We start from the raw sequence: 41,847 nt of genomic DNA, 5'->3' as shown, positions 1-41,847 counted from the left end.
GTCCGGTTGATGTCAACATGTGCGGGTTGGAAGAGGTTCGGGAGTGGCGTTTCGGGTTAGAACCCGAAACGCCACTCACGACCACCCCGCGCCGACCACGCCACGTTTGCCTTACCCCTTATAACTCCACGCCGCCACCCGTGACCAGGGGCCACTGGGATGGCCTCTTTTTCGATTCTGCGGCGAACAGCAGACTGTGACGGCCCGAAGCCACGGTCTGTGCTCTACGGCACCCGAACCGGGCGCGAAACACCACGCAATGATGGAAAGGTCTCCTGTTGAGCGACGGACTCGATTTTGTCACTTTGTTCCGCAACCGGGTTGCCGAAAACGCCGACAAGCGTGCGCTCGTCTTTCTCCGGGAGTCAGGGACCGGCATGACCGAAGAGAGCGTGACATATCGCGATCTCGATTCGAGGGCCAGGCGTGTCGCGATCTGGCTGCGGGAGAACACCGAACCGGGTGAGCGAGCGATCCTGCTGTTCCCGCCTGGACCAGAGTTCGTTATCGGCTTTCTGGGATGCCTCTACGCCGGCGTCATCGCGGTACCCGCGCCGCTTACCGCATCAGGCGGGAATGGCGCTGCTCGTTCCCGGGCCCTCGCGCACGATGCTCAAGCGAGCGTGATTCTCACCGAAAGCAGCTACGCGGCGACCATTCGCGACTGGCTTGATCACCACGTCCTGCCCCGCCGGATGCGTCACGCCGCGACGGACATGCTTCCCGCGGCCTCGCCGCGTGCGTGGTTCCCCGTCAAACTGACCTGGCAGACGACCGCGTTCCTCCAGTACACGTCGGGCTCGACCGATCGGCCCAAGGGAGTCGTGGTCACTCAGGGGAACCTGATGAGCAACCAGCACCTCATCCAGCAGTCACTGGGCACGGGCCGGGATGACTCGCTGGTGGGCTGGCTTCCGCACTTCCACGACATGGGTTTGATCGGGCAGCTGCTGCATCCGCTCTACTTGGGTGGAACTACGCAGTTCATGTCCCCGATGACGTTCCTGATGCGTCCACACCGGTGGTTGTGGGCGGTCAGCCGCTACCGCGGCACCGTGAGTGTCGCACCGGACTTCGCCTTCAGGTTGGCTACGGACAGGGTCACCGACGATCAACTCGCCGAACTGGATCTGTCTTCACTGCGTGTGCTCTGCAACGGATCCGAGCCCGTGCGGCACGACTCACTGAAGGCCTTCATCGAGCGGTTCCGGCCCGCCGGACTGGATGAACGCGCGATCCTTCCGTGCTACGGGCTCGCCGAGTCGACTCTCTTCGTCACAGGTACCAAGGGCCGGGGAATGGTGACCCGCGCGGTGGACGCCCAAGCGCTGGAACGAAACGAACTGAAGGACGCGGATTCGTCGGCGAACAGCAGTGTTCTGGTGAGCTGTGGAACGCCATCGGGGGTCACGGTCCGAATCGTCGACCCGCTGACCCGGAGGCCCTTGCCGGACGGTCAAGTGGGTGAGGTCTGGGTACGCGGCGGCAGTGTGGCGGCGGGATACTGGAACCAGCCGATGGAGAGTGTGCAGACGTTCCGTGCGACGGCCGCCGACGGTGACTACCCCTTCCTCCGTACCGGAGACCTCGGCGTGCTGGACGGCGGCGAACTCTATGTGACCGGCAGGCTCAAGGAGCTGCTGATCGTCAACGGCCGCAACCTCTACCCGTGGGACATCGAGCGAACAGCCCACCTGGCCCATCCCGCGCTGGGCAAGGGAAGGGCCGCCGCCTTCGCCATCGGCGAGCGCTGGGATCAAGTGGTTCTCGTACACGAAGTGAGCGCGGCGCGGTTGCGGGAGGCCAGTGCCGACGAACTCGCCGCGCTGGTGCGGCGCAAAGTGCGAGCCGACCTGGACGTCCAGTTGGCCCACGTGGTCATAGTGCGCTCCGGCGCGATCGCGAAGACGACCAGTGGCAAGGTGCAACGACGGCTGATGCGGGAGAAGTTCCTCTCCGGGCAGCTGAAGTCCCATCCGGCGTCCTCGACCACCGTGACCTTCGCCGACTCGAAGGTGGGTCGATGAAGTACCGGCCTTGGGAGCCCATACAGCGTTTGGAGCCGGTCCTCGGAAACCCCGAGGACCAGGGTCAGGAATTCGGCTATGCCCAGCTTGCCGCGCTAGACCACTCCGGCGAATTCCCGCATGGTGTCTGCCGGTACTTGGACGAACTCGGTCTGGGCCGGTACTACGTTCCCGCGCACCACGGCGGCCTGCTCACCAGCTATGAAACCACCGCGCATTTGGTGCGGATGCTGGCGAGGCGGGACATGGGAGTCGCCGTCGCGCACGCCAAGACCTACCTCGGTGCCGTTTGCGTCTGGATTGCCGGGAACCGATCCCAATCGACTTCCCTCGGCCGCATGATCACCGCCGGCGTCCCGGTGTCCTGGGGCCTCACCGAGCGGGATCACGGGAGCGACCTGGCCGGCGGCGAACTGGTCGCGGAGAAGTCGGGTTCCTCATACCGGTTGCGGGGTGAGAAGTGGCCGATCAACAACGCGACCAGGTGTGGCGTGATGTGCGTACTGGCGCGGACCGATTCTCTGGGTGGGCCGCGGGGTTTCAGTCTCTTCCTCGTCGACAAATCCACGCTGCCCGGCAGCTACCGATATCTGCCGAAAGTTCGCACGCTGGGCAATCGGTGCGCTGATGTCAGTGGAATCGTGTTCTGTGACGCCGAAGTTCCGGCGGATGCGCTGATCGGCACCGAGGGCTCCGGGCTGGAGAACGTCCTCAAGGGGCTACAGGTCACCCGGACGTTGTGTTCCGCACTGTCCCTCGGCAGCAGCGATCACGCGCTCCGGATCGCCATCGACTTCTTGGAGAACAGTAGCCGGGATGGCCGCACCGTCATCGATCTCCGGCGAGCGAGGAGGACCATAGCACTCGCGTACGCGGATCATCTGCTGGCGGAAGCGCTTTCCGTCGTGGCCGTTCGCTCCGTCCACACGCTCACCTCCGAACTCGCTGTGATCGCCGCCGTCACGAAGTACCTCGTCCCCACCCGCACGGAGGCGGCGATCGCGCGCCTGCGGCACTTCATGGGACCGGCCGCGCTTCACCAGGACGACCAGCGCCGGGGCAGCCTCGGCAAGGTCGAACGCGACCATCGCGTCGTCTCACTGTTCGACGGCAACACCGTGGTCAACCTGCATTCGCTGATCAGCATGTTCCCACTCCTTTCCCGGGCGCGCGACAAGCGGCTCGCTCCGGACCACGAAGGGCTCGCGGCATGCTGCGAGCTGTCCCGGCCGACACCACCGGCCAAACTCGACAGGCTGGCTCTGATACCGCGAAACGGAGCGAGCTTTCTGCTCGCGGCGGAATCGTCGATTTCGAAGATCGCCGCGCTCGCGAACGACAACCCATTGCTCATACCACTCGCCGCAACGGCAAAACGGCTGGGCGAGGCATTGGACGAACTGTGGATGGACATCGCCGAGGAACCTTTGTCCGGAACGGACATCTCGAACCGCCTCTTCGCTGTCGCCAAGCGTTCCGCCCTCTATTTCGCCGGCGCGGTAGCGATCGAACTGTGGTTGCGAAACCATCGAGAAGTACCGGTACGGCGTCCCACGGGACGTCCGAGGCAGGCCGAAGATCTGCTGTGGCGTAACGGTGTCTGGCTTCATGCAGCGCTATACCGGATCCTGGCCGCGACCGGCGACCGGCACGGCGCCGTCGCCACCCCGCCGTTCGACGTGCTCTTCGACGTCTTGGCCGACCAGGTGAAGGACGAGCGACTTCCGTCGCTCTTCGGTTTTCAGCTCGCCGAGGCGACGACCGCGGGGACCCCGAGCAGTTACGGCAAGCTGTCATGACAGTGGATCTCGAGACCGAGTTCGGAGATCCGTATCTGCCCGGAAACCCGCTCGGACACAATGCCATCATCGAAGCGGACGAACGAGGCGAGGTCTTCGAAGCCGGCGAGGAACTCCTCGATTGCTTGTCCCTCAATGCCGAGTTCGTGCCACCGCGGCTGGGTGGCAGGCTGGGCACCGCGGACGAATTCATCAGACGTTTGCGACCGGTGTTCCGGCGTGACGCCGCCCTGGGCATCGGCTACGGGGTGCCGACACTGCTGGCGTCTCTCAACGTGTGGCTCGCGACGGACAACGCCCAGCAGCAGAATGCCCTTGCCGAGAGGATCTTGGGCGGGAGCAAGGTCTGCCTGGCCCATGGGTCACCGGGAATGTACCCGGACCCGGCCGCACTCGAGCTCACGGCTCGTGAGCGAGGCGACCGGTACGTCCTCGACGGACACGCCGGTCTCGTCTTCAATTCCGACCGTGCCGACAGCGCTGTCGTCATCGCGCGAACGGCCTACACCCAGAATCAGCGCTCGAGGTCGCTCCTGCTCGTCGACTTGACGGCGCTGCCCGACGAGAGCCGACGGAGATCACCCAGGGTCCGCACCCTCGGGCTGCGAGATTGTCATCTCGGTGGACTGGAGTTCAGCATGTGCCCCGTCCCGCGGGACAGCCTCATCGGCTGGTCGGGCATCGGCGCCAGTCTCTCGCGTCGCTCTTCCGAGATCGGCGGCTGTCTGACCACGGGACTGTCTCTCGGCATGCTCGACGCCAGTCTTTTCACCGTGTTGCGTTTCGCGCTTCACCGCCGGCTCTACGGCCGGGCCGTCAGCGACATGCCCCATGCCAAAGCGACCATCGCCGGCGCGTTCGCCGATTTGCTGGTCGCCGATTGCCTCGTCACTACGGCGGCCCGGGCCCTGCATCTACTACCGGGCCATTCCCGGGCCTACGCGGCGGCTACTCGGTATCTGGTCCCGCTGTTGATCGAAAACGCGATGAACGAGTTGTCAGTGGTCCTCGGCGCGAGGTATTACCTTCGCGAGGGGGAACATGCGATCTTCGGCAAACATTTCCGTGATCTTCCATCCCTGAGCTTGGTCTACCCGGACCACACGCCCGATGAGATCACCATCGCGGCGCACCTGCCCGCCTTTGCCCACGCGCAGCGCCATCCCTCGAGTTCGGCCGAATCGATGTCCATCTTCACCCCGGACACGACGCTGCCCCCGCTCGAGCACAACCCGCATCCGACGCGCGCGCAGGGCGATCCCCTGCTCGCCTGCCTTGAGCCCTGGCTGGGCGAGTTGCGTGGTGAGACGAGGACGACCACGGACCTCTCGACCATCGCCACCCTCCTGCTCACCGAGTTGGACCACCTCGCGACCCACGTCAGCCGAGCCCACGTTTGGCAGCTGGACCCGGCGAACAATACGGACGGCGGAACGCTGTCGGAACGCTATGCGATCTTGCTGGCAGCGACCGCATGCCTGGGCATCTGGCGGCACAACAGAGATCGGCGTGTACTGGCCGGCTCGGCTTGGATCCGGGTCGCTCTGCGACGGCTGCTCGGCCGGCTCATGCCCGGAACCCCGCCCGGCGCGAGTGAACTGGACGACGAGCTGTTCACCGAGCTGCTCACCCGCGCGGCCGAAGAGACCAGCTTCTGCCTCGACGAAGACCCCGTCCGCCGAACGCTGCCTCGTTGAGTGGCGAACCGCCCTCCCCCACGACAAGGACAAGATCATGCCCGCAAACGAAATAGCCAGGTGGCTCATCCAGAAGGTCGCGAGCTATCTCGCGATGGAGCCGGACCGTATCGACATAGCCCGTCCGCTCGCCGAGTACGGACTCACTTCGGTGTACGCGCTCACCTTGTGCGGAGAAATCGAAGACCACTTCGGCGTACCGGTCGAACCGACGCTGGCGTGGGACTACCCGACCGTGACCGCGATGTCCGAGTACCTGCGCACCCAGTTGGCGGCGCCGCGATGACATGGGGAGCAGGACCGATCAGTCCCGTGGCCGTGGTCGGCATCGATTGCCGATTCCCTGGAGCGCCTGACAAGAACGCATTCTGGGATATGCTGCTCAAAGGTGATCATGGAATCACCAGGATTCCCTCCGACCGATGGGACGCTGAGGCGTTCTATTCAGCCGAAGGTAAACCGGGAACCATGAACACCACGATGGCAGGCTTTCTCAGCGACCCGGCGTCCTTCGATCACGAGTTCTTCGGTATCTCACCGCATGACGCGCGCGAAATGGACCCTCAGCAGCGCCTCCTGCTCCAGACGAGCTGGCGTGCGATCGAGGACGCCGCCATCGACCCGGCGTCGTTGGCAGGCAGCCGGACGAGTGTCCACGTCGGAATCATGTCCAGTGAATGGGCCATGCTGCACATGGCGGACTACGCGGAGATAACCCCGCAACGGGGCACGGGCAACGGCTACCACATGGCGGCGAACCGTATTTCCTACCACCTCGATCTCAAGGGGCCGAGCGTGGCGGTGGACACGGCCTGCTCGTCGTCCCTCGTGGCCGTACACCTCGCTATCGCCGCGTTGTCCGCCGGCGACTGCGACCTCGCGATCGCGGCCGGCGTCAACATCATCCTGACTCCCGCGCTTTCGATCTTCTACACGCAGGCGGGTCTGTCCGCGGCGGACGGGGAGTGCAAGCCGTTCAGCGCTCACGCCGATGGGATCGGCCGGGGCGAGGGGGTAGGCGTGGTCGTGCTGCGTCGGCTGAGTGACGCGATCGCCCACAAGCAGCCCATCTACGCGGTCATCGAAGGGTCCGCGGTCAGTCACGACGGCCGAAGCAATGGCGTGACGGCACCGAACCGATGGTCACAGCAACAGGTCATCGGTAACGCGTACGCCCGCGCCGGAGTAAGGCCCGGCGAAGTCAGTTTCGTCGAGGCACACGGAACAGGCACCACGCTCGGCGACATGATCGAAGTCCAGGCTCTCGGCGCTGTGCACGCGGGTGAACGGGAACAACCTTGCGCGCTCGGTTCCGTGAAGGGGAACATAGGCCATACGGAAGGAGCGGCCGGCGTCGCGGGGTTGATCAAGACTTGCCTCGCCTTGGATCGTCGAATACTGCCGCCAAGCAGGCACAGCGACGACGAGAACGCCGATCTGCGCTTGGACCAGCACGGCCTGTGGCTGGCCCGGCTGCCGATGCGGTTGCCCGCCGAGGGCACGGTTCGCGGCGCGGTGAGCAGTTTCGGCTTGGGCGGTACCAATTCTCATCTGGTATTGGCGACTCCCCCGGTCGCGGACCGCCGGCCGGAACGAGGTGGTGCGGGTGTGCTGACCGTCTCGGCCGGCACTCTCAAGGCGCTGCGGCGCAACATCGCCGCCCTCGCCGAGGTGATCGATCGCGAGCCGTCGGAACGTCTGCCTCAGATCTGCCACAGCACCAACCTCGTGAAGACCTCCCTCAAGCACAGGTGGGCCTTGCCCGCCTGGAATCGTGAGAAACTCAAAGCCGACCTGCGCTCGCAGATCGGCGATCCTCGAATGCCGGTCGGCAGCGGGTATGCCACTCCGAAGGTGATCTTCCTGTTCACCGGCCCCGGCGCCCAATACCCCCGGATGACCCGCGCACTGTACGACAACCTTCCCGCTTACCGCGATCGGTTCGATGAGGTCGACTCGGCCATGCGTCCGTATTTCGGCCGGTCGATAGCCTCCGTGGTCATTGACGACATGTGCCCCGACGGCGCCTCCATTCACAACCCCGGGCTGGCCCAGCCCGCATTGTTCGCGGTCGGGTATGCGCTGGGCGCCACCCTCCGGGACCTCGGCGTGTGGCCGGAGGCGATGCTCGGGTATGGCATCGGCGAGTACGCCGCCGCAAGCCTCGCGGGGGTGCTGTCGCTATCCGCCGCCTGCAAGATCGTCGTGGCGCTCGCCGCATCGGTCCAGAAATTGACCGACTACGGCGCCATGGTCGCCATCGAGGCGACGGCCGCTCAAGTGCAACCGCACGTCGATGCCGAGCCGCATGTCGCGATCGCCGCGTTCAACGGCCCTCGCGACTTGATCATCGGAGGTGACGCCGACGCCATCACCCGGCTCAGCGGCACGCTCAGTGAAGCCGGCATCGTCACGAAGCCGGTGCTCGGCGCGCCTGCCTTGCATTCGCCACTGATGGGGCCGATGGTGACCGAGTTCAGCAGGACCGCCGACGGTATCACCGCTCATCGTCCGGCCGTCCCGATCGCGTCGACCGTGCACGGCCGTCTCGTCACAGACGATGAGCTGGGCTCCGCCTACTGGGTCGAGCAGGTCACCGCCCCGGTCCGGTTCGATGCCGCACTCGGCGCGGTACGTGCACTTACGCCGACCCACCTGATCGAGATCGGTCCCACGTCGGTCGCCTCCGACCTCATCCGGCGCGCCGATCCCGGCCATGAGATGGCCATCCTCACGCCGTGCCCCGGCGAGGCGGCCACCGGCCACGAGGTCGCCCAGGTACTGGCCTCGTTGTATCGCGATGGGCACACCCCGCGCTGGCAGCGGCTGTACACCAAACAACAGCAGGTGCCTTGGCGGCTGCCGCCATACCTTTTCGACGATCAATCCCTTCCTTTACCCGTCACGACCACCCGGCGCGCGAACATCGAAGGTGGCGCGACGGCCCCTGCCCCTGCCCCCGCCCCTGCCTCCGAATCGATCGTCGAGCGAACGCTCGCGGCGCTGGCGGAGGTCGGTGGGTACGCGACGGCCGACCTGGCGATGGACGCCCGGCTGCTCGACGACCTCGGGTATGACTCGCTCACCCTGATCCGGTTGAGCGACCGGCTCACGACGATCCTTCCCCTCGACGGGTCGATGGATCTTTCCGAACTCCCCCAGCTCGAAACCGTGAGGGACGTTGTCTCGTACATCTCCTCGCGGCACAACGCTTCCTAGAGAGGAACGACCATTGCCCGCGGCACACATCGTGTCCACCGGAACGGCCTTGCCCGGCGACGCGATCGACAACGAGGTCATGGCCAAGAAACTCGGCATCAGCGCCGAGTGGATCGAAATGTTCATCGGAACCAGGAAGCGGCACTTCGCGATCGACCTGGAAACCGGCAAGCCTACGCACACGCTGGCGGATCTCGGTGCGCAAGCCGGTGCTCAGGCGCTCGCCAGAGCGGGTCTTGAACCCGAAGAACTGGACTTCGTCATTCTGGCCACGGCCACTCCCGACACACTGATGCCCGCGACCGTGAACCTGATCGCCAGCCGGCTCTGCGTCAATCACGTCTCCACGTACCAGCTCCAGTCCGGCTGTGCCGGTGCCGTGCAAGCGTTGGACCTCGCTCGACGACTACTCGATGACCAGCACCGTCTCGGACTGGTCATCGGTGGCGACGTCAGCGTGAAACACTTCGTCGCCGACCGGGAAATGCAGGGCCTGCCCACCGCCGAACTCGTCAACTACCTCCTGTTCGGCGATGGTGCGGGCGCCGTCGTGGTCACGGCGGATGCCGTGCCGGGGGCGATCGTGCTGCGCCAGGTGCTCAACCGGTTCACCGGGCTCGGCCGCGCACCCGGGCAAGTCGTGCGCTGGTTCGGTGCGGGAGATCTGGCCCGTTCGCAGTCCGAGCCAGACCCGCCGTTCGAAGAGGACTACAAGGCGATCGAGGAGCAAGTACCACTGCTGGCCAAGGAAGCTCTCGACGAGATCCTGTCCTCGACGGACTGGGATCGGGAGTCGATGTCTTATCTGCTGCCTCCGCAATTGTCAGGACGCATGACCAGCAGGATCACCTCCGATCTCGCCCTTGGTCACGCGACGGAGATCAGTTGCGTCGCGGAAACCGGCAACACCGGTAACGCCACACCGTTCTTCCAGCTCGATCTGCTCTACGACCGAATCCGGCCTGGCGAACGTGCGGTCGCGATCGCGATCGAGTCCAGCAAATGGATCAAAGGCGCATTCACCGTGGAGGGAAAGTGACGACGGCCACCACGACCCAGTTGCTCGGCAGGTGCCCGGCACCCGGCGACGTCCGCCTCAGCCACCTGCACGCCACCGGAGAACTCATCGACAGCTACACCGCGGTGCCCGGGCTGCTGGCGGGTTTGGACGAAGCCGCCCTCCTTCGCGCCGGAACCGTGCTGTCCCAAGTGCACCCCGATGCCCTGATCCGACGTCATCCCGACCTTCCCGAGGCGACCGTGGCGATCACCGGAAGCTCCACCATCCGGCCGCTGGTGTCGCCGTTGAGCGCACAGCTGGCCCGGCATGGTTTCATTCCGCGCATACAGGTCGGCGGTTACGGCCAGTACGCGATCGAACTCCGGGAAACGCACAACGAGCTGTTCGCGACCGAACCCGATGTCACGGTGTGTCTGCTGGACGCCGACGCGGTGTTCCGGCGGATCCGGACTCCCTGGACACCGACGGATGTCCGGTACGCGCTGCGGCAGCTGAGCACGTCGCTCGAGGAGATCACCGACGCGTATCAAACCAGGCACACCGGCACGTTGGTCTTCAACACGGTTCCGCTGCCTTGGTACTGGGCCGCTCAGCTCATCGACCACCGTTCGCGTGCGCTGCTCGGTGCCGCGTGGCGGGAATTCAACGCGCATCTGCTCAGGTTCTCCACGAACCGGCCGGGGGTGCTGGTCGTGGACACCGAACCGCTGCTCGGCGAGTCCGGTGTCCTCGCCGACCCCCGGGCGAGCAGCTACGCCAACGTCCACTTCTCGGACGAGTTCTTTTCCGCCTATGCCAAGGAAATCGGCCATGTGGTGCGATCGCTCACCGGGCGCACCGGAAAGTGCCTCGTGGTGGATCTCGATGGCACGTTGTGGGGTGGAAGCCTCGCCGACGACGGCCCGAACGGTATCGAAGTCAGCGAGGGTTTCCGGGGTGAAGCCTTCCGCTCCTTCCAAGCGGCCGTGAAACAGCTCAGCTCCCAGGGTGTGCTGGTCGCCGTGTGCAGCAAGAACGACGAGGAAAAGGTCCTCGAGGTGTTCAAGCAGAACCCAGACCTGGTGCTACGTGCGGACGACATCGTGGCGATGGCCATCAACTGGGGTTCCAAACCCGGCAACCTGACCGAGATCGCCGACAAGCTGGGCATTGACGTGAGCAGCCTCGTCTTCGTCGACGATTCGGCGGCCGAACGTGGCATGGTTCGCGGTGCCTTGCCCGGTGTCCCGGTGATCGAGGTCGACGCCGACGAGCCCGCGCTGCATGTTCGCCGCCTTCTCGCCGACCGCTGGTTCGTCACCGACGAGATCACCCAGGCCGACCGAACCCGCGTTCAGCGCTATCTGACCGAGCGGAAACGCGTGCAACTCCGCGAACAGGTCGAATCGAAAGCCGAGTACCTGGCCGGCCTTGGGACCACGGTAGAACTGTTTCATGCCGGCCACGGCAACGCCGGGCGGGTCGCACAGCTGACCCAGCGCACCAACAGGTTCAATCTCACGGCGGACCGCCTGGACACCGCGGCCGTGCTCGACCTGATCGCGGGCCAGGACACCGAGGTGATCGCGGTCCGCTGCACCGACAGCTTCGGCGAATACGGGACGGTCGGCGCGGTCTTCACGCGCCGACGAGGTCCGGAGCTTCGAATCGACAACTTTGTCCTGTCCTGCCGCGTCCTGGCCCGGGACGTCGAGACCGCCTGCCTGCGGGCGATCCTCCGCCAAGCGGCACAGGCAGGGGTCACAAAGGTCACCGCCGCGTTCCGTCTGACCGGGATGAACGACGCGGTCAAGGACTTCTATCCGTTGAACGGGTTCATCGCCGATCCCGACTGCGAAGACGCCGATACCGGGTTCGTGCACGACCTGAGCACGGTGCCGCCGAACCCATCTCACATCGAGCTCATCGTGCGGCTGAACGAACTTCTCGGCGATCGGGCGGCCAAATGAGTATCGACGAATTCCTGGAGATCGTGGGCAGGGAATGCGGTCTGTACCTCACCAAGGACGATCTGCGGACCGATTTCGACCAGTTGCCGCGGTGGGATTCGTTCCACTTGCTGAAACTGCTGTCCGCGTTCGAAGCCGCGACCGGCCGGCTCCTGTCCGCCACCAGCTTTCTCGAAGCACGCAGCCTGGCCGACCTCCACGCACAGGTGGGAGCGACCAAATGACGACGATCCGGTGCCTGCCCGCCGCGCGACGGCATACCTGGCACTTCCTCCGATTCGTCCGGGCGGCCAGCCCCGTATACCTCGACACCGAAGTGGACGCCACGAAGCTGCTGGCGCACAAACATGCGGCGAACCGCAAGTACTCCGTGGTGAGCTACGTGATGCACGGCGTCAGCCGCGCAGTGGCCGAGTACCCCGCGGCGAACGCCGCCTGCGCGGGCGGTCTCCGTCCTCGCATCGTGTACCGCGGCTCCGTCGATGTGAAGCTGGCCCTCGACAAGGGAATCGGCAACCAGCGAGCGGCGCTTTCGGTTGTGATTCCCGACAGCAACCTCATGAGCATCGACGCGATCCAGGACACTGTGGACCGCCTGCGGGACACGCCCAGCGACGAGATCCCCGAACTTCGCGGCGCTCGTGCCTTGCAGCGGCTTCCGTTGCCCGTGGGACGGGTCGCCTTCGGCTGGGCCAATCGGCCGCGAAGCCGCCATCGGCGAATGGGGACCGTCGCGGTCACGTCCTTGGGCCACCGGCCGGTGGCCCGGTTCTTCTCCTCGGGTGGTACCACACTGACCTTCGGACTGGGCAAGATCACAGACCGCCCGGCGGTGCGTGATGGAGGAATGTGCGTCATGCCGATCCTCCCGGTCTCGCTCACCTTCGACCACCGCATCATCGACGGTGCCACGGCGGCCGACGTCCTCGGCAGTCTCAAGAACCGGCTCGAAACACTCACGAGCCGGAACGCCGGCGGGCCGATTCCCTGATGCCGTATCTCGCCGAACTGAGCGATCTCGTCCGGTTGCACGCACGAGTGCAAGGGCTTCCCGGCGCAGTGTGCAGGGAAATACTCGAACGCATCGACCACACCGACGGTGACGGGCCGGGATCCTGGTGCTGGGAATGGGCGCTCGCCGCCGACCGGATGGCCGAAACAGGACGTCACCTCGAGTCCTGCAAGCTGAACAACCTGGCGCGTTTTCCCTATCCGTCGAACCCGGCGCAGGAGCGCGCCGCACACCGGTGCGTGGCCGAGTTCGATCAATGGCGGTCGAGCCGGGGAGGGATCGATCGGCTCGAACTGGAACTGTCCGGGCACCGCGTGCCGGTGTGGGCCACCGGCCTCGACCCCGATGCGCCCCGCCCGCTGCTGCTGCTCATCGGCGGGATCGTGAGTGTCAAGGAGCAATGGGCTCCCTCACTTCCGACGGCGAGGAAGCTCGGCATGGCCGCCGTCGCCGCGGAAATGCCCGGCGTGGGGGAAAACCCGTTGACCTACGATCATGACAGCTGGCAGATGCTTTCCGGCCTGCTCAACAGGATCAACGAGATCGCCCCGGTGCGCGAGGTATACGCGGTCGCCATGAGCTTCAGCGGGCACCTCGCGTTGCGCTGCGCCGCACACGATCCGCGGCTGAGCGGTCTGGTGACCGTCGGCCCGCCGGTGTCGGCCTTCTTCCAGGACCGCACCTGGTGGGCAGGGGTGCCCGAAACCACGAAGCGAACGCTTGCCCATCTCCTCGGGGTCCCGGAAGGCGACGTCCCGGAACGTCTCGGCACCTTTGCCCTGCGGCCCGACGAGCTCACCCGGGTAACGGCTCCGGTCCATTCCGTCGTGAGCCTCCGCGACGAAATCATCCCCTCCGCGGACACTCGCTTCCTCGAGCGGCACCTCGCGAAGTTCAAGTCGATTCGGTTCGACGACGTCCATGGCTCACCCGGTCACGTGCTGCGGACCAGGCTGTGGATCGCCCACTCCCTCCTTCGCTTTCGTACGGCCCGTCATACGGCCTCGTTATTCAAGGGGTTCAATGGATAAGTTGTCCGTGGATGTCTGTGTGGTCGGCGGCGGACCGGCAGGGATGGCCCTCGGCCTGGAGCTTGCTCGCCGCGGGTGCGACGTCGCCGTCGTGGAGCAGACCAGTCATTTCAACCGATCGTTCCGAGGCGAAACGGTATCCCCCGACGCCGTATCATTGCTGGCCCGACTCGGGATCCTGGAGAACATCACGGCCGCCGGCGCGTTGGTGAATCGGAAGATGAAGCTCGCCGAACACGGGCGAACGCTTCTGGAAGTCGATTTCGACGACTTTCCGCATCACCATCGACACCCGCTGGATGTACCGCAGCCGACCTTGCTGGCCATCATGGAGCATGAGGCCCGCCTCCACGCCAGCTTCACCTTGCTGCGGAATACCTCGGCCATCGGCCTCGTGGAATCCGATGGAGCCGTCGTGGGTATCCGCAGCCGAGGTCCGGCCGGCGAGCAAGAGATCCACGCACGAATGACTGTCGGCGCCGACGGTCGATACAGCAACATACTCGAAATGTCAGGCCTCACGTACCGCCGGGAGCCGCTCGAGCGCGATGTCGTGTGGCTGAAGCTTCCCGCCCCGGCGGACTGGACGAGGGACACCTACCACATCCGGATCGCCGGTGGTCGGCACGGCTTGTTCATCCCGACCTATCCAGACCTCATGCGAGTCGGCTTCAACATCCCCAAGGGCGGACTCCGGAACCTTCGACGAGCCGGTCTGACGAGTTTGCACACCCGCTTGGACGAGCTCGCACCCGAACTCGCCGACTTGGTCCGAGACAACATCCGGAACTGGTCGGATACCTCGGTTCTGGACATCTTCACGAGCGTCGTGCCCCGGTGGTCCCGACCGGGGCTGCTGCTCATCGGTGACGCCGCGCATACCCTCTCGCCGATCTTGGGCCAAGGGGTCAGCCATGCCTTGTTCGATGCCATGACACTCGCACCGCTCCTGTCCGAAGCACTGCCCAAGGGCCGGGACGAACTCACGCTGGCGGCCAGGGAGTTCCAGCGGATCCGAGAACCGAGTCTACGGCGATCCCGTTCGCTGCAGCTTCGCCAGGAAAAACTGTTCACCTTTTCCGACCCGGTAAGGGTACTTCTGCGGTCCACGTTCTACCGGTCATTGAATCGGACCCCTTGGCTGAAGAAGAGGCTGTTGAACAACGTCTTCTTCCAACTACAGAAGCAGTGATCGAGGAGACAACAAAGCATCAGCCCAATGATCGCGCCAGTCACTTTCAATACGCATGTCTCGCCAAAGCGGCTTTCGCGACATTATCCCGACACCTTTCCTTGCCCGTCAAGAGAGGCTCTGCCGAACTTCCTGGATTCACCCATTCGGCCTCGCGCCATCCGCCAGGAGGGAGCCAGTCACCTGGCATCTTCCGGCCTACCACAAACCCTGGAAAGAATCGCTGCGTCCTGAACGAAAAAGAAAGGTAGGCACCAGCGTGCGTCGAATCTTCTCGGTTCTGCTCATCACCGCGGCCGCGATCGCCATCCCCTTCGTGGCTCCTGCGACCGTCGCCGCGGCACCGCGGCCGGATTCCGTTACCGCGAGCGGCGTGGACCTTGGGGTACGGCTGGGCGGGCTGGTCGGGACGGTCCACCTCGACCGCGGATGCGTCTCCGAAGAGCTGACCGGGGAGCTCTTGCGCCTCGATCAGTATCTGACCCTCGGTTGCTGATCCGCGACAGGCGTTGACCCCATGGTGCCGCCCGGTTGCCGGTTCGGGCGCCGGGCGGCACCTTCTTCGAAAGGCTCTCATGAACGGCAGCACTACCGGTTTTGTGGAACGGCCCGACGGAAGGCTCGCCTGCACGGTTACCGGGGAAGGGCCACTCGTGGTGTGCTCCCCCAGCCTCGGCGATCTCAGGAGTACCTTCACCTATCTCGCCGACGACCTGGCGTCCGCCGGATTCAAGGTGATCTCGGTCGACTTGCGTGGGCACGGTGATTCGAGCGTCGGCTGGCAGTCCTACTCGGCCGATGACGTCGCCGATGACCTGCTCGCCGTCGCCCGCGCGCATGATGCGGATACCGTGACACTACTCGGAAACGGCTTCAGCGGGGGCGCCGCCGTCATCGCCGCCGGCAAGGCGCCCGAGCTGGTCGCCGGGGTGATTCTCAGCGGCGCCGTCGTCCGTGACGTGCAGCTCGGCGCGGCCGAGAGGGCGATGATGCGGCTGGCGAACTTGCCCCGGCTGGGACAGACCTTGTGGATGTCCTACTGGCCCAAACTTTTCGGCTTCGAGAAACCGGCCAACTTCGAGCAGCGCCGGCAGGAGCTGGCGGAGAACATGGCCGAGCCTGGCCGGTTCGCGGCAGCCAGGGAAATGCTCAGGAGCAGCCGGGCTTCTGCGGAGCAGGCACTCAGCCAGGTCAGCTGCCCCACGCTCGTTCTGATGGGTGACCATGATCCGGACTTCCGGGATCCCGCCGCCGAGGCGCAGAACACCGCGACCCGCCTCGGCGGTCCGGCGACCGTCGTGATGGTCCAGGGGGCCGGGCACTATCCACACACCGAAGACATGGAAACCGTCGCTCCGGTGGTGATCGACTTTCTCCGCACTGTGGCGCCGGCCAGGTCCTGAACCTCACCACGGAGGGGTTCAGCGATCCGTTGGCGCTTGAGATGTGGATCGCTGGGTGCCGTCGTCCGCAACCGGGTTGGGAACCAGACCACGGAAGGCAACCTGAAGGCCGGCCTGAAATCGGGTGCGGGCACCCAGTGATTCGATCAAGGAGACCAGTCTGCGCTGGAACGTGCGGTAGGACAACCCGAGTTGCCGCGCGATGGCCTGGTCGGGAAGGCCGGCCGTCAGCAAACCGATGAGACGGAGATCTTCGGCGCTGATCGAGTCCGCGGAGATGTCCCCCCGCTCCGCTGCCGACAGCGGAGCCGCCGATCGCCATAGCACCTCGAATAACGCACCGAGTGCGTCCAGCAGAGCCGAGGGATGAACGATGACGACACTCTCGACCATTGTCGGATCCGACTGAAGTGGCAGCATGGCACGGCGGTTATCCGACAAGATCAGTTTGACCGGCGCCTCGGGAAGCACCCTCGCCTGCTCTCCTCGCGCGATCGCAGGTTCGACCTCGGTCTGCAAACTACGTGTCGCCAGTCCGGCCGTGTCATAGAGCGCACGGAACACGACGCCCCGTTCCAGCATCTGTGCCTCGACCGGAGCGAGAACCTTGGGCGCCACCACGTATGGATGCTTGTCGATAAAGCGAATCTCATTGCTGGTACCGCGGAGAAACTGTTCGACCCGCTGAGCGACCGCGTCCGCACCGGTGACGACCTCGACCAGTTCGGAGGGCTCCCAGCCGGCAGCGGTGCGGAGATTGCGAGCCGAGAGTTGCTCGGCATAGATCCGCGCACGCTTGATCCGCTCCTGTTGCTCGAGGAGCAGCACTTCAAGCGTGGCATCGGGAGCCGGTGTCATGAACGCCGGCGGTCTGTTCTCCGTGCGGGCGACAAGACCGAGGGCTTCCAGCCTGTCCAACAGCCGCCGAAGCTGCTCCCCGCCGAGCCCGGTCTGATCACGGATATCCTCGAAAGTGACCGGCGGGCTGTCGACGAGGAACTCATATACGGTCTGTGCGGCAGCGTCCAAGCCTACGATCTCAAGCATGAGTCGATCCTCTCGCTTACCCCAGCTCGATCCGACGACAAAACTGGCGGGAAGTCGAAACTGGCCAGAATACGCCACCGGTCGAGATTGACGGTTCGCGTGTTCATCCAGAATCATAGGACCTACGGCAACGCAGGGAGTGGTGACGGAATCGCCACTTGGGAGTGTGGAATAGTCGCTGGCGTACAGCGACTGAGGAGGGATGCCGGGTGGAACATGTGGAGCAGCACTGTTCCACTCGGCACTTCCTCAGAGAAACACTGGTTTCGTCAGTAGCAGGCCGAAGAGCACCCCTGAGTTGTTTCCCCCCAGGGAAGCCGCCTGCCGAGTGCATCCTCGGTCATCTCTTCGAGCGCCCGCTGAACGGGAGCACGCAGGATTTCGGGTTCCGGCTGCACGATCTCCTTTCCCTCCAAATAGAACTCGTGTGGCATCGTCCGCATCGTGGCGGCGTACAGCACGTTGTCGGCCGCTTCCGAAACCACGCCTCCCGGAAGCACCACCAACTTTCGCCGCAACTTGGTCTCGGTGACGCCAGGGTCAAGGCAAACTGCCGTGCATCGACTTCCCGCGAAGGCCGACGCCAGCGATGCGGTGTGCACCGCCAAGGCGAACTTCGACTGCGCATAGGCGAGCAAGGGATGATAGCGCCGGCCGTCTACGCATCCCAGGCCTATCGTCCTCGCCTGCCGATGTATGTCACAGACTACGTTGACAACACGGCAACAACGGGCCGCCCGCAGCAGATCGTAGAGTTCGGCCACCAAGAGCACAGGAGAAAGATAGTTCACCTGGAAGATCGACTCGTTACCATCCTCGGTCAGCGCACGTGGGTGCTGACCCGCGGTCGCGGCGTTGTTGACGAGAATGTCGATGTGGTCGAATGTGGACCGGATCGAGGCGGCCATACGCCGTACGTCAGCGAAGGAGCGCAGGTCAGCCAAGACCGGGACGATACTCGTGCCGGGATGCGCCGGAGCCAGCTCCGCGGCGAGTGCGCTCAGCAGAGAAGCCGACTTACCGTGTACCAGCAGTGTGTCGACGATCCCGGCGAGGCGATGCGACACCGCTTCCCCGATACCGTCCGTCGCCCCGGTGACAAGAGCCAATAGCCGTTGCCCGGTCGATGTGATGTCTCTCCGCTCCGACCGGCCACGAGTAGCTGAATTGTTTTCCGCTGATCCCATGTATCACAACCTTTTGTCCACCGGCGCGACCCTCGCCATCGTGCGCGGAACCGGCATTCTCCAGCCGATCGATCTCACTCGCCAGGTAGCTATCAAGGCACACCGCGCCCCCGGCCGGCCAAAGCCCGGAATAGCCGGACCGCCCGCAATGGGGACAAACCGCAAGAAGGTGTTGCATCACAGAGTGACGAGCCCAAGCTTCGATCATCCCCCAATCTCGCCCAACTGGCCGTCAGCGCGTGACCGACGCTTAACGTGATGCAATACTGGCGCGACCCCAAATTTCACACAACACCCGATCGTGTGGTTCGATTACATCCTCTGAGTAGGATGTGAATTGCCAACGTCTCAGTGACCACTACCTGGGCGCGTCGCACCGTCACTCGAATGGCACAACAGGATGTTTCGTCCCACGCCGGCTTGAACTACGTTCAAGAAGATTCACAGCCGAAGCGCTCGCGAATACGATCCAGGTTCTAGCACTCGTAGCAGTTGTTGATACGACGGCGAATTCGATAGAGCGCCGAGTACGTTCCCTGTGGGGTGGTACGCAGCACTTTCGCGATCTCCGCAGGGGGCAAGCCATCCGTGACCATCGACACCAACTTCCGGTCGCGCGGCGAAAAGTTGTCAAGTCGGCGCCTGAGCCAGTGCGCCTCAGCCCTGTCGCATACGGACTCGGAAGGATCCTGTGAACTCGCTGGGAACAACCGTCGGTCCCTGGCCATTCGCACAGCGACCGCGGTGCGGCGATTTTCGTCGATGCACAATCTGATCACGACGGTGACGAGAAACTGCTGCAGGCGCTCCATATCGAGGCTGGAATAGCAGGCTCCGCGAACGAGCGCCTCATGCACGATGTCTTCCGGATCGCCGGACGGGGAACATCTGCTCGCCGCTACCCGTATCAAAAACCCGCGCAATTTGGCGGACTCCCGCCAGTAGGTACTGGGCGAGGCGGTCATGACGTCCCCCCAACCGCCGCAACACTCCTCAGGTCAAGGTGATCCCAGACCTGCATCAACGATCGCTCCCGTACAGAGAATTTCAGCCAACGTATTTGTTCCACGAGCGTCCGCATACAAGACAGGAACGCTTCATGAAGGAACGCTAACGTTACCTGAACGAAAAGGCCAGGGCCTTAGGACCCTCGTTCCACGCGCCCGTTCGACTGTACGGTGCAAGCGGCGGAGGACATCCGAGTTAATCGCGTGAGATCCGCCGACGCACCGCGAAACATAGTGGAGGCGAGGCACTGGAGACAGCATGCCCTTGCGCGAGTGTCATCCGATCGTCAAGCGTGAACACGTGGACGGGAAGAAGGCGAAGATTCGAAGTGATCTACAAACACGCTCTTTGGCCTTTGCTGGCCATGATCCTTATCGCACACACCGGGACCGCCGGTGCCACGACCGTGGCCGAACCACCGCCTCAACGGTCGAAGCATTTCATACAAATGGAACTGAAGGTATCCGACGAGCCGACCGGGTCGGTCGCGCGCACTCGTTACCTGTACTGCGACCCGACCGGCGGCAACCATCCCTACGGAACCGGCGCCTGCCATGATATCGATGTCGCCCGTGGTGAGCTTGACAAGCTACCCGGTAAGCCCGGCAAGCCCTGTAGCGGACTTTACGCTCCGATAAAGGTCACCGCGATGGGCGAGTGGCGAGGTACGCCGGTGTATTTCAGCCACACCTACCGGAACCAGTGCGTTCTCCGCATCAGCACTGGGCCGGTGTTCCAGTTCTAGATGTTCGCCGGGTCTCAGCACACCGGTCACCGCGCGAGGAGGATCACGTCTCCATCGCGCGGCGACCGGATACAGTGGTGCTATGGAGCGGGGTGTTCCGTAAGCGCGTACGCCCGTTCGAGAGTTTGACTCATCCGATTCCCGGCTGTGTCCCAAGCTTCAGCACGAAGCGAGACGAACCCCGATGTCTCACCGAGCCTCGGATGCGTGATCCGTACCGAATAGCGGCCGTCAGCAGAACGAACCACCTCCGCTCGGTCCCATTTGGCGCCGTCATTCGTCGAGTACCAGAGCCGAAACTCGCTGATGCGGCCCGCTCCCTCTGCACCGTGATGGTGTCCAGCCGTGACGTCGAAGACATGGAGCTTGCCGGCCGGCGCCTGGTTGAGCAGATCAAGCCCGAGCTGGTAACCAATGGTGATGAGCGGTTGGTAGCTACATTTCCGCCAGTCGTCGAGGCAGCCATACCCGGGCGGGATTGCCTCCGGGGGAGCCGACCTGAACGTCGATGCCGTACTGATCCGCGGTGTCAGGCGGTGCACCGCCTTGTTCGGCCAGCCGAACACCGGACGGTCCGGCACGGTTTCCTCCGAATCGAGCCGGAAGATCCCCGTTCGTCTGTCGAGCGGGAAGAGGGGGATGGGCAGATCCGGGCGCCGCATGGCAGGAATTTCTTCACCACCCTGACGCAAGGTGACCTTACTGATGTACTCCCCGGACTGCCAGGGCTCGCTATAGTGCCCCGGCGTGGAATCCATCCACTGGGCGGCAGGCAAGAACTCTCCGTTATCGCCGCGGCACAGCGAGCACAGTACGGGGAAGGCGCCTGGGTTGTGGTCTGCCGCGCCACCACGAATCGGTGACTGGAACCATCTTTCCTCTGGGGCGTGTCCGGCATTCGCGAAGATGTTTTCCGCGATCATGGTGAAGGTTGTCGAAAAGTCCGGCACGCCGTCCTTACCCGGTGCCATCTGAGTGACGTACCGCTTCCAGAACACCGTGTCGTCGGCGGGCCCGACGTACTCCGTCCATTTGCCCTGACCCTGGAACTGGGTCCCGCTGAGCGCGATGCTGGACGGGCCGTCCGTGGGCAAGGCGAACCACCTCTTCCGGTACACCAGATCGGCGCGGTCGCCGTGATAGCGGGTGTCGATGGCCAACATCCGCCGACGATCGACCTTGTTGACATGCTGCGCGGGCACGCCGTTCCGATCACGGAAGTAGACGTTGTACATGTATTCCGGCTGGTTCCGGCTGCTCAGCAGAAGGACGGCATCACCGCCGCGGATCAACTGCTCAAGCCGGTCGCTTTCCGGCCGGTCCAGTGACAGCAGAACCTTGCCACCGGTCAGCATGCCCAGGACCTTGGTGGGTTCGAAGCCGGACGTTGCCATCGAAGCCGGCACCGCCACCTGCCGCTCGCCGACGAACTCGCCGGCGACCGCGGCGGGATCGTACTCGGGACGCAGGATCTGCTCGCCGGCCCGCGTTCGGACTCGCAGGCTGACCAGTGCCTGGCCTAGCGTCAGATAGTCCTGTGACCCCACTGTTCCATGCCCGGCCGGGGTGGCCGGTGTGACGAACATCTTCCATCCGGTTCCGGACGTGAGAACACCACTCGCGAAAGCGACCGGCGCGCCGGGGATGGTGCGATGTACCGAGGTGAACCGCTCTCGAGTGTCGGTGAGTTCCTGGGTCTGGATCTGCATCGGCACTGTGGCGCGCGCGTCCAGGGCGACGGTGCTGGGCTTGTGAACAGGGACGCCGGCCGCGACAAGCAGGCTGGCACGCCGCGTCTGACCCCTTCGCTCGGCGATCGTGGCCGTCACCGAATAGTGCCCATGCGGCACTGAGATGGTGCCGGTGCCTCCCTTCACCGTCACCGAGTAGACCGGCGGAAGGAACGGATCGTTGTTCTTCCAATTGCTCCAGTCGTAGTCGTCACGAACGACGGTCAGTGATTGCGCCCCAGGCGCTTTGCCCTGGGAGTCGATCATCTTCACGGTCAAGGGGACCTTTTCGGGCTCCTTGTAGAAGCTGATCGGTGTCCTGACGTCAGCCTTGCCATCAGCGGCCTTCGCCCTGACCACACCGCCATACGCACCTGATCCCCCGCCGACGGTGGGATCGATCGTCACCGTGGCCGTGGCCTTGCCGCCGCTGGGCACGACGAGGGTGTCGGAATCGAGCGTGGCCATGCCGGCAGGCACCGGCTCGCCTTTCCACGTCGTTACGGAAGCTTCGAGCGAAACCGTGACGGCGCGGTCGGAGAGGTTGGTGTAGGTCACCGGACGCTTCGCTTTCGCGCTACCCGCCGAACCGGGCAGGCGTCCGAAGGAGATCGCCGACGGTGCGAGCACCGTGCTCGCCAGTGTCTTGGGAATGTCGGCTCGGCCTGCGCCTTGCTCATACCAGGGGACACCGACGTCCTTACCCGTCGAGGTGAGCATCGCCTTCAGCTCGCTCGACCGCCATTGCGGGTGCTTCTGGGCGAGAATGGCCGCCGCTCCGGCGACATGCGGTGTGGCCATGGACGTACCGGAGAGCCGCGTGTAACGCTCACCCACCGGTTCCCCGATGTCGGTTCCGCCGGCGCGGGCAGCCGCGATGTCCACGCCCGGCGCGACGATTTCGGGTTTCACCATCGCGTCGGTCAGCCGCGGCCCCTTGCTGGAGAATTGGGCCGGCCTGTCCGCCTTGTCCACAGCGCCCACCGCGAGCGCCGTACTCGCCGCCGCCGGAGTCTCCACCATGGCGATCCCGCCCGAGTTGCCCGCGGCGGCCACGAAGAGCGCACCGGTCGCCGCGGTCAGCTTGTCAGCCATCTCGCTGAGCGGGTCACCGCCGGCCGAAGGGCCCGCGCCGAGACTCAGATTGATCACTCGTGCTCCGGAGTGAGCCGCCCACTCCATACCGGCCATGAGCTGTGATTCCTCGCCATAGCCCGCGCTGTCGAGAACCTTGGCGTTGAGCAGCTTCACCCCCGAGGCCACGCCGCGATACTTGCCCGCCGACGCCGCGCCCGATCCGGCGATGATCGAGGCTACATGCGTGCCGTGGCCGTACCCGTCATTCGTGTCCGGGTCCGTGGTGAAGTTCCGCGAACCCGCGATCCTGCCCGCCAGATCAGGGTGCGCGGCGTCGATACCGGTGTCCAGCACCGCAACGGTGACGCCGCTGCCGTCGAGTCCTGCCCGCCAAGCCTGGGGAGCACCGATCTGCGCCGCGCTCTCGTCCAAGTTCACCCTGACCCTGCGGTCGAGGCGAATCTTCACGTCACCACTGAACGCCTCTGGGTTACCACCTTGGCCGACCAACGCCCGCCAGAACGCTCCCGCCTCGGCGCGGCGGACCTTCACGGCCGCCGCGTTGATGGTGGGCAGGGTCAGCGTCCGGTCGCTCGCGGGAAAGGCATCCGCCTGGTGGGCGACGACCTCAGCAGGTGTGTCATTCCCGTAGCTCACTATCACCGGCAGCTTCCCGGTCTTGGCATCGGTCAAACCCTGACGGACGAGTTCCTTGACGTCGAACAGCTCCGGGTCGATCGCACCGGATACCAGGTAAGGCTCCACATCCGAGGGGATCACAGAGAAGCCGTCCGAATCGGTCCTGGTCTGAAAGATGGGTGGCTCCCCGGGCCGAGGAGCCGGCTCGATCGACACTCCTGCTTGGCCACCTGCACGTTCGAAGTAGGTGACGACGTCACCGGTCAGCAAGGTCACGCGATGCGACTGCTCGCCGCCACTCGCGAGCCTGTCCGCACGAGTGGCGGCGGACTGCTCTGCCGACGCTCCACCTACGACGATCATGGTGAGGAGGAGGCTGAGCACTATCAGAAACAGACACGAGCGGCTGCGTAGAACACCACCAGCCAGCGGATTCAAATGGGCCTGCATAACACCCTCGTTTCCAAGAAAACACAGAGAACATGGATCGGGCGTCGACTGCAGGCTGCATCGCCTTCATCCGCCCGGCACGTCCGCCCTCCTTTGTCATCCGTCGGTCGACTGCGTCAACGCATGATGACCTGGTTCTCTGGCCCCTGGTTACAGGAATCGTCGGCGGAATCTCGACAATGACCACTACTCGCCGTCACACACCGAGGTGGTACGGGTGCACTCAGCGAGGCCACGGGCCTGCTTCCGTGGCCCGTCGACGACGTCAGCCGCCCTCACTCCGCCAGTTGGGGCACGCGGGTGTCCTCCTGGGGCAGGGGGTGTCCGTCGTTCAGTACCTCGCAGTACGTGCGGCGACAAGGGCGCTTACAACGGCCTCCCTGCCGCGTTCGTCGGCGCGAATTGTGCTATTCACCTCGATATGCACGAAAGCCGTGCGTTTGGCAGCCGCCATCTTTCCCTGCACATTGGTGTCACCCTCGAGGCCGCGACACGATTCAGTCCAGGCATGACACAGCGCGAATCCGGCCGCCGTCAGCCGATCGGCCACGCCCAACGCCATGTCATCGACCTCGGCCGCCCCGGTGGAGAGCACGATATCCTTGCCGGGTTGGCTCGAGTCGTGAAATCCGTGGAGCTGAATTTGACCGTACCCGCGTTCGGCCAATTCCGTGGCGATGGCGTGAAACATGGAATTCTCCCGATGCGCGACATCTGCTTGTGTACCGGCGCGCCGGTGAGCTCCCGCCATCAGCAGCACCGCACCGGGGACCATTCTGAAGTAGGACAATCCCATCTGTTCGGTGCGCAGGTCCGAGTTGGGATGCGGTACCTCGACAACGATCGACGGAGGTGCTGAACGATCGATCAGGTAGACGCCCCAGGCACGCTCGGATTCAGGTTCGTTCATCACGAGCGTGTAACCTCGGCCGGTCGCCGAGTCGACACCGTCATGAACGGAAAATCCCAGCTCGTCAAGCCGGGATCCGGTCGCCTCCCCGCGGTCGAGGAGCGCGGTGAACCCATCGGCCCCAGCACGGCGTTCAGCCACATTCGGTGACCGATACGGCCGTTCTGCATCAAGTCCGGCGACGAAGGACGAGATATGCGGGGCCAGATCGAGGCCCCTGGACGATTCCTGAGGCCCGCGTCCGAGCTTGAAGATCACCACCAGGACAATCGCCAGTGTGACAGCTACGCTGACCACGGCGACGGTTCGAGATCTGCTGCGCATTCGAGAAGTGTATTACCGGCGGTCGTTCAACAGAAGGTCCAGTGCTTCCCATCAAGAATAATGCATACCTGGTTGGATGCAGGAAACGGTGATACTGCCTGGAGCTGCGATTCCAATGGCCAGGCACCAAGACGGATCCGGCCAGCGCATTCAGATTCTTGATCATTTTCCCCTACGAGGCCCCGCCGGCTGATGGCACCGACGAGGAACCGGTCACCCCGGAGAGGCTGAAACCCTTGCAGACACGTGGTCACGGCCACCTGATCACGGCGAGGACTCGTCCATCGACGTCGAAGCGGCCAGCAGACATCTTTGACCTCCGGCTCTCGCGCGCGGATCCACTCCGGTCCCGCGGCGGACGTCCCAGGTTCGGAGTGGACCCGATGGTAATTCCCCCGCCTTCGACCCCGCGGGGACCAGCCTTGGCACCGCGGTCCATCGACCATGTGATGCCGCGAGTCCCCACCGGCGGGAACTCGCGGACCGCGGCTAATCCTTCCGGCAGTGGTCGACGAAGGTGACCGTGGTGACCCTGTCCTTCACAACCTTGACCACGGCGGTAGCTCTCTTCACATTGATGCGCTCGAAAGGTCCCTGCACCCTGATGTTGACGACCTCGCAGTTCTTGGGCATGTCCCGTTCCCTCACCTGATAACTGCCAACAGCAAGCTTTGACTCCGAGCGGCACTCCCAGCCGCGCAACAGCCACTCCGCGATCTTTCCTTCGCCAGGTTGACGGATGATGAATCTGAACTTCCCCTTCACGTCTTCGAAACCGCGAACCTGTTTGCACACCCTGATTTCCCCCAGGTCCTTGCGATCAGCCGCCGCCTCTGGCGCCACCAGCGCCGACCCGCCCGACATGAGCGCGAAACCAGCCGCGAGCGCGACGGTCGAACGGCCGCGAACTTGCCATTTCATCAGCATTACTCCTCCCGTATCGGCCAATTTTTAATATGACCTCAGTAGCATTGCAGAATTCCATGAACAGCTAAAGATATCCGCATGGCGAATAGTCGTCACTGACCGATGTGAAATATTCCGCAAGAAGGAACACTGTTCGCGATTAACCCGTGCGCCCATGACGACAGGCGAACCCGCCGACGGCGAACTCTACCCGGTCACCTCGTTTGGCCGAGCGACTGCGCCAAACTGCGCAAGGGAGAGGTCCGTGTGCGAGGTGTCGAGGTGACGCGGTCCGTGCGAACGCCTGTCGAACCAGACGCCCTGTCCCTTGTGTCCCCTGGTCGAAGACGCCGTCGGCGACTTCCCCCCGGTGACCGCCGCGCGCACGGTCACGTTCCTGCTGCGCACCGGTGCGATCGTCACCGGAGTCATGATCGTGGTGGTCGCTCGCCCGCGGCGCCGGGGTCGCCCCAATGTCACGTAGCTTAAGTTGATCTTGGACGATGTTGACGGGTGAGGTGAAGGCTCCCTTCGCTGCGCCTGATGCGACGAAGGGCGCCTTCGGCCCTGGTCGCGGGTCGGGTTGGTCGTGAGTGGCGTTTCGGGTTCTAACCCGAAACGCCACTCACGACCCCCTCGTGAACGCAGTCGGCTCCTGTCGGCCAGGGCAACCGAGCGCGTGACCTGCGGCAATCCTCACCGCTTACGATCAAGACCCCCATCCAAGATCAACTTAAGCTACATGGCATTGGGATCGCCCCGTCCTTGATGAACCGGGCGGGGCATTCGGTGCTCGGCCTGGCGGCACCGCCGGCGCTCCTGGTCGCGACCGCGTGCTCGGTGTCCTGGCGTGCTCGGCCCGGCACGGACGTTGCGAGCGCCGACTGCCGTCATCACGATCACCGGGCCGACCGGCGCCGTGCCGCCGGGGCCCGCGATGTACCTGCCTGTCGCAGGTCTTCGCTCGAGTCCCGGCTCCTGGACGGCCGCGGGCGAAGCTGGACCTGTTCTCACGGTCCTGCTCATCACCTCCCGGCTCAGGGTGGCGACCTGGTGGCGACATGGCCGACCGCGCCACCGCCGAGGCGGTGATCCGGAACCGGCCCCCCGCAGGGCACGATCGGCCCCGCCGATCAACTCAAGGCTGTTCTCGCAGGTCAGAAAGCTTGCCCTTGGTGACTCCGCTTTCCGCGGAAAGCCGTCTACCCGAGAGCAGCACGCTGGGCACCGCCACAGCCACGATCTTCAGCACGCCGCACCTGGACCCCAAACACGAAGAAGCCCAGGCCGCGTGGCCTGGGCTCTCCTGATGGAACTCTGTGCTCCCCCGCTTGGACTCGAACCAAGAACCCTCCGGTTAACAGCCGAATGCTCTGCCAGTTGAGCTACAGGGGATTGTGCTCCGTACCGGCCGGATCGCTCCGACCGATGAGAGAACTTTAGCCCATGCCCCCGGCGGCCGCGCACCCACCCCCCACTTCGGGGATCACCTCGTCAAGCCCGCGTTTTGAGGGACAATGACGGCTGGAGCAAGATTGAACGGAGGCGTGGACTCGGATGAAGATGTTCCTGCTGGGCGCGGCCGCGGGCTACGTGCTGGGCGCGAAGGCCGGCCGGGGGCGGTACGAGCAGATCGTGCGGACCTACCGCAAGATCGCTGACCACCCCATGGTGCAGGGCGCCGCCGGGGTCGCTCGCGCCAAGGTCGGTGAGCGGTTCGGGCGGCCTCAGCGCTGACCGTGCCCGAGACGAACCGAAGGGGCCCTTCGCCATTGGCGGAGGGCCCCTTTCACGGCACGACGGCGACCACGAAGACGCGCCGGAACTCGAACCAGGTGGTCCCGTCGGGACGCGGCGGGTAGGCCTCGTCCAGCTTCCGGGCGATCTGAGCCCGGAAGTGGTCCCAGTCCTCCCCCGGCAGGGCCTCCTTGACCGGCCGAAGCGAGGTGCCGCTGATCCATTCGAGTACGGCGTTCTCCCCGGTCAGCCGCTGCAGATACGTCGTCTCCCAGGCGTCGACCGCGCATCCCTCGTCGGCCAGCAGGTTCCCGTAGCCGAGCGGGCTGTCGACGGCCTCGTTCTCCCGCAGGACGACGTCGGCGAGGCGCGGAGCCCACTCCTCGGTGCGTGCGAGGGCGCGGACCAGGGCATGCGACGGGGCATCGAAGTTGCCGGGGACCTGGAACGCGAGCGTCGCCCCGGACGGCAGGAGGCTCACCCAGCGGCGGAGCAGGTCGCGGTGCTCCGGGACCCACTGGAGCACGGCGTTCGAGATGACCACGTCGGTGTCCGGTCCGGGCACCCAGTCGTTGACGTCGAGCACTCGCGCGTCGACGCCGCGTGAACGGGCGGCTTCGACCATTTCCGGTGAGCTGTCGCTCGCCTCGATGATCGCGCCGGGCCAGCGTTCCGCCAGGCCGGCGGTCAGGTTGCCGGGTCCGCAGCCGAGGTCGGCGACCCGGCGGGGCTGGTCGGCGGGTATCCGCCCGACGAGGTCGTGGAACGGCCTGGCCCGCAGGTCGGCGTAGTCGAGGTACTTGACCGGATCCCACATGGCGCCTCCCAGCGATACAGTACGAGCGTACTGCTAGCCGCCGGGCTTCGCCAGCTTCCTGGCCGCTTCCTCGGCGATCGCCTTGACGACGTCGACGTCGGTGCCCGGATCGGGGCGTACCTGAAGCACCGTGCCGTCCTGACCGGGGACCTTGCGCTCGACGAACCACGCTCCCCCGGTTCCGAGGTCCTTGCGGTGCCGTCCCCGGACCGAGCCGTCGACCCGCTGCCGCACCAGGATCGGGACCTTGCCGGGCTTGGGCAGCCGGAACCGGACCGGGGCCTTGTCGGCCAGCAGCACGGCGTTCCCCGCGGTCCCGGTCTCCTCGGACTCGGTCAGGGTCAGCACGCCGTCGGACCACGCGGCCTTGCCGACCAGATGCCAGCCGACCCGGCGCGGCCCCGGTATCCACAGGCCCAGCGCCGTGACCAGCAGGTATCCGCCGCCCTCGACCGCCGCGCCGCCGACGACGTGCTCGCCGTCGTCGAGCGAGCCGTCGAAATCCGCCGGGACACGGTCACCCAGCAGGTGACGCAGCCAGCCCATGCTCAGTCCAATCCGCCGATGGCCTGTTCCTTCAACGCCTTCCGGTACTGCTCGAGCGCGACGAGGTCGCCGAACAGGGCGCGGTAGTCGTCCGGCGCCTCGACCGGGGAAAGCCGCTGGAGCTTCGACTTGATCTCGTTGATCTGGCGGCCGACGAGGCTCTCCTGTACCGCCGCGAGTTGCGCGGAGATATAGCGCGAATCGACCTCGCCCTTGGCGCGCAACGGTTCCACCGAAAGCTCGCTGAGCACTCGCCGCACCGTCCCCTGCGGGCAGTGCGGGGCGGCGGCGTCGAGCAGGGCGGGTCCGGTCAGCCCGGAGCCCGCTCCCCCGGCGGCCAGCAACGCCTTGTGGATGGTGACGTAAACCGGATGGGTGAAAGCGTCCTCGGGGAGCGAGTCGTACTCGGCCCCGGCGAGCATCGGTTGCTGCAGCGCCGCCTTGAGCGCCTCACGCTGCGCGATGAACCGCGGGTCGCCGGGCGCGGGCCTGGGCAGGTCCTCCTCGGCCGCGGCCGCCGCCGAGGAGGGAGCGGGCCGCCGGACCTCGACGGTGGCGGAGCGTTTCGCCGTGGCCCCCGCGCTGCCGCGCACCCGGTTCACCACCTGCGCCGCGTCCTGCCAGCCGACCCACCACGCGAGCTTCGACGCGTAACCGTCGCGGCTGGCGCGGTCCTTGATCCCCGCGACCATCGGGACGGTCTTCTGCAGCGCCGCCACCTGACCGTCGACGGAGTCGAGGTCGAACGCCTTGAGCATGCTCTTGATCGCGAACTCGAACAGCGGGATCCGCCGCGCGACCAGGTCGCGCACCGCGGCGTCGCCCTTGGCGAGCCGCAGCTCGCAGGGGTCCATGCCGTCGGGGGCGACCGCGATGTAGGTCTGCCCCGCGAAGGTCTGGTCGCCCTCGAACGCCTTCAGCGCCGCCTTCTGGCCCGCCTCGTCACCGTCGAAGGTGAAGATCACTTCGCCGCGGAAGGCGTCGTCGTCCATCATCAGCCGCCGGAGGACCTTCATGTGGTCCTCGCCGAACGCCGTCCCCGACGACGCGACGGCCGTCGGGACACCGGCGGCGTGCATCGCCATCACGTCGGTGTAGCCCTCGACGACGACGACCTGGTGCCGCTTCGCGATCTCGCGTTTGGCCAGGTCGAGGCCGAACATCACCTGCGACTTCTTGTAGATCGGCGATTCCGCCGTGTTCAGGTACTTCGCCGAGACGCGGTCGTCGTCGTACAGGCGCCGCGCGCCGAACCCGACCACCTCGTTGCCGACGTCGCGGATGGGCCAGAGCAGCCGCCGGTTGAACCGGTCCATCGGCCCGCGCTGCCCCTCCTTGGCCAGCCCGGCCGTGAGCAGTTCCTTGACCTCGAACCCGCGATTGAGCAGATGTTTCGTGAGCTTGTCCCAGCCCGCGGGCGCGTACCCGCAGCCGAACGTCTGCGCGGCGGCCGCGTCGAAACCCCGTTCGGACAGGAAGTCCCGCGCCGCCCGCGCGTCCGGGGTGAGCAACTGCTCGGCGTAGAACTCCTGCGCGGCGCGGTGCGCCTCGATCAGCCGGGAGCGGGTGCCGCGATCACGCTGGACGCTTCCGCCGCCGCCTTCGTAGGTCAGCCGGAACCCCACGCGATCCGCGAGGCGCTCGACGGCTTCCACGAACGAGATCAGGTCCATCTTCTGGATGAACTTGATCACGTCACCGCCTTCGCCACAGCCGAAGCAGTGGAAGGTGCCGTGGGTGGGGCGCACATTGAACGACGGGGTCTTCTCATTGTGGAACGGGCAAAGCCCTTTCAGGCTGCCGCCGCCGGCGTTGCGGAGGGCCACGTAGTCACCGATGACCTCGTCGATCCGGTTGCGCTCGCGCACCTCCGCGATGTCGCTCTCCCGAATCCGTCCTGCCACGCTCATCACTCTAGGCCGTGTCCGGTCAGTCGCTTCGATGGGCTTCGTGATCCAGGTCAGTGGCCGCCCGGGCGCGAAGACCGCGAAGTGACTGACCGGACACGGCCTGACCTCCCGCTCCCCGAGCGCTGTACGGCACACTCGGGGAATGAGCACCGCCCTGGACGAACTCGCCGGGAATTTCGCCGCGCTGCGCCCCCATCTGGTGTCGGTCGCCTACCGGCTGACCGGCACGCTGTCCGACGCCGAGGACGCGGTCCAAGAGTCGTGGCTGCGCCTGAGCGGCCTGGACGAACGACGCCGCTCGGCCATCGAAGACCACAAGGGCTGGCTGACCACCGTCGTCAGCCGTATCTGCCTCGACCGGCTGCGGTCCGCGGTGGTGCGCCGCGAGCGGTACGTCGGCGAATGGCTGCCCGAACCCGTCCTCGGCCCGCTGGGCACGCCGTCGTCGGAGGATCCGCTGACCGTCGCCGTCCGCGACGACGGGATGCGCATGGCGGCGATGGTGGTCCTCGACCGGCTGACGCCGGAACAACGCGTCGCGTTCGTTCTGCACGACGCGTTTTCGGTGCCGTTCGGCGAGATCGCCGAGATCCTGGGCTGCACACCGGAAACCGCGCGCCAGCACGGTTCCCGCGGCCGCCGCGCGGTCGCCGACGCCGATCCGCCGCCCCGGACGGCGCTCGTCGAACAGCAGCAGATCATCGAGAAGTTCATGACCGCGATGCTCACCGGCGACATCCAGGCGGTGGCCGAGGTGCTGCATCCCGACGTCGTCCTCGTCGGCGACGGCGGCGGCAAGGCCCGCACGGCGATCCACACGGTCGCCGGGTTCGACAAGGTCACCCGGCTGTTCCAGGGCCTCATGCGAATGTACGACCCGGCGGGGATGGAGCAGGCGAGGTTCGCGCTGGTCAACGGCGACCTCGGGGTCTACCTCCCGCCTCAGCCCGGTTCGGACCGGTACCGGGCGCTCGACGAGCACGTCGACGCGTTCGTCATCCGCGACGGGAAGATCGTCGCGATCTACGACATGGCGAACCCGGACAAGCTCACCACCGCGCGGACCCGCGTCGGCCCCTGACCGCGTTTAGTCCTCTGAATGCGCCCTGGGCGCATTCAGAGGACTAAACGCGGGAGTCTCAGGGAAGCGGGATCTTGCAGGCGTCGCCCGAGGTGAAGCCCTGCGCGGTGATGTCGAGCGCGCTGTTCATCCGGGCACGCATGTTCTCGAGGCCGATCTGGTAGGTCAGCTCGATGACGCCTTTGCGGCCGAACTCCCGTTCCAGCTCGGCGACCTGCTCGTCGGTGACGGTCACCGGGCTCGCGGTCATCGCGTCGGCGTACGCGAGCGCGAGCCGTTCCTGGTCGGTGAACGCGGGCGACTTCGCGTAGTCGTCGATGTTCTTCAGCCGTTCGATGTCGAGGCCCTCGTGCAGCTGCAGCATGGTCCCGAAGTCGACGCACCACGAGCAGCCGAGCTGGGTCGCGACGCGGTACACGGCCAGCTCGCGCACGTTCGACGGCAGCGTCTTGCTGGCCTTCTCCGCCATCATTTCGTGCATGCCGTTCGCCCGGAGCAGCGCCGGGTGGTGCGCGTAGACGGCCATCGGCTCGGGCACGGCGCCGAAGCGCTTGCCGGCGAACTTGTAGAACAGCTTCAGCAGGAAGCCGGCTTCGGCGGTCTTCACGGCGGGAATACGCGGCATGGTGTCCTCCTCGTGCGGTTGCGATCACCGAATGGACGAGACGGCCCGCGCGGACGTGACAGTGACGCCGGTGACGCGCGCCACGCGGCAGGAGGGCCGTCTTTCGCCTTTTCGCCGGAACCGCCAGTCGATCATCGAAGGTACGCTGGCGAGTCGGCACTTTTCCTTCCACCGAGGAGGACCGATGCTCGCCGTCGAGGATCCCGCCACCGGACAACGGATCACGGCCGTCCCCGACTGCGGGCCAGCCGAAGTCGACAAAGCGGTACGCGCCGCCGCCGAGGCCTGGCCCGCTTGGCACGCCTCGGATCGGCGCGCGGCGCTGACGTCGTGCGCGGTCGTCGTCGAGGAGGCCGCGCCCGTGCTGGCCCCCGTGCTCTCCGAAGAGCAGGGGAAACCGCTTCACGAGGCCAACGCCGAGTTCGCCGGGGCGGCGTCGCAGTTCCGGTAATTCGCCGGGTTGCGGCCTGGACCGCGGGCCGACGGCGAAGGACCGGTCGCCGCGATCACGTCGTGGAACTTCCCTGTGCAGTCGGCCGTCGCGAAACTCGCGCCGGCGTTCGCCGCCGGGAACACGGTGGTGCTCAAGCCGTCGCCGCGCACTCCGCTCACCACGCTGCACCTCGGCCGGATGCTGGCGCAGGTGCTGCCGCCGGGCGTGCTGACCGTGCTCACCGGACACGACCCCCTCGGCGAGCGTCTGCTCACCCATCCCGGGATCCGGAAGGTCGACTTCACCGGATCGGCGGACACCGGGAGGCGGATGGCCGCCGCGTCCGCGCCGGAATGGCGACGGCTGACGCTGGAACTGGGCGGCAACGATCCCGCGATCGTCCTCCCCGGCACGGATCCGGCCGCCATCGCGGAACGGCTCTTCTGGAGCGCCTTCGCCAACTGCGGCCAGATCGGCGTGGCGGTCGAGCGGGTCTACGCCGTCGGGTCCGTCCACGACGGCGTCGTCGAGGCGCTGGCGGCCGTGGCGACCCGGGTCGTGGTCGGCGACGGACGGACACCCGGCACACAGCTCGGCCCGGTGAACAACCGGCCGCGGTACGACCGCGTCACCGGTCTCACCGGCGAGGCACGGGCGGACGGCGCGAGGATCGTGACCGGCGGGCCACTCGACGGACCCGGGTACTTCTTCGGCCCGGTGCTGCCGGTGGTCCGATGCTCCACAGTGGACGAAGCGGTCGGGCTGGCGAACGCCACGGCGTCCGGCTTGTGCGGATCGGTGTGGGGCGCGGACGAGGAGTACGCCGCCGAAGTCGCGGCACGGCTCGGCAGCGGGACGGTCCGGGTCAACGCGCATCTGGCGATCTCCGTGGACGGACCGTTCGCGGGCTCGCGGTGGTCGGCGAGCCGCGACGGCCTCAGGGAGTGATCGTCCGGACGTCCCACACCCAGACACCGTCGACGAACTCGGCGGGCTTCCGCAGCAGCAGGTCCACGGTGGTCCGGAAGGCGTCCTGGTGTTCGCGCGGGATCAGCACGAGCACGTCGGCGTTCCAGTACCGCAGATCCTCCAGCGCCTGCACCCGCTGCGACTCGGTGATCGTCGGCGGTATCCCGGTCTGCTTGATCTGGTCGAAGATGATCGACGTCGGCCGCTGGACGGCGCCGTAGCGGCCGCGTTTGTCGTCAGGACCGCTCGGCCCGACGAAGTAGCCCTCCGGCATCGAATAGCCGAGGCCCGCGTCGATCTGCCAGTGCAGCGGTTCGGATTCGCCGGAACTCGGCAACGGCACGGGGACCACGGTCCCGCCGGGCGCGACATAGCTCCGCCAGGTGCCGTCGGCGAGGAACCTCGGTGTCGGCGGCCGTTCCTTCACGATCAGCTGCGTCGGCGCGATCGGCAGCAGTACCGCGATGACGACGCCGATCCACAGCAGCCGCAACGGGAATCGCCGCTCCCCCGGCACTTCGGGGAGTTTCGACGCGACCGCGTAGACGCGCTCGGTCGCCAGCGCCAGCAGAGCGCCGATCAGCGGGATGCAGCCCATCGCGAGCCGCGACTCCAGCAGCGATTCGAACAGCGGCAGTTCCGAGAAGAGTTTCCACGGTCCCGGGATCCCGGTCTCCTCGTGCACCACGATGATCTGCACACCGAGCGAGAGCCAGGCCATCACGAACATCGAGATCGCCAGCGCCCGCGCGAACACCTCGCGCCACAACCACGCGGTGATGACCACCATCAGCACGATCAACGGCCAGCCGAAGAAGGCGTTCTCCTCGGTGCGGTTCATCGACACGTCCGCGGCGGCCTGCGGCTGCCCGGCGACCGACTGCGTCGCGAACCGGGTGAACGCGGCCGTGTCGTTCCCGACCGGGCCGTGCTCGATCGCCTGATAGCTCTGCGGGCCGAAGAACTGCCACCACAGCGGGAAAGCGCACAGCACGAGCGCCACGAGGACCCCGATGCCGACGCCGATCCCCAGCGGTTTCGCCATCGGTGGGAACTCGCGGTAATTCGTCGCGAAGTAGGCGATGGCGAAGATCGCGAACGCCATCGCGAAGATCAGCAGCGGTTCCTCACCGAGGAAGATCTGGTACGCCGCCAGCAGGCCGAGGAAGATCCCGTTGCGGACGGGCCGTTCGCCGCGGGCGATCTTGAAGACCAGCAGCGCGATGAACGGCAGGACGAACCACGCGACGAAGTTCGGGTGCGCGTTGCCGTGCGAGATCATCGGCGGGGCGAAGCCGGCGAACGCGCCGCCGATGGCCGCGCCGACCCGGTGGGTGACCAGATGCCGCGAGAAGACCCAGTACCAGGCCGCCGCGGTGCCGGCGAGACCGCCGGTGAGCGCGATGGCCCAGGTGACAGTCGGGCCGAAGGTGAGCGTGACCGGCGAAAGCGGGATGCCGATGCCGAGCATGGCCGTGTTGGCCATCAGGTTCACGCCGAGCGGATGGTTCTGGAAATGCGAACTGAGCGGATTCCTCAGGTGCAGCACGTTGTCCGCGGTGACGGAGAAGAACCACTCCCACAGGTTCTGGTCCGACGCGCTGTTCCAGAGATAGCCCTCCTTGAGATCGAGCCAGAGCCCGTTGTAGAGCAGGAAGGCGAACAGCAGGAAGCCGCCCATGATGGCGGCGTCGGTGGCGGCGAACCGGCGGGGTCTCGTGGGAGTCTTCTCGGCCTCCACCTCCGCCGCCTCAGTGGTTGCCATCGGAAGTCCTTCGGGGGTATTCGGCGGATCCAGGTTTTCGCTGGGCGTGCGGCCGTGGGGCCCTCGTACCGGGCTGTACTCGGGTCTCACGGCCGTGCGTCCAGCGGGAAGCTGGGCCGTCGAGACCCCCGGAGGACTTCCGATGGTGACCACTTAGCCTGGAAAAGACTCACTGACCATCCTCACGGCTCGACAACGCGGGCGAGAAAGTAGATCACACCCGTCGAGGCATGCCTGACGAGCAGAAGGAAGGGCCGATCGACGGCGACTTCCAGGGGTTCGTCGACGATGAGCGACGTCAGCCGCATCAGCACCGCCGTCGCGGCGGCGCCTTCGAGGCCTTGTTCGTCGATACGGAGCACGGACTGGTGGAGGACCTCGGACACTTCGAGCCGGTCGTCGTCGGCGAGCCCGGTGAGGTCGGCGTCGGCGGTGAACATCGTCCGCACCCCGAGGTCCTGGAGTTTCGCCGTCAGCGGGCTGTCGACGTCGAGGTCGAGTTTCGGCAGCGACAGGGCGATGGTCTTGGACCGCGTGTTCTCCAGCAGCCGCGCCAGCTTGCCCGCGTCGAGTTCGGCGTCGTCGAGATCGCCGTCCGGAAGCAGGACGACCGCCTCCACCCCACCCTCGGCGCCGAGGCGGACGACCTGCCAGCCGTCCTCGTGGGTGTGGTCGAGCCGCTTTTCGAGCCACATCGTCGGCACCGTACGGGTGCCGGAGGGCGCGTGGAAGTCCGCGGGCGCGGTGTTGTCACGCGAGAACGGGTTGGTCCAGGCGGTTTTGAGATACAGGGCGTTGACGATCGCGGCGACGGTGTCCGGCGCGACGGTCCCCGGCTTCAGCAGTTCGGGGATCAGTTCGCGGGTGGCCTCGGCGACGTCGGCGTTGATCAGCCGTCGCGCGGCCTCCGGATCGTCGCCGAACGGGGCGCTCTCGACCTTCCCGCCCGGCCAGGTGGCGAGTTCCTCGCGGAAGGAGCCCTCGAGCGGGAGCCCGTCCCAGGCCCAGAGCGTGTTCGCGACCGCGAGTTCGGGGCCGTCGTCGAGCAGCGACGAGGCCTTGCCCAGCAGGTCGGCCAGCTCGTCCGGGTCGCCGAGCAGGGCGATCAGCTCTTCTCTGGTCTTCCCCTTGGCGGCCTGCGTCACCAGGCCGAGCGCGCTCGCGATCGAGTACGGCGAGAAGCACGCGTTCTCCGCGCGGCTCGCCAGCACCCGATAGAGGTCCAGACCAAACCGGAGGTGGCTTTCGACAGCGCCCATGCCGCAGACCGTACCGTGGACGGGCCCGCCCGTCTCCTGTCCGAAGGTTCCGCCTTGGGCGATCCGGGTTCTCTAAAGAGGTAAGCCGAAGGTGTCGTGCCCTGAAGGCCCCCTTTGAGACGGTGAACACCTCAAAGCGGGCCTTCAGAACATCAGCTTCGACGCCGGGACAGCGGTGTCCCCGATGTGGCATCGGGGACGCTCAACGCCTCCAATGCCACATCGGGAGCACCGAACGGGTAGTGAAGGCCTCCTTCACTACCGTCAGGGTAGGCAAGGAGGCCTTCACCACCCTTTGCTGTAGATGAAGGCCTCAGCCGTGCCTGCCCGTGTGCCAGGCGTGCCACGCGTAGGCCTGCGCGTCCGTGAGCGACGCCACCTGGTCGACGACCACGCGCAGGCGCGCCGCGTCGTCCGGGGCGGCCTCCCACGCGGGAAGGAACAGCCCGTCCAGCGCGTCGGGCGCGCGACGGCACAGCGCCTCGACCAGTTCGGCGAGTGTCTGCCGCTGGCCGTCCTGCATCGCGAGGCGCCGCCTGTCACTCATCACGTACCGCAGCGCGAGCGCCTTGAACAACGCGACCTCGGCCGCGACCTGCTCCGGGATGACCAGCCGCGCGGCGTAGCGGCTCAGCGGCCCTTCGCCGTACACCTCCCGTGTCGCGCCGACGACCGCCGTCGCGAACCGGCCGACCAGCTCGCTCGTCAGCCGTTTCAACGCGACCTGCGCCTTGAGCGATCCGTCGAGCCCCGGTTCGCTGAGCTCGGCGACCACCGGCAGATCGAGCAGTTCCTTCGCCGCACCCTCCAAAGTGGACCGCGACTGGTGCGAGAACCTTCGCGCCGCCTCGGCCACCGCCGCGCGTTCCTCCGCGTCGGCCAGCACCCGCAACGAGATCCGGCCCGCCAGCACCCCGTCTTCCACGTCGTGCACGGAATACGCGACGTCGTCGGACCAGTCCATGATCTGGGCTTCCAGGCAGGTCCGGCGCTCTGGGGCGCCTTCCCGGACCCACGCGAACACCTCGGCGTCGTCGGCGTAGACGCCGTACTTCGGATTGCCTTCTTCCCGTTGCCACGGGTACTTCGTCGAGGCGTCGAGACAGGCGCGGGTGAGGTTCAGCCCGCCCACGACCCCGCCTTCGAGCAGGACCTTGGGCTCCAGCCTGGTGAGGATCCGCAACGTCTGCGCGTTGCCCTCGAAACCACCGCACGGCTGGGCGACCTCGTTCAGCGCGCGCTCGCCGTTGTGCCCGAACGGCGGATGCCCGATGTCGTGCGCGAGGCCGGCGGTGTCCACCAGATCGGGATCGGCGCCCAGCTCGTCCGCGATGCCCCTGCCGATCTGGGCGACCTCCAGCGAATGCGTCAGCCGCGTACGGGGCACGCCGCTGACCTCGGCCCCTTCACCCGGGCCGACCACCTGGGTCTTGCCCGCCAGACGGCGCAGAGCGGCCGAGTGCAGCACTCGGGCGCGATCACGGGCGAAGGCGCTCCGCCCGTCCGCGGCGCCTTCCAACGCCGCGCCCTTGGGCCGCTCCGGCAGCAGGCGCGCCCTGTCGGCCTCGGTGTAGGTGTCCACCCGACCAGACTAAACGTGGTCACCGACACTTATCGGGCGTCAGACCTCACCGGTACCGAACAGACTGTCCGCCGGCGACTTCGTGAGGCGGTAGTACAGCAGCGCGCCGGTCTCGCGGACGATGTAGCGCGCCTGCGTCTCGCGGGTCTGCACGATCGGGCCGCGATGGGTGGGCGACGTCCAGGTCTCGAGCCCGAGGTCGTCGGCCATCACCCGGGCGCGGAAGGAGTGCCACGGGTCGCTGACCAGCACCGCGGTCTTCCAGCCCCGTTTCCGCACCTGCTCGGCGACCGCGCGGAGGCTCCGCAGGGTGTCGCTGCCCTCGCCGACCGGCAGCGTCGCCGATGTGGGCACGCCGCGTTTGCGCAGCCACTGCGCGCCCGCGTGCGCTTCGGTGTAGTTGTCGTCCGCCTTCTTGCCGCCCGCGGTGACGATCACCTTCGCCACGCCCTGGTCGTACAGCGTCTTCGCCTTGGCCAGCCGGGCCTGAAAGATCTCCGACGGCCTGCCGTTGTACTGGGCCGCGCCGAGCACCACGATGACGTCGGCCCGGTCGCGCACGTCCTCTCGCGCGACCTGCCAGACCCGGAACGCCGTTCCGCCGATCACCGCGACGACGACCAGCAGGAATCCCGCCACGATCCGGCGCACCCAGTTCGCGCGAGTCGGTTTCGTCCGTTCGGCGGTACTCACGCGGGTGATTCTCGCAGAGCGGGGAGTCGATCTCAGAGCCAGCCGTGCTCTTCCGCGAGCCGCACCGCCTCGGCCCGGGTCCGCGCCCCGGTCTTGCCCATCGCGGCCGAAAGATGGTTGCGCACGGTTCCTTCCGAAAGGTGCAGCGCACGGGCGACGTCGGCCACCGTGCTGCCGCACTTGGCGGCCCTGAGGACGTCGTGTTCGCGCCCGGTGAGCGGGCTCGCGCCGGTGGCGAGGGATTCGGCGGCGAGCGCGGGATCGACCACGCGGAGGCCACCGTGAACCCTGCGGACGGCGTCCACGAGCTGCTCCGGCGGAGCGTCCTTGACCACGAACCCCGCGGCCCCCGCGGCCATCCCCCGCGAGAGATAGCCGGGCCTGCCGAAGGTGGTGCAGATGATGATCCGGCACAGCGGAAGCGCGCCGTGCAGCTCGGCCGCGGCTTCGAGACCGTCCTTGCCCGGCATCTGGACGTCGAGCAGCGCGACGTCCGGAGCGGTCTCCTTCGCCCGCTGGAGCACTTCGTCGCCAGAGCCGACCTGGGCGACCACCTCGATGTCGGCTTCGAGGCCGAGCACGGTGGCCAACGCCCCGCGCACCATCGCCTGGTCGTCGGCGAGCAGGACCCGGATCACGCGCAGCCTCCAGCGGGTTCGGAGAGTGGCGCGAGCGCGCCGCTCCGCAAGGCGGATTCGGGTACCTCCGCCCGGACGAGCCATCCTCCCCCAGGTGGCGTGGTGGCGGTCAAGGTCCCGCCGACCGCGTCCAACCGTTCGGTGAGCCCGCGCAGGCCGTTCCCCGCCGCGGCGTCACCACCCTCACCGTCGTCCTCGACTTCCAGCCAGGTCTTGCCGAGGCGGACTTTCACCCGGTTCGCCCCGGAATGCCGGATCACGTTGGTGACCGCTTCCCGCAGCACGTAGCCGAAAGTACGCTGCAGGGCGGGGTCGACGTTGTCCACCGCGTGCGGCAGATCCGCGTCGATCTCGGCCGCCCGCAACGCCGCCCGCGCCCCGGCGACCTCGGCCGACAGCGACACCTCGCGATACTCGGAGACCGTGGCCCGGATGTCCGACAGCGCGCTGCGGGTCAGCCCCTCGACCTCGCGGATCTCCTGCAGCGCGCGGGAGTCGTCCTTGCCGCTCTCCAGGATCCGGCGGGCGAGCCCGGCCTTGACCGTGATGGTGGTGAGACTGTGGCCGAGGATATCGTGCAGATCCCGCGCCAGGCGCTCGCGTTCACCCGCCACCGCGAGCGCCGCGATCTCCTGGTTGGCCGCCTCCAGTTTCCGCACCGCGCGGACCAGGTTCGCCATGAAGAACATCGCCGCCGTGATCGAGAGGACCGCCACCAAGTCACCGAAATCGTCCTTCCCGACGGCCAGGTGGACGGCCAGCACCAGCAGCAGGGCGCCGCCGTCCAGGATCACCGCCCACGCCGGCGGCAGCGTGAAGGCCAGCACCGACGTCGCGTAGATCAGGATGTACGGGTTGTTGTCGTGCAGGAAGACCAGGATGAGGCCGATGAGCAGCATCACCACCGAAAAGACGTAGGTCGTCTTCCGCCGGGAAGGCCGCAGGACGAGCGGGAACAGCAGATAACACGCGCCGTAGGCGATCAGGAAACCGACGACCACCAGCGTTTCCGCGGTGACCCCGCCGGTGGTCAGCTCGACCACCGTGGGAATGAAGGTCGGCAGGACGAAGGCGGTGCCCAGTACGGCCCACTTCGCCGGTCGGGGCCCCCGTCCGGTCCGCGGCGGCATGTCCGACCACCAGTTCTCCCGGTCGTCCAAACCCGTCTTCACCCTGCCCGGGTACTCGTTCACCGGTTCACCCTTCTCAGACCCGCGCACTGTCCTTACGGTAACGCCTGATCACGAGCGCCCCGAGGACCGCGGTCCACGCCGCCAGCACGCCGAGCGCGGCCGGGAGACTCACCGTGAGCCGGTCGGTGACGACCGGGCGGACCAGCTGGATCAGCCAGTACGTCGGCGTCACCCGGGCGATGTCGGCCATCCACGACGGCATCCCGTCGATCGGGATCCACAGGCC

35 protein-coding genes, 1 tRNA gene and 1 pseudogene (1 of these 37 running past the window's edge) are annotated in these 41,847 nt (G+C 66.3%); 19 read left to right on the top strand and 18 right to left on the bottom strand.

Annotated elements, in window-relative coordinates; translation table 11 throughout:
• Nucleotides 1–278: 278 nt before the first annotated feature.
• The 13 genes from AC069I_RS26265 (at nucleotide 279) to AC069I_RS26205 (ending at nucleotide 16,350) form a co-directional block, all read left to right on the top strand.
• Nucleotides 279–2,027, top strand: a complete 1,749-nt coding sequence (locus tag AC069I_RS26265; RefSeq protein ID WP_478227762.1) for a fatty acyl-AMP ligase — start codon at nucleotides 279–281, stop codon at nucleotides 2,025–2,027.
• A complete protein-coding gene (locus AC069I_RS26260) occupies nucleotides 2,024–3,826 on the top strand; it encodes an acyl-CoA dehydrogenase family protein (RefSeq protein ID WP_478227761.1) in 1,803 nt (600 codons plus the stop codon). Before AC069I_RS26265 ends, AC069I_RS26260 begins: the two co-directional genes overlap by 4 nt.
• On the top strand, nucleotides 3,823–5,523 hold the full coding sequence (locus AC069I_RS26255; RefSeq protein ID WP_478266582.1) for an acyl-CoA dehydrogenase: 1,701 nt from the start codon (nucleotides 3,823–3,825) through the stop codon (nucleotides 5,521–5,523). Before AC069I_RS26260 ends, AC069I_RS26255 begins: the two co-directional genes overlap by 4 nt.
• Before the next feature lie 37 nt (nucleotides 5,524–5,560).
• Nucleotides 5,561–5,809 (top strand): acyl carrier protein, encoded by a 249-nt coding sequence (locus tag AC069I_RS26250; RefSeq protein WP_478227759.1) that lies wholly within the window; start codon nucleotides 5,561–5,563, stop codon nucleotides 5,807–5,809.
• Between the two features lie 26 nt (nucleotides 5,810–5,835).
• A complete protein-coding gene (locus tag AC069I_RS26245) occupies nucleotides 5,836–8,742 on the top strand; it encodes a type I polyketide synthase (protein WP_478266581.1) in 2,907 nt (968 codons plus the stop codon).
• A gap of 49 nt (nucleotides 8,743–8,791) precedes the next feature.
• Nucleotides 8,792–9,781, top strand: a complete 990-nt coding sequence (locus AC069I_RS26240; RefSeq protein ID WP_478266580.1) for a 3-oxoacyl-ACP synthase III family protein — start codon at nucleotides 8,792–8,794, stop codon at nucleotides 9,779–9,781.
• A complete protein-coding gene (locus AC069I_RS26235) occupies nucleotides 9,778–11,712 on the top strand; it encodes an HAD-IIIC family phosphatase (protein ID WP_478266579.1) in 1,935 nt (644 codons plus the stop codon). Before AC069I_RS26240 ends, AC069I_RS26235 begins: the two co-directional genes overlap by 4 nt.
• Nucleotides 11,709–11,936, top strand: a complete 228-nt coding sequence (locus AC069I_RS26230; protein ID WP_340684131.1) for a hypothetical protein — start codon at nucleotides 11,709–11,711, stop codon at nucleotides 11,934–11,936. Before AC069I_RS26235 ends, AC069I_RS26230 begins: the two co-directional genes overlap by 4 nt.
• Nucleotides 11,933–12,703, top strand: coding sequence for a 2-oxo acid dehydrogenase subunit E2 (locus AC069I_RS26225; protein WP_478266578.1), 771 nt, complete (start codon nucleotides 11,933–11,935; stop codon nucleotides 12,701–12,703). The genes AC069I_RS26230 and AC069I_RS26225 overlap by 4 nt, the downstream gene beginning before the upstream one ends.
• Nucleotides 12,703–13,755, top strand: coding sequence for an alpha/beta fold hydrolase (locus tag AC069I_RS26220; RefSeq protein ID WP_478266577.1), 1,053 nt, complete (start codon nucleotides 12,703–12,705; stop codon nucleotides 13,753–13,755). Before AC069I_RS26225 ends, AC069I_RS26220 begins: the two co-directional genes overlap by 1 nt.
• Nucleotides 13,748–14,947, top strand: a complete 1,200-nt coding sequence (locus AC069I_RS26215; protein ID WP_478227754.1) for an FAD-dependent oxidoreductase — start codon at nucleotides 13,748–13,750, stop codon at nucleotides 14,945–14,947. Before AC069I_RS26220 ends, AC069I_RS26215 begins: the two co-directional genes overlap by 8 nt.
• Before the next feature lie 259 nt (nucleotides 14,948–15,206).
• The gene (locus AC069I_RS26210; protein ID WP_478227753.1) at nucleotides 15,207–15,443 is read left to right on the top strand and encodes a hypothetical protein; all 237 of its coding nucleotides are present in this window, start codon (nucleotides 15,207–15,209) and stop codon (nucleotides 15,441–15,443) included.
• A 79-nt stretch (nucleotides 15,444–15,522) separates the two neighbouring features.
• Nucleotides 15,523–16,350: an alpha/beta fold hydrolase gene (locus AC069I_RS26205; protein WP_478227752.1), complete on the top strand. Its 828-nt coding sequence runs from the start codon at nucleotides 15,523–15,525 to the stop codon at nucleotides 16,348–16,350.
• 18 nt (nucleotides 16,351–16,368) lie between these two features.
• Here the strand turns inward: AC069I_RS26205 and AC069I_RS26200 are convergent, their stop codons facing one another.
• From AC069I_RS26200 to AC069I_RS26190, 3 genes are all read right to left on the bottom strand, one after another.
• Nucleotides 16,369–17,397 (bottom strand): helix-turn-helix domain-containing protein, encoded by a 1,029-nt coding sequence (locus AC069I_RS26200; RefSeq protein ID WP_478227751.1) that lies wholly within the window; start codon nucleotides 17,395–17,397, stop codon nucleotides 16,369–16,371.
• A 269-nt stretch (nucleotides 17,398–17,666) separates the two neighbouring features.
• Complete coding sequence (locus tag AC069I_RS26195; protein ID WP_478227750.1) at nucleotides 17,667–18,584, bottom strand: SDR family NAD(P)-dependent oxidoreductase; 918 nt, start codon at nucleotides 18,582–18,584, stop codon at nucleotides 17,667–17,669.
• A gap of 476 nt (nucleotides 18,585–19,060) precedes the next feature.
• Nucleotides 19,061–19,549 carry a sigma-70 family RNA polymerase sigma factor gene (locus AC069I_RS26190; protein WP_478227749.1) on the bottom strand — a complete coding sequence of 163 codons (489 nt, stop codon included), beginning with the start codon at nucleotides 19,547–19,549 and terminating at the stop codon, nucleotides 19,061–19,063.
• A gap of 371 nt (nucleotides 19,550–19,920) precedes the next feature.
• On the opposite strand from AC069I_RS26190, the gene AC069I_RS26185 reads away from it, so the two are divergent.
• A complete protein-coding gene (locus tag AC069I_RS26185) occupies nucleotides 19,921–20,337 on the top strand; it encodes an SSI family serine proteinase inhibitor (RefSeq protein ID WP_478266576.1) in 417 nt (138 codons plus the stop codon).
• An 80-nt stretch (nucleotides 20,338–20,417) separates the two neighbouring features.
• Here AC069I_RS26185 and AC069I_RS26180 read toward each other — a convergent pair whose 3' ends face one another.
• From AC069I_RS26180 to AC069I_RS26170, 3 genes are all read right to left on the bottom strand, one after another.
• Nucleotides 20,418–24,233, bottom strand: a complete 3,816-nt coding sequence (locus AC069I_RS26180; protein ID WP_478227747.1) for a S8 family peptidase — start codon at nucleotides 24,231–24,233, stop codon at nucleotides 20,418–20,420.
• A gap of 331 nt (nucleotides 24,234–24,564) precedes the next feature.
• The gene (locus AC069I_RS26175; RefSeq protein ID WP_478227746.1) at nucleotides 24,565–25,467 is read right to left on the bottom strand and encodes a hypothetical protein; all 903 of its coding nucleotides are present in this window, start codon (nucleotides 25,465–25,467) and stop codon (nucleotides 24,565–24,567) included.
• 489 nt (nucleotides 25,468–25,956) lie between these two features.
• Complete coding sequence (locus tag AC069I_RS26170; protein WP_478227745.1) at nucleotides 25,957–26,388, bottom strand: hypothetical protein; 432 nt, start codon at nucleotides 26,386–26,388, stop codon at nucleotides 25,957–25,959.
• Nucleotides 26,389–26,701: 313 nt separating this feature from the next.
• On the opposite strand from AC069I_RS26170, the gene AC069I_RS26165 reads away from it, so the two are divergent.
• Both AC069I_RS26165 and AC069I_RS26160 read left to right on the top strand, forming a co-directional pair.
• A complete protein-coding gene (locus tag AC069I_RS26165; RefSeq protein ID WP_478227744.1) occupies nucleotides 26,702–26,857 on the top strand; it encodes a hypothetical protein in 156 nt (51 codons plus the stop codon).
• Between the two features lie 691 nt (nucleotides 26,858–27,548).
• Nucleotides 27,549–27,683 carry a hypothetical protein gene (locus AC069I_RS26160; protein WP_478227743.1) on the top strand — a complete coding sequence of 45 codons (135 nt, stop codon included), beginning with the start codon at nucleotides 27,549–27,551 and terminating at the stop codon, nucleotides 27,681–27,683.
• Between the two features lie 12 nt (nucleotides 27,684–27,695).
• On the opposite strand, the gene AC069I_RS26155 is transcribed toward AC069I_RS26160, so the two are convergent.
• Nucleotides 27,696–27,768 (bottom strand) — tRNA-Asn (locus AC069I_RS26155).
• Between the two features lie 162 nt (nucleotides 27,769–27,930).
• On the opposite strand from AC069I_RS26155, the gene AC069I_RS26150 reads away from it, so the two are divergent.
• Nucleotides 27,931–28,110 (top strand): hypothetical protein, encoded by a 180-nt coding sequence (locus AC069I_RS26150; RefSeq protein ID WP_007031230.1) that lies wholly within the window; start codon nucleotides 27,931–27,933, stop codon nucleotides 28,108–28,110.
• Between the two features lie 52 nt (nucleotides 28,111–28,162).
• Here the strand turns inward: AC069I_RS26150 and AC069I_RS26145 are convergent, their stop codons facing one another.
• From AC069I_RS26145 to dnaG, 3 genes are read right to left on the bottom strand one after another with little or no spacing between them, the layout of a single operon-like run.
• The gene (locus AC069I_RS26145) at nucleotides 28,163–28,927 is read right to left on the bottom strand and encodes a trans-aconitate 2-methyltransferase (protein WP_478266575.1); all 765 of its coding nucleotides are present in this window, start codon (nucleotides 28,925–28,927) and stop codon (nucleotides 28,163–28,165) included.
• Nucleotides 28,928–28,960: 33 nt separating this feature from the next.
• Nucleotides 28,961–29,473 (bottom strand): hypothetical protein, encoded by a 513-nt coding sequence (locus tag AC069I_RS26140; protein WP_478227741.1) that lies wholly within the window; start codon nucleotides 29,471–29,473, stop codon nucleotides 28,961–28,963.
• Between the two features lie 2 nt (nucleotides 29,474–29,475).
• The gene (gene dnaG / locus AC069I_RS26135; protein ID WP_478227740.1) at nucleotides 29,476–31,383 is read right to left on the bottom strand and encodes a DNA primase; all 1,908 of its coding nucleotides are present in this window, start codon (nucleotides 31,381–31,383) and stop codon (nucleotides 29,476–29,478) included.
• Between the two features lie 142 nt (nucleotides 31,384–31,525).
• Between dnaG and AC069I_RS26130 the strand changes: the two genes are divergently transcribed.
• Nucleotides 31,526–32,464 (top strand): sigma-70 family RNA polymerase sigma factor, encoded by a 939-nt coding sequence (locus AC069I_RS26130; protein ID WP_478227739.1) that lies wholly within the window; start codon nucleotides 31,526–31,528, stop codon nucleotides 32,462–32,464.
• 58 nt (nucleotides 32,465–32,522) lie between these two features.
• Here the strand turns inward: AC069I_RS26130 and AC069I_RS26125 are convergent, their stop codons facing one another.
• Nucleotides 32,523–33,089, bottom strand: coding sequence for a carboxymuconolactone decarboxylase family protein (locus tag AC069I_RS26125; RefSeq protein ID WP_478227738.1), 567 nt, complete (start codon nucleotides 33,087–33,089; stop codon nucleotides 32,523–32,525).
• Between AC069I_RS26125 and AC069I_RS26120 the strand changes: the two are divergent.
• Nucleotides 33,088–34,470, top strand: a pseudogene (locus AC069I_RS26120) (aldehyde dehydrogenase family protein). The gene AC069I_RS26125 and the pseudogene AC069I_RS26120 overlap by 2 nt on opposite strands.
• On the opposite strand, the gene AC069I_RS26115 reads toward AC069I_RS26120, so the two are convergent.
• From AC069I_RS26115 to AC069I_RS26085, 7 genes are all read right to left on the bottom strand, one after another.
• Nucleotides 34,460–36,256, bottom strand: coding sequence for a glycosyl transferase (locus AC069I_RS26115; protein ID WP_478227736.1), 1,797 nt, complete (start codon nucleotides 36,254–36,256; stop codon nucleotides 34,460–34,462). The pseudogene AC069I_RS26120 and the gene AC069I_RS26115 overlap by 11 nt on opposite strands.
• A 182-nt stretch (nucleotides 36,257–36,438) precedes the next feature.
• A complete protein-coding gene (locus AC069I_RS26110) occupies nucleotides 36,439–37,515 on the bottom strand; it encodes a serpin family protein (RefSeq protein WP_478232118.1) in 1,077 nt (358 codons plus the stop codon).
• Between the two features lie 313 nt (nucleotides 37,516–37,828).
• Nucleotides 37,829–39,097 carry a deoxyguanosinetriphosphate triphosphohydrolase gene (locus AC069I_RS26105; RefSeq protein WP_478227734.1) on the bottom strand — a complete coding sequence of 423 codons (1,269 nt, stop codon included), beginning with the start codon at nucleotides 39,095–39,097 and terminating at the stop codon, nucleotides 37,829–37,831.
• A 39-nt stretch (nucleotides 39,098–39,136) separates the two neighbouring features.
• A complete protein-coding gene (locus AC069I_RS26100) occupies nucleotides 39,137–39,790 on the bottom strand; it encodes a YdcF family protein (protein ID WP_478227733.1) in 654 nt (217 codons plus the stop codon).
• 32 nt (nucleotides 39,791–39,822) lie between these two features.
• Entirely contained in the window at nucleotides 39,823–40,428 is a 606-nt protein-coding gene (locus tag AC069I_RS26095) for a response regulator transcription factor (protein WP_478227732.1), read from the bottom strand.
• Nucleotides 40,425–41,621 carry a sensor histidine kinase gene (locus AC069I_RS26090; protein ID WP_478266574.1) on the bottom strand — a complete coding sequence of 399 codons (1,197 nt, stop codon included), beginning with the start codon at nucleotides 41,619–41,621 and terminating at the stop codon, nucleotides 40,425–40,427. Before AC069I_RS26090 ends, AC069I_RS26095 begins: the two co-directional genes overlap by 4 nt.
• A 13-nt stretch (nucleotides 41,622–41,634) precedes the next feature.
• Nucleotides 41,635–41,847: the 3' portion of an ABC transporter permease gene (locus tag AC069I_RS26085; protein WP_478266573.1), read on the bottom strand. Its footprint extends 516 nt past the window's final position; 213 of the gene's 729 nt are visible here — the last part of the coding sequence; its start codon lies off the right edge, out of view; it ends in the stop codon at nucleotides 41,635–41,637.

This window comes from Amycolatopsis sp. NPDC043885, from assembly GCF_056435685.1.
Note: the sequence above shows the minus strand (reverse complement) of the source record. Positions and strands in the feature narration are given on the sequence as shown.

Bases quoted from the DNA above. Each gene is read 5' to 3' on its own strand.
- AC069I_RS26200 (WP_478227751.1), bottom strand. From the start codon at position 17,397: ATGCTTGAGATCGTAGGCTTGGACGCTGCCGCACAGACCGTATATGAG.
- AC069I_RS26195 (WP_478227750.1), bottom strand. From the start codon at position 18,584: ATGGGATCAGCGGAAAACAATTCAGCTACTCGTGGCCGGTCGGAGCGG.
- AC069I_RS26170 (WP_478227745.1), bottom strand. From the start codon at position 26,388: ATGAAATGGCAAGTTCGCGGCCGTTCGACCGTCGCGCTCGCGGCTGGT.
- AC069I_RS26215 (WP_478227754.1), top strand. From the start codon at position 13,748: ATGGATAAGTTGTCCGTGGATGTCTGTGTGGTCGGCGGCGGACCGGCA.
- AC069I_RS26150 (WP_007031230.1), top strand. From the start codon at position 27,931: ATGAAGATGTTCCTGCTGGGCGCGGCCGCGGGCTACGTGCTGGGCGCG.
- AC069I_RS26255 (WP_478266582.1), top strand. From the start codon at position 3,823: ATGACAGTGGATCTCGAGACCGAGTTCGGAGATCCGTATCTGCCCGGA.
- AC069I_RS26220 (WP_478266577.1), top strand. From the start codon at position 12,703: ATGCCGTATCTCGCCGAACTGAGCGATCTCGTCCGGTTGCACGCACGA.
- AC069I_RS26230 (WP_340684131.1), top strand. From the start codon at position 11,709: ATGAGTATCGACGAATTCCTGGAGATCGTGGGCAGGGAATGCGGTCTG.
- AC069I_RS26140 (WP_478227741.1), bottom strand. From the start codon at position 29,473: ATGGGCTGGCTGCGTCACCTGCTGGGTGACCGTGTCCCGGCGGATTTC.
- AC069I_RS26110 (WP_478232118.1), bottom strand. From the start codon at position 37,515: ATGGGCGCTGTCGAAAGCCACCTCCGGTTTGGTCTGGACCTCTATCGG.
- dnaG (WP_478227740.1), bottom strand. From the start codon at position 31,383: ATGAGCGTGGCAGGACGGATTCGGGAGAGCGACATCGCGGAGGTGCGC.
- AC069I_RS26145 (WP_478266575.1), bottom strand. From the start codon at position 28,927: ATGTGGGATCCGGTCAAGTACCTCGACTACGCCGACCTGCGGGCCAGG.
- AC069I_RS26175 (WP_478227746.1), bottom strand. From the start codon at position 25,467: ATGCGCAGCAGATCTCGAACCGTCGCCGTGGTCAGCGTAGCTGTCACA.
- AC069I_RS26225 (WP_478266578.1), top strand. From the start codon at position 11,933: ATGACGACGATCCGGTGCCTGCCCGCCGCGCGACGGCATACCTGGCAC.
- AC069I_RS26115 (WP_478227736.1), bottom strand. From the start codon at position 36,256: ATGGCAACCACTGAGGCGGCGGAGGTGGAGGCCGAGAAGACTCCCACG.
- AC069I_RS26250 (WP_478227759.1), top strand. From the start codon at position 5,561: ATGCCCGCAAACGAAATAGCCAGGTGGCTCATCCAGAAGGTCGCGAGC.
- AC069I_RS26180 (WP_478227747.1), bottom strand. From the start codon at position 24,233: ATGCAGGCCCATTTGAATCCGCTGGCTGGTGGTGTTCTACGCAGCCGC.
- AC069I_RS26260 (WP_478227761.1), top strand. From the start codon at position 2,024: ATGAAGTACCGGCCTTGGGAGCCCATACAGCGTTTGGAGCCGGTCCTC.
- AC069I_RS26190 (WP_478227749.1), bottom strand. From the start codon at position 19,549: ATGACCGCCTCGCCCAGTACCTACTGGCGGGAGTCCGCCAAATTGCGC.
- AC069I_RS26205 (WP_478227752.1), top strand. From the start codon at position 15,523: ATGAACGGCAGCACTACCGGTTTTGTGGAACGGCCCGACGGAAGGCTC.
- AC069I_RS26130 (WP_478227739.1), top strand. From the start codon at position 31,526: ATGAGCACCGCCCTGGACGAACTCGCCGGGAATTTCGCCGCGCTGCGC.
- AC069I_RS26125 (WP_478227738.1), bottom strand. From the start codon at position 33,089: ATGCCGCGTATTCCCGCCGTGAAGACCGCCGAAGCCGGCTTCCTGCTG.